Below are 56,115 nucleotides of genomic sequence, written 5' to 3'. Positions count from 1 at the left end.
CGGATGGTGGCCGACGGCGATCGTCGCGGTCGCGCGGCGGGTCGCGAGGTCGACCACCGAGACCGTGTCCGCCTCGCGGTTGGCGACCAGCAGCGTCGCGCCGTCCGGCGTCACCGCCAGCCCGGAGGGCGAGGCGCCGACCGCGATCTCGCCGTCGAGCTTCAGACCCGCCTCGCCCGGCACCAGCACGAACACCCGCTTGGCGTACCAGTCGGCGACGTAGACGGCGCCGCCCTTCGGGTTCGCCGCGATGCCGAGGGGACCGCCCGGCAGGGTCAGCACCTGCACGACCTTGCGCGTGGGAAGGTCGATGACGGCGATGCCCGGCGCGTCCGGGCAGGTCACGTAGGCCTGGGTGCGGTCGGGCGAGAAGGCGATGCCGGCGGGCGAGCCGGCGACCGGGATGCGCTGCAGGATCGTGCCGGCCGCGAGGTCGATCACGTCGACGGCGTTGTCGCCCTGCACGGTGACGACCGCCTCGGCGGCGCGCGCGGCGAACGGGGCGAGCCAGAGGGCCAAGGCCAGCGCGAGGACCGAGGCGAGCGAGAGGCCGGCACCCGGCCGGCCTCCGCGTCGCGTCGTCGTGAAACGGCTCAAGAGCCCTTCTCGACCTGCGCCTTCAGGGCGTCGAGGCCGGTGCGGTAGAGGCCGCGCACGGCCTTCTGGGAGGCCTCGTCGCTCAGCTCGGGCGGCGGGTCGTTGTTCATGTAGCCGCGGTAGAACGCGCCGTCCCACGACACCTTCGACTTGCCGTCGCCGTCGGCCTCGACCTTGAGCGTGGAGGAGTAGTCGTTGACCGGGAGGGTCTTCACGTCGACCTTGGTGATCCGGTACGAGTAGCTCATCTTCTCGGCGGAATACTTGTACAGGCTCTCCTCGACGGTGGCGCCGCCCTTGAGCGTCAGCACGCGGGTGGCCTTGTCGGGGGTGTTGCCCTCCTTGCCCTCGGTCTTCTCGACCAGGGGCAGCCAGCTCATGTCCTGGAAGTTGCCGATCACCTTCCAGACCTTGTCCGGGCTGGCGTTGATCTCGACCGTCTCCTCGACCTTCTTGCGGGTCGGGCCGTGGGCCTGGGCCGTGGTCGCCGCCAGCGCGGCGATCACCACGGCGCTCGTGAGGGCCAGTCTTCTCATCAGCATGTCACTCCTGAGGCTTCGCCGTCTCGTGCGGCGTCGGTGTCGGCGAGGATGCGGTCTTCCGTCCCGAGGTGGGCGGCGACCTTGTCCTCGATCCAGTCCCAGGCCTCCCGCTCGCGCGGGCCGGCCGTCTTGGATATCGCGATGGCGAGATAGCGCATCTCGGCCATGACCTTGTCGGGCGCCAGCATGTGGAGCCGCGTCGAGAGGATCGCCGCCTCCAGCACGGCGGCCTGCGCCCGGTTGTAGCCTATGAACGGGGCGTGGGCCGCCGCGTGGACCAGGCGTCCGCGGTAGCGCGGCCGGGTCGCGTCGGCCTCGACCGACGTCACCGCGAACTCGGCGTGGCCGAAGCTGTCGGCGAGGCGCCGTCCGCGGATCCTGTCGCACGCGACCGTCGGCCACTCGCGGCGGCCGGTGACGGCGCCCGCGATCACCCGCACGTCGCGCGGGCTCGACGCACAGAAGTACGGGTCGACGTCGAGGTTGAGGATCGTCGGCGAGGGCCGGAACGGCGCCAGCACATAGTCGTCGCCCTCCGCGATCAGGCCGAAGGGCACGAGGTGCAGGGCGCCTTCGGGAGAGAGCGTGGTGACGATCGTCTCGAGGATCAGCGGCACCGGCTCAGGCCTCCCCGGCCGGCACGAGCTTGCCGCAGACGAGTTTTTGCGCGGGCGCCTCGGGCGTCGCCGACACCGACGCCTCGGCCGCGGCCTCCTCCGGCGCGATGGTGCGGGGCGCCGAGGCGCCGGCCTCGACCGGAACCTGCGCGTCGCGGGCGCCCGGCAGGGCGTCCGGCCCGGAATGCTTGGTGTGGCCGGCCTTCTTGAAGGCGGTGGTGTCCTCGACATCGGCGTCGGCGGCGCAGGCCCAGTCCAGCGGCTCGTCTTGCACGTAGCGCTTGCCGAGGCGCCACGCGGTCTCGGCCTTGGTCAGCTCGCCGCCGAGGTAGAACGCGTGGGCGCCGTCGCTGGCGACGTCGAGATCGGTGAAGAAGGCCATCGCGTCGGTGCCGACCTTGTGGACGTCGCGGTTGTAGACGTGGATCCCGTCCTCGGCGACCGCGATCCGGTAGTTCGGGTCGCGGACCTGGGCCGCCAGCGCCGCGATCTCGTCGGGCGTTTGCACGAAGGGACGCTTGTCGTGAAGTGCCAGAAGTGCCCGGCCGTAGCCCTTCGGCAGCGCCGCGTCGGCCTTGGCCGCGTACATCACCCGCCTCGCGGCATCGTGTTCCTCCACCGTGCGGCGGGTGTGGTTGGAGACCTGCACGATCAGGACGTTGCCGACCGACAGCTCCGAGCACATCCCGACCAGCAGCGCGGTGATCCCGAGGCTGTCGGCCTCGGTGAGTTCGGTGAGGTTGCCGGTTCCCATCATCATCGCGATGTCGGGCCAGCGGGCGCGGGTGGCGCGGTAGCGCTCGATCGAGTCGACGAAGCCGAAATGGATCGGCTCCAGGATCGGGTCGGCGATGAACGGGCGCCCCGCCGCCACCATCCGCGCGATGGCGCGGTCGAGGGAGGGCAGGTCGTCGGGCCGCGTCGGCACGAGGATCGGCACCGCGTCGGTCTCGAAGGCGAGGTCGAGGGTCTCCTCGTTGAGGCTCAGCAGGAAGTCGGCCCCGGCGGCCGCCCCCCGGCGCAGCTCGTCGATCGAGAAGGAGTCGACGCTGACCTTCAGCCCCTGCGCCTTCAACCCGCGCACGCACGCCTCGAGATGCGGGAAGTCGGTGTCCGGCAGGCCGCCGAGGTCGATCACGTCGGCGCCCCGGCGCGCCAGATCGAGTCCCTTGGCCACCACCTGGTCCGCGTTCATCTTCGAGGCGTCGACGATTTCGGAGAAGATGCGCAGGTCGTGGCGCGAGAGGTCGACCTTGCGGCCGGCCAAGCCCAGATGGGCCGGCAGGTCGACGATCTCGTCGGGGCCGCGCTCCACCGGCAGGCCGAAATGGGCGGCCAGCGCCTCAGGGTTCGCCCGGCAGCGCCCCGGCAGGACGATGCGGGTGGCGCCGTCGGGCAGGGTGACGCGGCGCTTGATGATCTCCTCGGTCATCAGCGCGGCGACCTTCACCCCGGAATCGGCGATGCTCCAGGCGAAGCGCTCGGGGGGCAGGGCGCTCGCGACCTTCTCCAGCCGGGCGCGCGCGAGCTTGCCGGTGACGAAGACGAGGTGCTCGGGCGCGCCGCTCATGCGGCGGCCCGGAGGTGGACGGCGCGCTCGCCGGCGGGCCCCAGGATCGCGACCGCGCCACCGTAACGGGCCGCGAAGGCCGGGAACGCGGCGTCGACCAGGCCGATCCGCGCGAGCGCCCGCGCGTCGGCACCCGCCGGCGCGTCGGCGGACTTCACCAGGATGCAGCGGGCGGCGCCGAGCTGCGTCGCCGCCCAGAGCGCGAGGCTGTCCGAGGTGACGTCCCAGGTCTCGGCGATGTCGGGGTGGCCGGCGCGCAGGGCTGCGGGGTCCCAGATGTGGGATCGAAGCGAGCCGGCGCCCTCGCGCGTCACCGTCCGAATGGACGGTTTCACGCCTGTCGCAGCGGTTTCGGATCGAAGCGCGGGTCCCCTCTCCCCATGGGAGAGGGGGCCGCGAGGCTCCACCCGCGTGTCTTCGGTGGCCCCGCCGGGCTCTTGAAGGCGCTGGTCCTCGAAGGCGAGGGCGATGACGGGAAGGCGCGGCTCAATCGCGTGAAGATAGTCCGCCATGCGGCTCATTGCGTCGAGCGCACGGCGATGCGCCTCGGCGTCGTCGAAGCCGTCGCGCCGCTGCGCCGCGCGGACCGCGTCGGCGTGTTCGCCGCCGCCCGGGACGACGAGGCAGGGGCCGAAGGCGCCCTCCGCCAGCGCGACGAGCAGCGCCCGCAGGCGTGCCGGGTCGGCTGAGAGGCTGCCCCCGACCTTGACGACGGTGCGCACGCTCACGCCGCGTCTCGCGCGGCCGGCCGGCGAAGCGCCCGCACGGCTTGCGACAGCCGCTGGGCGTCGAGGCCGTTGCGGCGGTCGCCGTCGCGGCAGAGGCCGCCGCGGAACCCGAGATAGTCCGGCCGGTGGGCGGCGAGGCCGGGGATGTCGCCGACGCGCAGCGACCCGGCGAGCCCCGACACCAGCCCCGCGATGCGGGCCGCGGCGACGAAGGCGGCGAGGCGCTCGCTGTCAATGAGGTCGGGCAGCCGGCGCCCGTCCTTGACCGCCGTGTCGATCATCGCGCCGATGAAGCCCGCCGCCGCGAGGCGCGGCGCGCAGTCCGGCTCGGGATCGTCCTCGGCGAACAGCACGGCGACGAGGCGGCCGGGCGCGGCGGCGCCGGCCGCGTGCAGGGCGGACACGTCGGCGAGCCAGTCGGGGCGAACCGCGACCTTGACCCAGGCGACGCCCGTCTCCGCCATGGCGCGGATCGCGGCCTGCCGCTCCGCCGGGGCCGGCTCCCCGGCCACCGCGCTCGTGGCCGCGCGGCCGGCGGTGTGCGCGACGACGGCGCGGACGATCTCCGCGGGCAGGGCGCCGAGCGCCCCGTTCTCCGGGTCCTTGGCGTCGATCAGGTCGGCGCCGGCACGGATCGCGACCTCGGCCTCGGCGGCGTCGCGGACGCTGACAAGGAGGCGGGGTAGGGGATGGGTCGAGACGGAAATGGCGGACTCGGACACGGGCGACCTGAACGGGAACGGCTCGGAGGCGGCGCGGACGCCGGACGACATCACGATTTGCCGGGCAGGGGCTCGGCGAGAAGGCGGTTCTTGACGATCCAGCGCATGGCATGCGTCCAGGTGTCGTCGGTGTCGGCCCGGATCACCACCTGCCCGCCGCGCACCACCTTGCCTGTGGCGGCGTCGGCGATCGCGACGTTGAGGTTGAAGATCTGGCCCGATCCCTTCTCCACATAACCGGTCACGGCGAGATCCGCACCCAGGGCCTTGGCGATCGGGGCGGCGCAGCCGTCGCACTTGTGGAGCGGCCCCTGCTTGTTCACCTCGGCCGCCTGCGGCGCGGTGTCGACGGGCTCCAGGCCGCCCTTGTCCTTGAGCGCGCTGCGCAGCTCCTCGGTGACGAGGGCGAGCTTGCGCACCTCGTCCGGCCGGGCCTTGCGCCCGCCGACGACGCCCGGATCGAACAGCTCGACGGGGAAGATCGCCGCCTTCATCGGGTCGGCCGCCGCCGCGCCCGGATGGCAGGCGGCGGCGAGCGCGAGGGGCACCGCCGCGCGAAGCATCATACCGCGAACGATTTTGCCGCGTGGGATCATGACGGAACTCCGGTCGGAGGCATCGGGGACGACCGCAACGCCGGCCGCTTCCCGGCATAAGGTCGCGCGGCGGGTTGTTTTTGCAATGATCGGTGCGCGCTGAACGTTTGGACCGACATGCGCTTAGCGTTTGAGTCCGCCCCCGGAATGCTGTTACGGCTCGCCCCCATGCTCGCCATCCTGCACGATCCTGCACCTTCCCTCGGCGCCGCGATGCTCGTCGCCCTCGGTCTCGCCGGCCCGGCGATGGCGCAGGAACCCGCCGCCGCCCCGGCCGCGCCCGCGGAGGCGGCCGCCACCCATGTCGGCCTGATCTACCGGCCGCAGCCCGCGCCGTCCTCCTACGATGCCGAGGCCGCCCCCGAGGACGAGGGGCTGGCCGGCGCGAAGATGGCGATTGCCGACAACAACACCACCGGCCGCTTCACCAAGCAGAGCTACGCGCTGGACGAGATCGCGCTCACCGAGGGCGGTCCCTCCGCGGTCGACGCGGCCAAGGCGCTGCTCGGCAAGGGTATCCGCTTCCTCGTCCTGGCGCTGCCGGCCGACGAGGTGGTCGCCGTCTCGGAGGCGGCCAAGGCCGACGGCAAGGGAGCTGTCGTCCTGAACGCCGCGGCGCCCGACGACCGCCTGCGCGGCGCCGACTGCCGCAGGAACGTGTTCCACATCGCCCCGAGCCGGGCGATGCAGACCGATGCGCTGGCGCAGTACCTCACCGTCATGCGCTGGCGGAAGGTGTTCCTGATCGTCGGCCCGACCGACGCGGACAAGCTCTACGCCGACGCGATGCGCAACTCGGCGAGGAAGTTCGCCCTCAAGGTCACGGCGGAGAAGCCCTGGACCTTCGGGCCGCTGGCCAAGGCGCGGGGCGACACGCCGACCCGCGCCGAGGCGATGGTCTTCACCCGCGGGCTCGACTACGACATGGCGATCGTGGCCGACGAGGAGGCGGACTGGGGCGACTACGTCCCCTATCGCACCGTCGACCCGCGGCCCGTCGGCGGCACGCAGGGGCTTATCGCCACCACCTGGTCGCCGGTGCTGGAGACCTGGGGCGCCGCCCAGGCGCAAAACCGCTTCCGCCGCCTGTCGGGCCGGCTGATGCGGCCGCTGGACTACCAGGTCTGGGCCGCGGTCCGCGTCGTCGGCGACGCCGGGACGGCCAAGAAGAGCGCCGACCCGTCGGTGCTCGCCGCCTCCCTCGTCGACCCGGCCTTCGGCCTGCCCGCCTACAAGGGCGTGTCGCTCAGCTTCCGCCCCTGGGACCACCAGCTGCGCCAGCCGCTGATCGTGGTGCAGCCCAAGGCGCTGGTCTCGGTGGCGCCCGAGCAGGGCTTCCTGCACCAGCGCACGCCGCTCGACACCCTCGGGACCGACCTGCCCGAGACGACCTGCAAGTTCCCGTGACCACGCAAGTTCCCGTGACCGCGCTTGAGGGCAGGGGGAACGCGCCGTTCCGCCGCCCTCGCCACGCGGGCGAAACGCACTACACTGTCGGGCAATAGGGTTTCGGCGCCGTCAGAGCGCCAAGCCTGCGAGACACGAGGGGGAGGATCGCGAATGGACCGCTGCGTGAAAGCAGGGTTGGGGCTCGCCGCGCTCGGCGCGACGCTTCTGGGCTCGGCGCCGGCCGAGGCCTACACGGTCTACGTCTCCAACGAGAAGGGCAACTCGGTCAGCGTGATCGACACCGCGACGATGGCGGTGACCGGGACCTGGAAGGTCGGGCGCCGCCCGCGCGGCATCACCGTCAGCCGGGACGGCAAGGAGGTCTTCGTCTGCGCCAGCGACGACGACCGCATCGACGTGCTCGACGCCGCCACCGGCAAGGTGGTGCGCTCGCTCCGTTCCGGCCCCGACCCCGAGCAGTTCATCCTCGATCGCAGCGGCAACCCGCTCTACGTCGCCAACGAGGACGACAGCCAGGTCACGATCATCGACATCGAGAAGAACAAGGTGCTGGCCGAGATCCCCGTCGGCGTCGAGCCGGAGGGGATGGGCCTGTCGCCGGACGGAAAGGTGCTGGTCAACACCTCCGAGACCACCAACATGGCCCACTTCATCGACACCAAGACCTTCCAGGTGATCGACAACGTGCTCGTCGACGCGCGCCCGCGCTTCGCCGAGTTCACCGCCGACGGCAAGTTCCTCTGGGTCTCGGCCGAGGTCGGCGGCACCGTGAGCGTGATCGACGTGGCCGCGCGCCGCGTGGTGAAGAAGATCACCTTCAAGATCCCGAGCGTGAACGACGAGGCGATCCAGCCGGTGGGCATCCGCATCACCAAGGACGGGACCAAGGCCTTCGTCGCGCTCGGGCCGGCCAACCGCGTCGCGGTGATCGATGCCAAGACCTACGACGTGCAGAAGTACCTGCCGGTCGGCCAGCGCGTCTGGCAGCTCGCCTTCACCCCGGACCAGGCGATGCTGTTCTCCACCAACGGGACCTCCAACGACGTCTCGGTGATCGACGTGGCGGCGGAGAAGGTGGTGAAGAGCATCCCGGTCGGCCTGCTGCCCTGGGGCGTGGCGATCTCGCCGAACTGACCTTTTTCGCACGCAGGATTGCCGTCGACGGCAGCGCGGGGGGAACCGGATGACACGACGACTTCGACGGGCGGTTTCGGGATCGGCGATTTTGGGGCTGGCCGCGATCCTCGCGGCCGGTCCGGCGCTCGCGCTCGACCTCACCAAGAAGCGCGAGAACCTGCCCGACCTCGTCCTCGGCAACGACGAGGGCAACGACTTCGTCGTCGAGAACAAGGACATCGAGCTCGAATCCGGCAAGGCCTACCGGCTGCGGATCGTCGCCAAGGGCCACCAGGAATACAAGTTCTACGCGACCGAGTTCTTCCGCTACATCTGGTGGAACCAGATCGTGATCGAGCACAAGGAGATCCACGGCGGCGGCCCGCCGGACCACTTCGAGTTCGACGACCCGGGCGAGATCGCGATCGAGTTCGTGGCGATCAAGCCGGGCAAGTACACCTGGGAAGCCCGCGGCCTCGAAGCGAAGGGCGTGGCCGGCACGATCACCGTGAAATGACACACCGTGACATGATGCGCGCGCTTGTCCTCGCCGGCCTCCTCCTGACCAGCCCCGCCCTCGCCGACGACAAGGCCGCCTGCGCCGACGGCATCGCCCTGATCAAGGACGCGCTGGCCAAGGGCCCGCCCGAGGCGGCGCTGCCGAAGCTGCGCAAGGCCCTGCGCGTGGCCGAGCGCGAGCAGGGGGAGGGCGAGTTCGACGAGTGCCTCGACGCCGTCGGCGACGCCAAGCGGACGCTCGCGCGATGAGCGCGGGCGCAGTGGGCGCGGGCGCCACAGGCGAGGTTCCGGCGCTCGAGGTGGCCTCCGTCAGCCACAGCTTCGGCGCGCGCCGGGCGCTGTCGGACGTGTCGATCACCGTGGAGCGCGGGCGCTTCATGGCGCTGCTCGGGCCGAACGGCGCCGGCAAGACCACGTTGTTCTCGCTGATCACCCGGCTCTACAACAACCGCGACGGCCGGGTCGCGATCTTCGGCCACGCCCTCGACCGCGAGCCGTCGCGGGCGCTCGCCCGCCTCGGCGTGGTGTTCCAGGCGCGGACCTTGGACACCGACCTCACCGTCGAGCAGAACCTGCTCTATCACGCGGCCCTGCACGGCATCCCGCGCAAGGCCGCCAAGGCCCGGATCGCGGGGCTGCTCGACCGGGTCGGGCTGACGGACCGGCGCGCCGACAAGGTGCGCACGCTGTCGGGCGGGCAATCGCGCCGCATCGAGATCGCGCGCTCCCTCGTCCACCATCCGAGCCTGCTCCTGCTCGACGAGCCCACCGTCGGCCTCGACCTCGAATCGCGCGCCGACATCGTCGCGATCGTCCGCGCCCTCGTGCGCGAGGAAGGGCTCTCGGTGCTGTGGGCGACCCACATCTTCGAGGAGATCGCGCCCGAGGACGACGCCGTGGTGCTGCACAAGGGCCGCATCGTCGCGCGGGGAAAGGCCGGCACCATCGGCCGGGCCGACGAATCCCTCGAGGAGGCGTTCCGCCGGCTCGTGTCTGAGCCGGCCAAGCCGGCCAGGGAGGCCGCATGAGCACGCCAGTCGGCACGTCTGCGACGATCGCCTCTCCCACGAGCCCGGTCGCGCCGCGAGAGACCGCCCATCTCGGGCGGCTCGACGCGGTCGGCTACCTGATCTGCCTCGGCGGCATCGTCCGGCGCGAGCTGCTGCGCTTCTTCAACCAGAAGGAGCGGTTCTTCTCGGCGCTGGTGCGGCCGCTGGTCTGGCTGTTCATCTTCGCGGCGGGCTTCCGCAACACGCTCGGCGTCTCGATCGAGCCGCCCTACCAGACTTACGTCCTCTACGAGGTCTACGTGGTGCCGGGGCTGGCGGTGATGATCCAGCTGTTCAACGGCATGCAATCCTCGCTCTCGATGGTCTACGACCGCGAGGTCGGCTCGATGAAGGTGCTGCTCACGAGCCCGTATCCGCGCTGGCTGCTGCTCCTCGCCAAGCTGATCGCCGGCGTCACCGTCTCGGTGGTGCAGGCCTACGCCTTCCTGGCCATCGCCTGGTTCTGGGACCTCGACATCCCGGCGGTCGGCTACCTCGCGGCGCTGCCGGCCTTCATCGCCGCCGGGCTGATGCTCGGGTCGATTGGCCTGCTGCTGTCGTCGATGGTCAAGCAGCTCGAGAACTTCGCCAGCGTGATGAACTTCGTGATCTTCCCGATGTTCTTCGCCTCCTCGGCGCTCTACCCGCTGTGGCGCATCCGCGAATCCTCGGAGACCCTGTACTGGATCTGCGAGTGCAACCCCTTCACCCACGCCGTCCAGCTCGTGCGCTTCGCCCTCTACGGGCAGTTCGAGCCGGTCTCCTGCGCGGTCGTGCTCGGCGTGACCTTCGCCTTCTTCACCCTCGCCGTCGTCGCCTACGATCCCGGCCGCGGCATCATGGCCCGGCGTGGCGGCCCGGCCGGAGACCCGTCATGATCGTTTTTCGCATCCTCCCTGCGGCGGTTGTCGCCCTCGCCTGCCTCGCCGGCCCCGTGCTGGCCCAACCCAAGACCGATCCCGACTGGCCCTGCGTCCAGCGCAAGGTCGCGACGCTGAGCCCCGGCCAGTTCTGGACCGGGCCGGACATCGCCGGAGCCGGCGCCTGGGGCGACGACGACGACGCGGCGGTGCTGGCCCAGAAGCTCGCCTCCCGCCGCACCGAGCTCAACGAGGTCGACCCGCTGCTCGACGCCTACGTCGCCAAGGTGCCGGCGGCCGACAAGGCCAAGGGCCTCGCCCTCGTCTACGCCGGGGTGTTCGAGGTGGTGAACGGCGAGCGCGACAAGGTGATGGGCGGTATCGCGCGCTACGCGCAGGGGCAGCGCCGCATGGCCGAGCGCATCCGCGACGAGGCCGACACCATCAGCCAGACCAAGGACGGCCCGAGCGCGGCCGACGCCCGCGAGGTCTCGAAGGAGCAATCCGAGATCGAGACCAAGTTCGCCTGGGACCGGCGGATCTTCCAGGAGCGCAGCCAGTCGCTGACCTACGTCTGCGAGGTGCCGCAGCTCCTCGAGCAGCGACTCGGCGAGATCGCCAAGAAGATCCAGGCCCGGCTTTGAAGCCAGAGCCGGCGACCCGGAACCGGGTTGCCGATTCCTCCCGGGCAGCATTGCCGAAAACTCCCTAAGTCTTTGATGAGACATAGAAAATCTGTTGCACGCGAACCACGGGTCGTCCGTTTCGGCGTGTAACGGCGCCGTGAGCGGCGATTTCCGCCGGATCACGGTCGTCCCGCGATTGTCCGATCCCGACGCGCCTTGCATGAGTGCAGCTCAAGCAGTGCAAGGCGAGCAGTGCTGGGTAAGCCCGCCGCAGAGGGGGCGCGCCGCTCGTCGGTTCGGGGTTGGGGAATGACAATGCGGGCGCTTCGTGGAAGCCTGATCGCCTCGGTGGCGTTGCTGCCGGGTGCGGCCTACGCACAGAGTTCGGTGACGCTGTCGGAGATCAGCGTCGTGTCGACGACGCCGGTCGGCGGCTCGGGCTCGGGCTCCACGCGGGCCGCCCCGCCGCTCGGCGCGACCCCGATCGTGTCGCCGAGCGCGGCGCCTGTCTCGTCCGCCGGATCGCCGCGCCTGCGCGGCGGCGAGCAGCCGCTCTACAAGATCCCGAGCACGGTGGAGACCGTCACGGCCGCCGACCTCGACATCGATCGCGGCACCTTCAACGCGGTGGCGACGCTGGCGCGGCGCACGCCCGGCCTCAACCTGTCGGACTCGCAGGGCAACTCGAACCGCACCGACGTGAACTACCGCGGCTTCCAGGCCTCCCCCGTGCAGGGCGTGCCGCAGGGGCTCGCCGTCTACCAGAACGGCGTGCGCATCAACGAAGCCTTCGGCGACACCGTCCAGTTCGACCTGATCCCGCCGACGGCGATCCAGCGCATCGACATCGTCACCGGCAACCCGGTTTTCGGCCTCAACGCCATCGGCGGCGCGGTCAACATCCAGATGAAGAACGGCTTCACCTGGCAGGGCACCGAGGTCACCGCGCTCGGCGGCTCCGACGGCCGCATCGCCGGCGGCCTCGAATACGGCAAGGTGATCGGGCCGTGGAGCTTCTACTTCAACGGCGACGGCCTCAACGACCGCGGCTGGCGCTACGAGAGCCCCTCGACGATCGGCCGCCTCTACACCGACCTCGGCTACCGCACCCTCGATTCCGAGTTCCACCTGATCGGCGGCTTCGCGCGGACCTTCTTCGGCGCGGCGGCCGCGACCCCGGTCGACTTCACCCACGTCGACCCGCGGGCGATCTTCACCTACCCGCAGACCACGACGACCGAGATGGGCACGATGCAGCTGACCGGCCGCGTCGACATCTCGCCGACCTGGGACCTGGCCGGAAACGCCTACTTCCGCCGCTTCAGCAACACCTACGTCGACGGCAACGACGGCAACTTCGAGAACTGCAGCCGCCAATCGAGCAACCGCGGCTTCCTCTGCTTCGAGGATGACGGCTTCACCCGCGCGGCGGGCCAGTCGCAGCTCGCCTTCCGCAACCAGTTCACGATCCTCGGGGCGAACAACCAGCGGATCCCGTTCACCGCGGGCGTCCCCTACGGCACGCTGGACGTGACCAAGACCGAGGCCACGAGCTACGGCGGCTCGCTGCAGGCGGCCAACCGCGACAAGGTGTTCGGCTTCGGCAACAGCTTCGTCGTCGGCGGCAGCATCGACGTGGCCGAGTTCAGCTTCAAGTCGGCGAGCACGCTCGGCGTGATCAACCCGAACCTGTCGGTCACCACCGATCCGAACAACCCGTATTACGGCACCGTCCCCGGGCTCGGCACCACGCAGTTGCGCACCGCCGCCGCGCTCGGCATCGCGCCCTCGAACGTCATCGGCTCGAACCTCTACATGGGCCTCTACGCCACCGACACGTTCGACGTGACCGACGCGCTGTCGCTCACCGCCGGCGCGCGCCTGAACTTCGCCCGCCTGACCACCAACGACCAGACCGGCTTCTCGCCGGACGTGAACGGGACCTACTACTACAACAAGATCAACCCGTTGGCGGGACTGACCTACCGCTTCACCCCCGGCCTGTCGCTCTACGGCGGCTACTCGGAATCGAACCGCGCGCCGACGCCGCTCGAGACCGCCTGCTCCAACCCGGACCGGCCGTGCCTCCTGCCGAACTCGCTGGTCGCCGACCCGCCCCTGAAGCAGGTCACCGGACAGACCTACGAGGTCGGCGTCCGCGGCCAGATCCCGAATTTCTATGACGGCGGGCTCGTGACCTACAAGGTCGGCGCCTTCCGCACGGACCTCGCCAACGACATCATCCAGCTCGCGACGCCAGGCAACGCGGCGCGGGGCTACTTCGTCAACGTGCCGGCGACCCAGCGCCAGGGCATCGAGGTCGCGGGCGAATACACTCGCGGCGACCTCTCGGTCTACGCCAACTACGCGCTGATCGACGCCACCTTCCAGTTCGACGGCACCCTGTCCTCGCCCAACAACCCGCTCGCCGACGACGGCGCCATCGCCGTCCGCCGCGGCAACCAGGTGCCGCTGATCCCCAACCACCAGTTCAAGGTCGGCTTCGACTACCTCGTCCTGCCGGGCTGGCGCTTCGGCATGAACCTCCAGGCCTTCTCCTCCGCCTACTATCGCGGCGACGAGTCGAACCTGAACCCGAAGCTGCCGGCCTACCTCGTGCTCGGCCTCAACACGACGTACCAAGTCACGCCGAACCTTCAGGTTTTCGGTCTGATCACCAACCTGACCAACAACCGCTACGCCAACTTCGGCACCTTCGCCGAGCGCGGCCCGATCGCCGGCAACCTGACCATCAACGACCCGCGCACGACGACGCTGGCGCAGCCGCTCTCGATCTACGGCGGCATCCGCTACGCCTTCGGCGCCGACCCGGTGCCGATGCCGGAGCCGCTGATCCGCAAGTACTGATCGGGCGGGCACAGGCGAGGGGAGGGGCGCGGGCCGCAGGGTCCGCGCCCCTTTCGCGTCTTGGCGCCCCTTTCGCGTCTTGGCGCCCCTTTCGCGTCTCGGGGCGTGCCGGCCCGGGGCCGGACTGCGGCCTCACGCCACCGGAACACGGCCGCGCTTCGTCGCTTGCCCTCTGCAACCGAAACGACGCGGGCCGCGGGCCCGCGCGCCATGCTTCAGGGAGACTCCATGCGACTGGTCCACGCCTTCTCGGCCGCCCTCCTCCTCGCCTCCGCGGCGCCCGCCTTCGCCAGCTCCTGCTCGGAGGAGATCGCGACGCTCGAGCGCCGCCTCGACAGCGCCGGCGCCGAGAAGGTCACCGGCAAGGAGCCGCCGGGCGGTCCGACCTCGTCGAACTCCCCCAAGGCGCTTCCGACCCCGCCCGCTGGCAAGCCGAGCGATCCGGCCGCGACCCCCACCGCCGCCGGCGTCAAGGAAGCCCGCGACCTCGTCGAGAAGGCCCGCGGCGAGGACAAGGCCGGCCAGGCCGACGCCTGCCGCGACACCATCATGAAGGCCAAGGAGAAGGCCGGCGCGCTGCCGTAGGCGGCCCGCGCATCCGTGTCCGAAAGCGAAAGGGCGGCTCTCGCGAGCCGCCCTTTCTGCGTTTCACGGTGCCGCCGCCCGGGCGCGGTCAGTACGCGTTCTCGGTCTTGAACAAAGCGAAGGGCGTGGTCATGAGGATCTGCAAGTCGAACAGCACGGACCAGTTCTCGATGTAGTACAGGTCGTGCTCGACCCGGCGCTGGAGCTTCTCGCTGGTGTCGGTCTCGCCGCGCCAGCCGTTGACCTGGGCCCAGCCGGTGATGCCGGGCTTGACCTTGTGGCGGGCGAAGTAGCCGTCGACGACCTGGTCGTAGAGCGTGTTGGCGGCCTTCGCCTGCAGCGCGTGGGGGCGGGGGCCGACCAGGGAGAGGTCGCCCTTGATCACGTTGAACAACTGCGGCAGCTCGTCCAGCGAAGTCTTGCGGATGAACCGCCCGACCGGGGTCACGCGGGCGTCGCCCTTGGTCACCATCTTCGCCGCGGTGGCGTCGCACGCGTCGACGTACATCGAGCGGAACTTGAACACGTCGATCAACTCGTTGTTGAAGCCATGCCGCTTCTGCCGGAAGAACACCGGGCCGCGCGAGGTGAGCTTCACCGCGAGCGCGACGCCGACCATCACCGGAGCGAGGGCGACGAGCATCGTCAGGCCGACCGTGCGGTCGAACACCGTCTTCATCACCACGTCCCAGTCGGCGATCGGGCGGTCGAACACGTCGAGCACCGGCACCGAGCCGAGGTAGGAATAGCTGCGCGGCCGCAGGCGCAGCTTGGTCGCGTGGGCCGAGAGGCGGATGTCGATCGGCAGGACCCAGAGCTTCGAGAGCATCTGCAGGATGCGCCCCTCCGCCGAGATCGGGATCGTGAACACGATCAGGTCGAGGCGCGTGGTGCGGGCGTAGGCGACGAGGTCGGTGACGGTGCCGAGCTTGGGGTATCCGGCGACCACGTCCGTGGAGCGGTCGTCGTTGCGGTCGTCGAACACGCCGACGATGCGGATGCCGCTCTCGCTCTGCGTCTCGAGGGCGGCGATGAGCTCCTCGGCGGCCTTGCCGCCGCCGACGATGGCGGTACGCCGGTCGAACCGGCCCTTCCGGGTCTGCGCCACGATCACGCCCGACAGGACGAACCGGCCGGTGAGGAGCAGCCCGAGGCCGCCGGCGAAGTACGCCGCCAGCCACAGGCGGGAGTAGTGGTCGGCGACCTTGGCGAGCACGAGGCCGGTGGCGACCAGGAGGAAGGCCAGCATCCAGCCCGCGGAGATCTTGAGGGCGGTCTTGAAGAAGGCGCGGAACGCCGCGATCCGGTAGGTGCCGGCGGCCTGGAAGGCGGCGAGGGCGAGGGCCGCCACCGCGACGACCGCGCCGGCATAGGTCAGCCCGAACGGGACGACCCCGCGCAGCAGCGCCACGTGCAGGCCCGCGCCGAGGCCGACGATCAGGGTGAACTCCGCCGCCCGCACCAGGCCGGCGATCACCACCGGGGAGATCGCCGGGGCCGGCAGGGGGGAGACCGCCTCGGCGGGCGGCGCCATCTTCGGCACCGGCTCCGCGACGCGGGCCGGGTCGGCGAAGCCTGCCGCCACGGTCTCGCCCTGTCCGGCGACCTTCAGGAGATCACGGACGTCGAAGGCACTCATCGCTCGATTCCCAGCAGTTCAGCGGCTTCGTTCGTGCCGGGAAGTATCGCAGGGCTCCCTATAGGATTGTTTAAAGTTGCGGACGGCGACGGCGTCGTTTCGCTGGGATGCGGACAGCAGGCATCACGTTCCTGCGACGGTCGGCGGGCTCAGGCGGCCTCGACGCGGGCCGGTTCGGCCGACGCCCCCGGGCGGCGGGCGCGGAAGGCAGCGGCGTAGCCCGAGAGCACGTCGGCGCCCATCCGCTTCATCGAGAAGCGCTGGCGCACGGAGTCGCTCAGGGTCCGGAACCGGGCGGCGCGGCTCTCGGGCGCCTCGTCGAGGACGCGGGCGATCGCCCGCTGCAGCGCGATCGGATCGCGGGCCGGGACGAGGTCTCCGGCGGCCGAGCCGAAGATCTCGGGGATGCCGCCCACGTCGGTGGCGACCAGGGGCTGTGCGGCGGCGGCCGCCTCGAGCACGACGTAGGGCAGGGACTCGGCGAAGGACGGCACCACCATGATCCGCCCGCGGGCGAGGACGGAGCGGATGTTCTGGGCCGGCTCGAAGGCGATGGCGCCGGCAAGGCCCAGGGCTTCGGCCTTGGCCTGGAGCAGCCCGGCATCGGGGCCGGAACCGACCATCAGCAGGCGCACGCTCCGGCCCTCTTCGCGCAGCAGGGCCAGGGCCTGGAGCAGGATCGGCAGGCCCTTGGCCTCGCGCAGCTCGCCGACATAGAGCAGGTCGAACGGGTCGGCCGCCGGGGTCAGGGGTGCGAACTCGGCCTCGCTCAGGCCGTTGTGGACGATGCGGCTGACGCGCCCGTGGGTGCCGACGTAGGCGCGGTGGCGCCCGGCGACGTACTCGCTCTCGAACAGGAACACGTCGGTGCGGCGGGCGAGCAGGCCCTCGGCGCCCATGTAGACCCGGTGCAGCAGGCTGCCGGGCCGGTAATTGTAGCTGCCGCCGTGCGGGGTGTAGGCGCGGATCACGCTGCGGCCGCCGGGTACGGCAGCGAGGCGGGCGTAGGCGCCGCCCTTGGCGCCGTGCCCGTGCAGGACGTCGGCCGCGACGGCCTCGGCGCGAGCCGCGACCGCGCGCAGGCAGGCGAGGTCGGACGGGTGCGGGTTGCGCCGCATCGGGATGCGGGTGACGCCGAGCGCGAGGCAGGGGGCGAGGTCGGAGAGCGCCTGGACGGCGCGCTCGCCGCCGGTGGTCGCGTCGCAGACGATCCCGACGCGGTGCCCGGTCGCGGCCTGGAGGCGCGCGAGGTCGACCACGTGCCGGAACAAGCCGCCGACGGGCGCGCGGAACACGTGCAGGATGCGACGGGGTTCGGCATCCGAAGGGCTGACGGACGGGGTCACGGCGGACGTCTCCAGGCCGGCGGGTGCGGCGGGCTTCCGCTGTCCTGCCATGCCGGCCCTGTCCAGGCGGTTAAGCGCACGCGACCGCGCCGGCGGACCGGGCCGGGCGCAGTCCTTTCCGGCGCCGAGGGTCAACGTTCGGCTAACGCGCGTCCTACTGATCGCCGAGACGGCGGCCTTGCGACCGCGCTCTCAGAAGAACCGCTCCTTGATGACGATCGTGTCGCCGGGGCGCACGGGATACGTCATCGGCACGATGCCCGAGACCAGCTTCTCGCGGCCGGCCTCGTTGGTCGGCTCGAGGCCGGGGCCGGCGGTGGGGCCGCCCTTGCCCTCACGGGTGAGCACGGCGTAGTCGCGCGCCGCCCGCGGGCCGAACCCGGCGGCGATCGCCACGGCGGTCTCGACCGTCATCCCGTTGACGAAGGGGTACTGCCCCGAGGTGGTGACCTCTCCCAGGATGTAGAACGGGCGGTAGGCGTCGACCTCGACGGTGACGTGCGGCTCGCGCACGAAACCCGCGGCGAGCTTGGTCTCGATGGTGCGGGCGGCCTGGCCGGTGGTCTGCCCGCCGATCTGGACGACGCCGATCAGCGGCATCGCGATGCGGCCGCCGCCGTCGACGGCGTAGATGTTCGACAAGTTGTCCTGTCCGAACACGATGACCCGGAGCTTGTCGCCGGCCGCGAGCGCGTAGCGCGCGCCGATCGAGCCGGTGCCGGTCGCGTCGAGCTGGGCGGTCCGGTAGTCCGGCCGCAGGCAGCCGCCGAGCCCGAGGCTGGTCGCGAGAACGAGGAGGAGTACGCGTCGGTTCATCACCACAGCCGTCGTGATTGCCTGATCGATCGTTTCGTAATCCGTTAAGGTTAAGAAATTCTGTCGCCCCAAGGCGGGCGCACTGCACCGCGCCGGCTTTAACTCTCAAGCAACCTTAACAGGTTCTATTGATCCCACGTGTTGATGCGTGGGCACAGTCGCGGCCCGGCATCGCGAAGAGATCGTGCCATGTCCCGAATCGCCCCGCGCGCGGCCGCCCCGATCGAACGGCCGGCCTTCGCCGCAAGGCCCGCCCCGGCCGACGGCCTCAATCTCGCCCAGGTGCCCGCCCTGCTGCGCCGGTCGTGGCACTGGATCGCGCTGCCGACGCTGGTGGTCGCCGGGCTCTCGACGGTGTTCGTGCAGGTGGTCTCGCCGCGCTACACCGGCGAGGCGAAGCTCCTGCTGGAGAGCCGCGAGGCCGCCTTCGCCCGCACCGCCTCCGAACGCGCCGAGCAAGTCCCGCCGATCGACGAGCAGGCGGTGGCGAGCCAGGTGCAGGTGATGATGTCGCGCGACCTGGCGCGCGAGGCGATCCGCCGGCTCAACCTCGTCGGCAACCCGGAATTCGATCCGAGCGCCGGCACCATCGGCCCGGTCCAGCGAACCCTGATGATGCTGGGGCTGGCCAAGAACCCCCTCGACCGCCCGGCCGAGGACCGGGTGCTGGAAGCCTATTTCGAGCGGCTGCTCGTGTTCCCGGCGGGCAAGTCGCGCATCCTCTCGGTCGAGTTCCGCTCGAAGGACGCGGAGCTGGCGGCCAAGGGCGCCAACACCGTCTCCGAACTCTACATCGCAGCCCTGGAGGCGGCGAAGGTCGACACCGCGCGCTACGCCTCGACCTGGCTCGGCGGCAACATCGACAGCTTGCGCAAGCGCGTGGCTGAGGCCGAGGCGCGGGTCGAGGCCTACCGCGCCGGCAACGGCCTCGTCGGCTCCACCGGCGCCAGCGGCCAGCCGCTCAACGCCCAGCAGCTCGGCGAACTCTCGACCCAGCTGTCGCAGGCCCGCATCCTGAAGGCGGACCTCGCCGGCCGGGCGAAGGCCGTCAAGGAGATGATCAAGGACGGGCGCGCCTTCGAGATCCCCGACGTCGCCAACAACGAGGTCATCCGGCGCACGGTGGAGAACCGCATCACGATCCGCGGGCAGCTCGCCCTCGAATCGCGGACGCTCCTGCCGGCGCATCCGCGCATCAAGGAGCTGACCGCCCAGCTGCAGGACCTCGACGCCCAGATCAAGGCCTCGGCCGAGCGCGTCGGGCGCACCCTGGAGAACGACGCCAAGATCGCGGCCTCCCGCGTCGAGAGCCTGCAGGCGGCCGTGGACGGCCAGCGCGACGTGGTGGTCAAGGGCAACACCAGCGAGATCCAGCTGCGCGCCCTGGAGCGCGAGGCCAAGGTCCAGCGCGAGCAGCTCGAATCCTACCTGTCGCGCTACCGCGAGGCCGCCGCCCGCGACGGCGAGAGCGCCACGCCCGCCGACGCGCGCATCATCTCGCGGGCGGTGACGCCGGAGCTCCCGTCCTTCCCCAAGAAGCTGCCGATCGTCGCCTTCGCGACCCTGCTCACGCTGATGCTCGCCGCCGGCGTGGTCGTCGCCCGCCACCTCCTGTCCGATCCCACGGGGGGCGGTCGCCGCGAACGCGAGGAGGAGGAGGCCGCCGACGCGCCGTCGCCGGCTGCGCGGCCGGAGCGCTTCGCCTTCCCCGAAGCCGTCCCGCCCGCCCATTGGGCAGCCGCCGAGGCCGGACCGGTCGCCGGCACGCATGCGATGGCCGAACCCGTGATGGCCGAACCCGACTTCGCCGAACAGGACTTGGCCGAACAGGACTTGGCCGAACCCGTCTCGGCCGAGCACACCCCGGCGGAAGCGCCGACCGCGGCGAAGGTCGAGGCCGCGCCTGCGTCGAGCCAGCCCGCCACGCCACGCGCCGGCTCCTTCGATCTCGCGCCGCTGATCGCGCGCCTCGAAGCCGGCCCGCGCGCCGGCGGCGGGCGCACCCTCCTCGTGGTCGAGACCGCAGGCGCCGCCCGGCCGGTTCCCGGCAAGAGCCTCGTCGAGGCCCTGGAGGCGGCGCTCTCGGGCCGGGCCTCGGCGCTTGCGGTCGACCTGAACGGCCCGGCCTCCGACGCCGAGGCACCTGGCCTGACCGACCTCGTCGCCGGCGAAGCTGCCTTCCTCAACGTGATCCAGGCCGAACGCGGCTCCGCCATCCACCGGATCGCCGCCGGCTCGCTGGAGATCGAGGTTCTGCTGGAGGAGCCGGCTTCGGTGGCGATCACCATCGAGGCGATGGCCGAGGCCTACGACTGGGTGGTCTGCCGCCTGCGGGCGGAGCCCGGCGCGCACGAGCTGCTCGCCGCCCTCGGCACGCTGATGGACAGCGTGATCATCGCCTCGAACGCGGCGCTCGACGATCCCGACCTCGGCGACCTGTTCGCCATCGCCGAGGATTCCGGCGCGGGCCAGGTGCTGGTCGCCCAGGACAAGCCGGCGCAGGATCGGCCTGCCCGGCAGCGGCACGACCGGACGGCGCAGGACGACGCCGAGCCGATGGCGTTGCGCCTGTCCGCGGCCTGACCGGGACGCCGTTCCCGCCCATCCAAGCGGATGGCGGGGACGAGCCCTTCAACCGGCCCGCATCCGCCGCAGCCGCTGCACGAGGGCGAACAGGCGCGGGTCGCGCTTGATCCGGCGCTTGAGCCGGGTGAGGCGCGTCGCGACGAGCCCGTAGGCGTGGCCGCGGAGCGTCACCGGCAGCATCACCTCCACCAGCGGGATGGTCTCGTCGCAGATGCTCGCCTTGTAGCGGGCCTCGCCGACGCCGAGATCGAAGGCGCGGCGGCCGCGGGCGGCCTGGTCGCGCACGAGGTGATGGAGCAGCAGGTCGCCGGGGCTGAAGCGGGCGACCTCGGGATCGGCGTCGAACGCCGTCATCATGCCGGAATAGCGCGCGCCGTCGACGGCGCCGCCGAAGGTCGCGAGCACGCGGCCGGTCGCCTCCAGCACCAGGGCGTGAACCTCCACCGCCGGGTTCTCGCTCGCGGTGGCCTCGCTCAGGAAGGCGCGGATCGCCGGGTCGGCATAGGGGTCGTCGATGCCCATGGCGGAGAAGCGCGCCGCCTTCTGCGCGTAGAAGGCGGACAGGTACCGCTCGGCCTCGGCGCCGTCCGCCGCCTTGCGGTAGGCGAGGGGGCCGTGCGCCTCGATCAGGCGCTTCTCCTTCGAGCGCAGCTTCTTGCGCGCGTCGGCGCTGAAGGCGCGCCTGAGCGTCGACTCGGGGTCGGGGCCGAGCATCATCCCGTAGCCGTCGCTCGGCGCGGCCTCGCCGCGGATCGCCAGCGGGTTGACCGCGCCGTCCCAGGTGCGGGGCTGGTGCCCGAGGGCGTAGACGTCGACGCCGGAGGCGCGCCCGACCTGGCCGAGCGCCGCGATCACGTCCTCGGCCGGAACGGCGGCGGCGTCGCGGGCGGAGAACAGCGGCAGGTGGTAGTTGGCGTGGTCGCCACCGAGCGTCCGGGCGATCGCGACGCCGCGGCGGCGCTCGACCACCAGCGGCAGCAGGATGCGCGGCCGGCCGGCGGCGTCGCGCAGGACGACGACCCGCAGCGCGCCGGGGGCGACGGTCGCTCCCGCGTAGGCGCGGACCCAGTCGAAGCGCTGGTAGGGCGTGGCGAGGCAGGCGGGGTCGGCCTCGAGCCCGCGCCACAGGGCCTCGACGGCCGCGAGGTCGGTGAAGACCTCCGCGGTCAGGCCGGACTGAGCGTGCGCGCGGGCCATGGTCGCTCCTGCGAGATCCCGGTCCATCGGACCGCCTGCCACGACCGCCATCGCCCATCCCCCGCGCCGACCCCCGTGGAGGCGGCAAACCATCGGTCCCGGGCGCCACTTCTGGGCACCGGCCCCTAAGCCGGGGTGTACGTGGCAACGCGAACGCGCGGTCGGGCCGGGCGAAGCGCCGGCGTGGCTAACGGATCGTTGCGCGCCGCAGGCACGGCCCGAGCCTCAGCCTTTGTTTACGCCGAACCGGGACAAGGAAGGGGGGCGCCGCGCACGGCGTCGCCCGTGTTGCGTTCCTGCGCCACCGAGGCGGTGCCATGCTGTCGTCCCGAAACCGCCACCGGCTGTTCGAGGCCGGGTTCCGGGCCGTCTCCGCCACGGGGGCCGACCGCTGGCTCGCGCCGGCCGCCTGCGGCCTCGGGGTGATCCTCACCTTCCACCACGTCAGCCCGGAGGCCCCGGGTCCTTACGCGCCCAACCGCCTGCTCTCGATCACGCCGGACTTCCTCGACGCGACCCTGCGCGAGCTCGACGCCCGCGGCTTCGAGGTCGTCGGCCTCGACGAGGTGCCCGAGCGCCTCGCCGCCGCGCGCTACCGGCCGCCCTTCGCGGTGCTGACCTTCGACGACGGCTACCGCGACAACGTCGTGCATGCCCGGCCCGTGCTGGCCCGCCACGGCGTGCCGTGGACGCTCTTCGTCACCAGCGACTTCGCCGACCAGACCGGGCGGCTGTGGTGGATCGAGCTGGAGCGGGCGATCGGCCGGCTGGAGCGGGTCCGCGTCGCCGTCGGCCCGCGCGACGTGGACCTGCCGGCGCGCAGCCCGCAGGAGAAGGCCCTCGCCTTCGAGGCGGTCTACCGCGACCTGCGCGGCGGCTCCGAGGCGCGGCTGCTCGACCGGATCGCAGCGCTGTGCGCGGAGGCCGGCATCGCCCCGGGCGCGGTCGCCCGCGAGCTCTGCCTGTCGTGGGACGACCTGCGGGCGCTCGGCCGGGACCCGGCCGTCACCTTCGGCGCGCATACGCGGAGCCATCCGATGCTGGCCAAGCACGGGATCGAGGCGGTCGCCCGCGAGGTCGGCGAAGGGCGCGAGCGGCTGGCAGCCGAGCTGGCGCGACCGGTACGGCACCTGTCCTACCCGGTGGGTGACCCGACCTCGGCCGGCGCACGGGAATTCGGGCTCGCCCGCGACCTCGGCTTCGAGACCGCGGTGACGACGCGGCCGGGCCATCTCTTCCCCGACCATGCCGGCCACCTGCACGCCCTGCCGCGGGTCTCGGTCAACGGCTGCCACCAGTCGCGGGCGGCGCTTTCCGGCCTGCTCTCGGGCGTGCCGTTCCTCGCCTGGAACCGCGGCCGGCGCCTCAACGTGGCGTGAGGCGCGGGCCCGCGATCACCGACGGCGGCGGCGATGGCGGTAGGAGCGGCCCTCGCTGCTGCCCGCGGTGAACACCGCGCTCTGGCGGCCGCGGCGGACGCGGTATCGCCCGCGCCGGCCGCCGCGAGGCTCCTCGACCGCCTCGTCGGCCTGGGCGGCGGCAGCCGCCGTCGCGGGCAGGGCGGGGGCGGGCGGGGTCTCGCCCGCCGCGTAGCCGCCGGCGACGTTCTTGGCCGCGGGGCCGAACATGGCGAGGCACTGGTTGTAGGCGAGGTCGTTCTTCAGGCGCTCGCATTCCCCGACCGAGCGCGGCGTCCCCTGGGCCTGGGCGGCGGCGCCGAGCCACAGGAGGAGCAACCCGGCGAGGGCGGGGGACGATTTCGGGAGGGGCATGAACGACATCTGCGAGGCGAGCGGCGCGGGTCGGCCGCTTCTCGCCCCCGAGTGCGGCGAAAACGCGGGCAGCCTCAGCGGTCGGGCCGTTCCATCCACTTGATCAGCGGCATCAGCGGGAAGATCCAGGCGATGCCCAGGATGCTGTAGAGCACGGTCTGGAGCAGGGGCGGGGCCTCGGCGATGCGGCTGTCGGCGAGAGCCATCGCCAGCGGCGCGTAGACGATGACGAAGCCCAGGATCCCGATCGTCCCGATCAGGGTGCGGGTGCGGCGGCGCATGCAATTCCCTCGTGCGAGCCCCGGGGGTAGCGCCGAGGCGCGACGATGGCAACGCGTCGGATCGGCGCCATCCCCTTGGCTTCCCTACGATTCGGGTGGCGTGCGGCAACGCCGGACGTTGCCGCGGGCGCCGGCTTTGCCTAACCCGGTGGCTCCCTCTCACCGATCCGAGCGACGACGCCCCGATGAGGCCTGCCGAATCCCCGCGCCGCGAAGGCGCCGTCCGCACCTGGCTCTACCTCCTCGCCGCCCTCGTGGTCGCGATGGTGGCGGTCGGCGGCGCGACGCGCCTGACCGGGTCCGGCCTGTCGATCACCGAATGGCGCCCCGTCACCGGCGTGGTGCCGCCGCTTTCGGCCGCCGACTGGGCGACCGAGTTCGAGAAGTACCGCGACACGCCCCAATACCGCATCCTCAACCAGGGCCTGGGCCTGTCCGACTTCAAGGTCCTGTACTTCTGGGAATGGGGCCACCGCCTGCTCGGGCGGATCGTCGGCCTGGTGTTCTTCCTGCCGCTGATCGCGTTCTGGTGGCGCGGCATGCTGAGCCGGCGCCTCGGGCTCGGCCTGCTGACGCTCGGAATCCTCGGGTCCGCGCAAGGGGCGATCGGCTGGATCATGGTGGCCTCGGGGCTGCAGCCCGGCATGACCGCGGTGGCGCCGATCAAGCTCGCCCTCCACCTCACCATGGCGAGCCTGATCCTGGCGGGCCTCGTGTGGCTCGCTGCCGGCGAGCGCAGCGCGGGCGTCGCCCCTGCCGCGCCGCGGCTGCGCGCGGTCGCGCTCGCCCTGCCGGCTCTGGTGCTCGCGCAGATCTTCCTCGGCGGGCTGGTGGCCGGCTCCCATGCCGGCCTCGTCCACAACACCTGGCCGACCATGGACGGCGCGCTGATCCCGCCGGCGGAGACCCTGTTCTCGGTGCGGCCCTGGATCGAGAACTTCGTCGACAACGTGACCCTGGTCCAGCTGAACCACCGGCTCACCGCCTACCTGCTCCTCGCCGTCGCCCTCGCGCACGCGGTCGACGCGCGGGTCGCCGCCCCGGGCAGCTCCGTCGCGCGCCGCGCCACCGGCGTCGCCGGTCTCGCCCTGGCGCAGGCCGGCCTCGGGATCGCGACGCTGCTCATGGCCGTGCCGCTCTGGGCGGCGCTCGCACACCAGGTTTTGGCGATGGCCGTGCTGGTGATGGCCACCGTGCATGCGCGCCTGAGCCGCGGCCTCGTGCGCGCGCCCCGCGCCAGCGGGCCGGCGGTGGCGGCGTTCGGCTTCGAGGCGCTCGCAGGCCGGGGGGCCTGACGGAGCCTCGGAGACCTCTGACATCACCGGTTCAGGATGAAGATTGATCCTGAACGGTGGAAAAGTCGCGATCGACCGGGACTGCGTGGTCTGCCGGTGGAACGAGTGTCATCGAAACGGCTTAGCCTTGACGCGTTGCAGGAGGCTGTGATGTTCCTGGCCGAAGATGGACGACCGGTCGGTCTGACCTGGCACTACACCCCGCGCGAGATCGTCGCCGACGGGGTGGTCCACGGCCTCGGCGTGCTCCTCGGCCTCGCCGGTGCGGTCGCCCTCGTCTCGATGGCGCTGACCGAGCATCTCGGCCTATCCGAGCGGATCGCGGTGGCGGTCTACGCCACCGCACTGGTCTCGATGCTGGCGGTCTCGGCGACCTACAACCTCTACCCCGTCGGCCGGCGCAAATGGTTGCTTCGCCGGGCCGACCACGCGCTGATTTACCTGATGATCGCCGGCACCTACACGCCGCTCGTCGCCCTCGTCGGGACAGGGCCGATGGCCTGGGGGCTCCTCGCCTTCGTCTGGATCGTGGCCGGGATCGGCATCGCCGTGAAGCTGCTGCTGCCCGGCCGCTTCGACCGCCTGTCGATCGGCCTCTACCTGCTGCTCGGCTGGTGCGGCCTGTTCGCCTACGAATCCGTGATCTCGGCCCTGCAGCCGACCGCCCTATGGATGCTCGCCGTCGGCGGCCTGCTCTACTCGGTCGGCGTCATCTTCCACGTCTGGCGCAAGCTGCCGTTCCAGAACGCCATCTGGCACGCCTTCGTGCTCGCCGCGGCCGCCTGCCACTACGGCACGGTCTGGGCGAGCCTCGCCGGCGCCTCGGCGACCTGAACGGCGAGCGGGTCGGCGCCTTACGGCGCCACCGTCCAGGGGCTGATGATCCGCATCGAGGCCTGCTGCGGCACGAGCGTCGCGGGGGTGCGGGGGGTGCTCTTCAGGCGCTCGACGAACTTTCGGGCCTGGTCGGCCGGCAAGGCCGAGGCCGGCGCCATCAGGGCGGCGAGCTGCTTGCGGGTGCCGCGGTCGACGTAGGTCGAGCGCTCCACCGGGACGAAGTCGCGCATCGTGTGCGCCGCGTCGGGATCGCCGGTGAAGACGCGGGCGCCGGTGTTCAGGACCACGATGTCGCCGGGGCGCAGAGTCTCGTCCTTCATCAGGGCGGCGACGGCGCCGCCCTTCATGTCGATCGGCTTCTGGCGATCGGTGATCCGCACCTTCAACGGCTCGGAGGCGGGCAGGGCGGCGTAGCGGATCCGCGGACGCGGCGCGGCGGCCCGGCGGCTGCGGTGACGGATCTGGGCCCCGGCGTAGGCGGGCTGGCTCGGCTCGGGCGCCTGCACGGCCGGCCGCGCCCCGCCGAACAAGGCCTCGAAGAAGCCGATCTCGGCCGCTTGGGCCTGGGCGGCGCCGCCTGCGACGAGGCCGCCGGCGATCACCACGGCGAGGGCGCGACGGTTCAAGGACGACGTCATCGATCCCTCCGAGGATGCTCGAGCATTGGAAATGGGGCGCACCGCACGGCGCGTGCGCTGCGACACCCCCTCAACGACAACTTAAGCGCGACAGTTCCGCGGACATTGCACGCAACGTCGGCAGGTCGGCTCGGTGTGTCAGGGCGGGAGGCGGGCTCGCGAGGGCGAGCGTGCGACGAGCCTACGAGAGGCGCTCGCGTCGGGGTCGGATTGCGTTCGCGCCGTCCTCGTTCGGGTTCTCATGCCCCGTACGAGTCGTGCATTCGGGTCGGGACGTGGCGCCCGGCGTCAGGCCGGCGCGGCCTGCTCGCCCTCGCCGATGCAGTCGAGCGCGCGCTCGACGGCGCCGACCGCGTCGAGCAGGTGCTGGACCGTGCGCTCGACCTCGAGGGCCGGGCGCCCCATGGCGGCGGCGCGCGCGCTCACATCCTCGAGCTGTTCGAGCAGCGTGAGGAGGTCGCCGGCGACGGCGACGACCTCGCACCGGGCGAGTTGCTGCACGGGGGTGCGCGGGCGGAAGGGCAGGACGTTGCTCATGAAGGCTTTCGGCTCATCCCGGCGGTTGTCGCCGGAACGCGGCCGCTTGGCCAGGGTTGTGGGGCGGCTCCTCCACACGAATGCCCCGGTTCGCGGCCGCAAAGCCACGCCGTGGTGACTTTTCCGTGGCCATCCGACATCGGATCCCCGGCAACCGCTTTACGCGAGCGGCACCGCCTTGACGCGGCCACACCGGCCCGACACCTCCGCCGGCACCGGCGATTCCCGCGCCTCCCTCACGATGACGCCCCAGGAACCTGCGATGCGCCCCGTCCCGACCCTTCGGACCCTTGCTCCCCTCGCCCTCGCGGCCGCCCTGCTCGGCGGCCTCGCCGCCTGCAACAGCGTCGACGGCCCCGACAGCCGCAGCGGCCTGGCGGAGACCTTCAACACCGACAACTACCGGCGCTCGAACGACACCAACGGCACCCAGACCCGGCCCGACGTGAACCGCCTGTACACGCAGCCCTCGATGCCCTCGATCGTGAATCGCGGCTACTGATCCGCCGGCGTCTCCGATCGTTCGGGCCGGTCCCCGCGCCGCCTTCCGCGGTGCGGGGCGAGGCCCCGGGGGCGCTTAGCGCTTGGCGAGGGCGTCGGCGAAGGCCGCGATGCGGTTGCGGGCGTAGGTCGGCAGGCCGGCGCTGATCGAGGTGCCGGTGTTGAAGCTCGAGTTGCCCATCAGCACCTGCGCCGGCAGCAGGTTCCTCAGCACGGGCACGCGGGCGTATTCCGCCTTGCGGTCGAGGACGTCGCCCTTGATCGCCAGCGCCATGTAGGTGGTGACGACGGTCTTGGTCGGGTCGTTCGGCATCGGCTGGAACACCGCCAGGAACTTGCCGAAGCGCAGGATCTGGTTGACCCAGAAGATCGTCTGCTCGAGCCCGCCCGTCACCGTGGTGTCGACCTTGGTCAGCGCCCCCAGGCTCGCGGCCCGGTCGGGCGGTAGGGTGCGCAGCTCGCTCTGGAACGAGACGAACTCGGCGATCTTCTTGGCGCCGCCCTCCTCCAGCTTGTTGGCGAGCTTCACGCCCAGCGGCAGCTTGCCCTCCAGGTCGTAGCGCGACTCGATGCACACCGTGCCCGGCTCGCACCACGGCCGGTCGGGACGGCGGGCGAAGGCCGCGGCCGGGTCCTTCGTCGGCGTCACGTCGGCGGGGTCGAGCGCCTTGTGCTTGATCGCCGGGTCCATCGCCTGCACGAAGCCGAGCTGCGCCAGCGCCGACAGGTCGATCGCCTCGGCGGGCCGTGCCACCACGAAGCGCCCCTCGGCGACGTAGACCTTCAGCGCCTCGTGCCGCGGCTTGGCGACCCCGTTCACGGTGGTGGTGTAGTCCGGCTCCTTGTAGCCGGGGAAGGGCGAGAGCGCGGCCGCCTCCACCGGCTTGGTCCGCACCCAGTCGAGGTAGGGCGTCAGCCCGTTCTCGGGCGCCGAGGGGGTGTCGCGGTGGTCGCTCACCAGGATCGTCCCGGGCTTCAGCGTGGTCGGGTCGACGGCGGCGACCGAGGCGACCTCCCGGATGCGCCCGGCCGTCGCGGCCGTCGCGGCCATGCCCGGTTGCGCCGGCGAGGGGGGCGTCGCCTGGGCCATCGCGGACGGGACGCCCGCGAGCACGAGCAGGGGCAAGGCAAGGCGAACGGGTCGCTGCAGCAGCACGGAAGGACCTCGAAGGGGAGAAGGGGGGGGCGGCGTCAGTAGCGCGGGTCGTCGCCGAACAGGTAGTCGGGATCGCGGCGGCGCGGGCGCAGGTCGTCGTCGCCGAAGGGCGAACGCGCGGTCTGGCCGGGCCAGGGCCGGTAGCCGCCCTCGACGTCGCCCTGCGCCCGCCGGCTGCGGAGCGCCGGGCGGCGGTCGCCGAACGGGTCGAGCAGGTCGGCGTCGGGGGCGCGGTTGCCGAAGGCGTCGCCGGCCACGTCGGCGCCGTCCTCGGTCCCCGAGAGGTCGCCGTCCTCCGCGTCCGGCCGCATCGCGTAGGCGTTCTCGCGCGGCAGCAGCTTGTACTGCGTGTCGGCCATGCGGCCGTCGGCGGCCTTGCGGAAGTGCTCGGTGAACCCGCCGCCCGCGACGCGCTGCCCGCTGCGCGGGTCGATCGAGACGTCGACGAGCATCTGACGCGCCTCGGGGGAGGGCGGGGCGAGCGGGGTCTTGGCCACCCCGTTGGCCCAGGCCGCCTGGAAGATCGCCGACGCGATCGGCACGGAGACGTGGCCGCCGGTCTGGCCGCGGCCGAGCGTCTTGCGGGTGCCGTCGGCGTTGTCGTAGCCGACCCAGACCACCACCGTGACCTCGTTGGTGAACCCGGCGAACCACGCGTCGTTCTCGTTCTCCGAGGTGCCGGTCTTGCCGGCGACGAACTGCGAGACCCGCGACAGGGCCGCCGCGGTGCCGTGGTTGGTCACGCCCTGGAGCATGGTCTTGAGTTGGTAGAACGCCACCCGGTCGGCCGAGCCGATCCGCACCGGCTCGCGGGCGGCGTGGGCGTAGACGGGCGTGCCGTCGCGCTCGACCCCTTCGAGGGCGTAGGGCGCGGTGCGCGCGCCCTCGTTGGCGACCGCGGCGTAGAAGCCGGCGAGATCGATCATCCGCACCGGCTGGGCGCCGAGCACGAACGGATAGTACGGCTCGCAGGCCGCGTAGATCTGCGCCTCCAGCGCGATGTCGCAGACGCGCTTGAGGCTGGCCGGCGCCTTGTCCGCGATGCCGCCCTGGAGCAGGCGGGCGGTGACGAGGTTCTTCGAGAATTCCAAGCCCCGCCGCAAGGTCGTCGGCCCGGAGCCGCCGCCGTCGTAGTTCTTCGGTGACCAGCTGTCGCCGACCCCGCCGATCGGAGGCAGGGTCACGGGCGCGTCCATCACCAGGGTGTTGGGCTGGAGCCCGGCGTTGAGGGCCGCGAGGTAGGTCAGCGGCTTCAGGGTCGAGCCCGGCTGGCGCACCGCCTGCGTCACGCGGTTGAGCTGGCTCGCCGGATAGGAGAACCCGCCGGCCATCGCCAGGATGCGCCCCGTTCGGTTCTCCAGCACCAGAGCCGCACCCTGCACGGACGGCTTCACCCGGATCTCGGCACGAAGGCCCTTCTCGTCACGAGGCCCCTTGCCCTCGCGCAGCTTCACCCGGACGACGTCGTAGGGCTGCAGCTTGCCCCGCGCGATGCCGGGATCGAGCGACGCGACGCGGCCGTCGCCGAGCCCGACCTTCACGCCGTTGCGGCCGGTCTCCAGCACCACGGCGAGCGGCCAGCGCACGTCGTAGAGCACCGGCCGGGCGCTCTCGAGCGCGCGCAGCCACACGGGCTTCCCGGCCGGCGCGGCGACGGTCGCCTTCCCGCGCGCCGGCCTGCCGACGGGCGCCTTCGCCTCGGCAGGCTTGATCTCGGCAGGCTTGATCTCTGTAGGTTTGGCCTCCGCACCGGTGACGCCCGGCAGCGATTGCGGCGCGGCCTCGGGGGCGGGGACCGCCGCCTGGAGCTTGCGCACGCTCTCGGTGAGGTTGAACTCCGGCCCCGGATAGGTCTGGCGCCCGGTGCCGCGCTCGTAATTCGCCAGCCCGTCCTGCAACGCACCCTCGACCGCCCGCTGCAGCCCGGCGTTGATCGTCGAGCGCACGGTTAAGGAGTGGGCGGTGAGCGAATCCAGCCCGGCGAAGGTGCGGGCCTCGCGGGTGAGGTGGTCGACCACGTAGAACCCGGAATCGCGCCGCGCGGTCTCGACCGGCTTCAGCCCGAGGTCGGAGGCGACGGCCGCCGCCATCTCGGCCTCGGTGATCGCCCCCTCCTCCTTGAGGCGGGCGAGGACGTAGGCGCGGCGCTCGCGGGCCCGCTCGGGGTACTTGTCGGGGCTGTAGAAGTTCGGCCCCTTGGGCATGCCGGCGAGCAACGCCGCCTCGGGCAGGGTGAGTTGCCCGACCGACTTCCCGAAATAGCTCCTGGCGGCCATCTCGATGCCGTAGGCGCCGCGGCCGAGATAGATCCCGTTGAGGTAGAGCCCGAGGATCTGCGGCTTGCCGAGGATGCGCTCCAGGCGGGAGGCGACGATCATCTCGCGGATCTTGCGCTCGTAGGTGACGTCGTCGCCCACCGAGAGGTTCTTCACCACCTGCTGCGTGATGGTCGAGCCGCCGGCCGGCCGGCCGGGGGCGGCGAGGTTGCCGATGAAGGCGCGGATCACGCCCCGCTCGTCGATGCCGTGGTGGCTCTCGAAGCGCTTGTCCTCGGCGGCGATGAAGGCTTGTCGGACCAGCGGCGGCACGTCGGCGATCGGCACGACGAGGCGGCGGCCGTTCGGCTCGAAGGTCTCGGCGAAGGGCTTCCCCGAGGCGTCGAGGATGCGGGTCATGCCCGGCAGCGCCTTGTCGCGCAGGGCCTCGGCGGTCGGCAGGTCGGTGGTCGCGCGGTTGTAGAACTCGATCACCTCGCGGGCGTCGAACGGCGAGCCCTTCGGGTTCTCGCCCTTGCAGAACTGCTTGTAGCTCGTATTCAGCTCGCCGATGTCGAGCCCGTGCAGGATCTTGGGCGCCGCCGGCCCGGCCACGGCCGTCGGGTCCTCCATCGCGGTGGAGATCAGCTCGTCGAGGTTGATGTCCTCGATGTCGAAGGCCTTTCGCATGTGCGCGCAGCCGTCGCGCAGGATCTGAACGACCTGCGGACCGTCCACGGCCGGGTCGAACTGGGTCTTCAGCGCCTCGGGCTTGGTCGTGACCTGGCTCAGCGTCAGGGCGGTCGCAAACAGCTTGATCAGGATGGTGTTCATGCGATCCGGGGCACCGGCACGGCTGGGTTTCTCAGCGCACGCCGACCTTTGGCGCGGGCGGCTGAACAGGGCGTGCACAACGCGGCTGTTTTAAGGAGCCTCCCAGGCTCGGGGCTTGCGTGCGGCCGCGTATTGACGCCTCGTATGGACACGTTACGGTGAGGTGCGATGTTCGAGTGGGACGAGGCCAAGCGCCGGACGAATCTGCTCAAGCATCGGCTCGACTTCCGAGATGCGGCCGCCCTCTTCGATGGCAGACCGCGGCGAGAGACGCCAGTTCACGGTCGCGATCCTGGACGACCTGTTCGTCACCCTGATCTGGACATGGCGGAGCGAGACGCGGCGAGCGATCTCGATGAGGAGAGCACGCAATGGAGAGCGGGAAGCGTATCGTCAGCTATCCCTCCGCGGAACTGAAGGCGATGGTTGAGCGCGGGGAGAGCGAGACCGACTGGGAGGCCGTGAAGGCCATGACCGATGCCGAGGTCGAGGCCGCGATCGCGTCCGATCCCGACGAGGCGGGGCGGGAGATCGACTGGAGCAAGGCGGTCTTCCACCCCGAGTCGCGCAAGAAACCGATGACGATCCGGCTCGACGCCGACGTGCTGGCCTTCTTCCAGGGCCAGGGACGCGGGTACCAGACCCGGATCAACGCCGTGCTGCGCGCCTACATGGAACACGCGCGGAAGTAGCCGTCCGTCCGTCCGTTCCGTCGCCGCGCCCGGACGCCGCGGCCCCTTCGACCCCGACGAGGGCCACGCGCATGATCAACGACCTCTGGTACAAGAACGCGGTGATCTACTGCCTGTCGGTCGGCACCTTCATGGATGCCGACGGGGACGGGATCGGCGATTTCGCCGGGCTGGAGCGGCGGCTCGACTATCTCCAGGGGCTCGGCGTCACCGCGGTCTGGCTGATGCCGTTCCAGCCCTCGCCGAAGCGCGACGGCGGCTACGACATCGCCGACCATTACGGGGTCGACCCGGCCTACGGCTCGCTCGGCGACTTCGTCGCCTTCACCCACGCCGCCAAGCAGCGCGGCCTGCGGGTGCTGATCGACCTCGTGGTCAACCACACCTCGGACCAGCACCGCTGGTTCCAGTCCGCCCGCTCCGACCCGGATTCGCCCTACCGCGACTGGTACGTCTGGTCGAAGGAGAAGCCGGCCACGGCCTCCGAGGGCATGGTGTTTCCCGGTGTCCAGAAGACGACCTGGACCTGGGACGCGCAGGCCAAGGCCTACTACTTCCACCGCTTCTTCGACTTCCAGCCCGACCTGAACACGGCCAACCCCGCGGTGCTGGCCGAGATCCTGAAGATCATGGGGTTCTGGATCGAGCTCGGGGTCTCGGGCTTCCGCATGGACGCGGTGCCCTTCGTCATCGCGCGCAAGGGCGCCGACGTGGCGGGTGCGCCGACCGAGCAGTTCGACATGCTGCGCGACTTCCGCGAGTTCCTGCAATGGCGCAAGGGCGACGCGATCATCCTGGCCGAGGCCAACATCCTGCCCAAGCAGGACCTCGACTACTTCGGCGACGACGCCGACCGCATGCACATGATGTTCAACTTCCAGATCAACCAGGCGACGTTCTACGCGCTGGCCGGCCACGACGCGCGGCCGCTGGCCAAGGCGATCGAGCGGACGAAGCCGCGCCCGCTCTCGTGCCAGTGGGGCATCTTCCTGAGGAACCACGACGAGCTCGACCTCGGCCGCCTGACCGAGAAGCAGCGCCAGACCGTCTTCGAGGAATTCGGCCCCGAGAAGGGGATGCAGCTCTACGACCGCGGCATCCGCCGCCGCTTCGCGCCGATGCTCGACGGCGACCCGCGCCGCATCCGCCTGGCCTACTCGCTGATGTTCACCCTGCCCGGCACGCCGGTGCTGCGCTACGGCGACGAGATCGGCATGGGCGACGACCTGTCCCTGAAGGAGCGCGACTGCGCCCGCACGCCGATGCAGTGGACCCCCGAGGCCCAGGGCGGCTTCACCCGGTCGGCGACGCCGACCATGCCGCCGATCGACCACGGCCCCTACGGCTACGCCCACGTCAACGTCGCCGACCAGCGCCACGACCCGGGCTCGCTCCTCAACTGGATGCAGAGCATCATCCGCCTGCGCAAGGAGGCGCCGGAGATCGGCTGGGGCGACGTCACCGCCCTCGAGACCGGCCGGCCGGCGGTGCTGGCGCTCCGCTACGACTGGCGCGGCAACGCGGTCCTGTGCGTGCACAACCTCGGGCCCGGCCCGACCGAGCTCGCTCTCGACACCGGCGTCGCCGCGCCGGACGGCCTCGTGCTCGTCGACCTGCTCACCGGCGCGCGGAGCGAGGCGGACGAAGACGGGCGCCACTGCCTCTACCTGGAGGGCTACGGCTACCACTGGTTCCGGGTCGGCGGCCTCGACGCGCTCCTGAAGCGCAAGCCGACCTGAGGGGCGCGGACGCCTCGCGCTTGCGCCCCCGGCAGGGTAGGGGGGAGCACGAAGCGAGATGCCGATGCCCCGACGCCCCCCTCTTTCGCCCGATGCGACCATCGCGGACGTGCTGCCCGACCTGGAGGACGGCGAGGCCTACCTTCGCGCCGTGCTCGCCACCATGCGGATGTGCCAGAAGCATTTCGGCGACGCCGCGGTGCGGATCGGCGTCACCGCCAAGGGCGGACCGCCCTCGTACCGGATCGACCGCCCGGCGCCGGACGGCGCGGAGGGGCGGGTGCTGTTCGGCGCCTATGGCGGCCGGTCGCACGACCGCTTCACCCAGGTGAACACCGCCGAGACCCGCTGGAGCAGCCGGGCGCTCGGCATGGCCGAGATGCTGGCGCTCCACGACGGGTTCCGCCGGCCGAAGGGCGGCGCGTCAGAGTAAGGCGCCGGGCGCGCGTCAGAACCGCAGCCGCATCCCGGTCATGAAGGTCCGCGGCGGCCCGGCGAAGATCGCCCCGCTCGTGCCGGCCAGGACGGCGCGGCCGTTCTGCAGGCCGGTGACGGCGTTGAGGGAATTGGCGAGCGGGTTGGCGGCGCCGACAGTGGCCGTGTCGAACACGTTGCGGACCTCGCCGTAGAGGTCGAGGCGCCGGGCGTAGCCGACGAGCGCCGTCGCGTAGTGGACGTTGAGGTTCAGGACCGCGAAGCCCGGCACCCGCAGCAGGTTGGCGTTGTCGAGGAAGAAGCCGTCCTGCATCACCGCTTCGGCGTAGGCGCCGAGGCCGGCGAGCGGCCCGGCCGGCACGTCGTAGCCGATCCGGGCGAGGACCTGGTGCTCCGGCACCCCGACGATGCGATTGCCGGCCCGGTCGAACGCGGCGGCGAAGGCGCCGGCCGCCAGTCGCTCGACGAAGCGGGTGTAGACCTGGGCGTCGAAGCTGTAGGCCAGCGTCCCCCGCCAGCCCGAGCCGAGGGCCGCCTCCGCTCCGAGCTCGATGCCGCGGTGCTCGGAGGCCGGCACGTTGAAGGTGTAGGACAGGAGCCCCGCCCCCGGGGATTGGCCGACCAGCTCGTTGCGGAAGAACTCGTAGAATCCGGTGAGGCTGACGCGCACGCCCGCCAGCGGCGACCATTCCGCGCCGAGGTCGAAGCCGAGGTTCTCCTGGGGCCGGAGCCCGGTGTTCGAGCCGGGGATGCCGGCCGGCGTGACGAACAGGTTGCCCACCGACGGGGTCGCGTAGCCGGTGGCGACCCGCCCGCGCAGGGTCCAGTCCGCATCCGGCCGGTAGACGAGGACGAGCTCGGGCGCGACGTTGACGTAGGCCGGGTCGACCGGGGTGACCGCGGAGGCGGCGCCGGCCTCCGTGTAGGCGAAGATGGTGTTGCGCCCGGAGATCGCGGTGCGCGTCGCGCCGACCCCGAGCACGGCGGTCCAGCGGTCGGACACGGCGATCTCGGCCCGCGCCCGGCCGCCGAGGTTCTCCTGCGTCGCCTCCTGCAGGCCGACCAGCGCGCCGAGCCGCGGGCCGCCGAAGGCCGCCCGGTTGAAGGTCGGCGCGCGGATGTCGATGGTGTCGTAGCCCAAGGCCAGGAAGCCGGTGGCGGCGAGCCCGAACAGCTCGCCGCGCCGGGTCAGGTCGGCGGCGAGGTTGAGCGACGGCAGGCTGGCGCGGCCGGCCTGCACGTAGAACCGCTGGTCGTAGGAGCGCGCGTCGTAGCCGGCCTGGACGCGCCAGGTCGTCTGCGCGTCCACGTCGTGCTCCCAGCGCCCGGCGACGACCGTGCGGCGGTCGTCGCGCCCGAACCCGCCCTCGTCGGCGGTCACCGCCACGGTGCGGCCGGAGACGCCGTTGCGCAGGAGCGCGACCGTCGCGCAGCCGGGCGCGGCGGCGGACGCGGTCTCGCAGCCGCGCTGGTACGGGTTGAGGGTGAACTGGTTCAGCGACGCGCGCACCGGCAGCCCGGCGGAGACGTGGTTGTCGATCACCTTGAGGGTGAAGCGGTCGTCCGCGCTCGGCGTCCAGCTCGCCAGCAGGTTCACGGTCTGGGTGTCGAAGCTCGAATGGCCCTGGTAGCCGTCGCCGCGCGCGTCGCTGGAGAACAGGCTGATCTCGAACGGGCCGCTCGCCTGGCCGACGGCGAAGGCGCTGTTCACGACGCCGAAGCTGCCGGCGTCGACCGCGACCTCGTAGCCGTCGATCTCCCGGCCGGTGCGGGTGCGGAACGCCAGCGCGCCGCCGCTGGCGTAGTTGCCGAACAGCGCCGATTGCGGCCCGCGGAACACGTCGATGCGGGAATAGGCGCGGGGGTCCGACAGGTCGAAGCGCGAGGCGCCGTCGGCTTGCGTCACCAGGAACCCGTCCTCCAGCACCACCATGTTGCGGGTGATTCCGGTGGAGCGGGCGTTGTTGCCGCGGATCGAGATCACCACGTCGCGGCCGCCGAGCCCCTGGCGGACGGTGACGCCGGGGCTGTTGGCGAGCACCGCGCCGATCGTCGTCGGCGGCCGGTCGTCGATCGTGCCGTCGCGGCCGACCGACGTCACCACCTGGCCGACCGGGTTCTCGATCGGAGCCGGCGCCGACCCGGGCGGAGCGGATACGCCGAAGGTGCGGGCCAGGAGGGCGCGGCTCGCGCCGGCGGGGGCCTCGCTCGTCACCGTCAGAGTGTCGAGGGTGACGCCGTCCTCGGCCCGCTCCCGGGCCGCCGCCGCGGACGGGAGCTGGGCCAGGGCCAGCGCCAGGGCCGGCGCGATCCGCCGGGCGCGGGCGCTTGGCCCCGGATGCCGGAACGCCCTCATTCGACGCGCGGCGCGGCCGGCGGCCGTGCGGCGGCGTCGAGGAGTGCGGGCGGCACGGACACAGGCACGGGCGGATCCGCGGGACGACATAGGATTGCGCACAAGGTTGTATCGGTTGCGCGGTCAACCAACCAGCGGAGTCCGGCGGGGCGCCGGTGAATCGGCCCAGCCGTCGCATTTCGGATACAAGCGTCCGTGGGGTGCGGCTCGATCCGATACGGGCTAGAACGTGTGGACCTCGCGCCCTCCAGTTTCGTGAACGGACGACCATGCCAGGCACGCCCCGCGTCGGGATCATCCCGGTGACGCCCTTCCAGCAGAACTGCACCCTGATCTGGGACGCGGCGACCAAGGTCGGCGCCGTCGTCGACCCCGGCGGCGACCTCGACCGGATCGAGGCGGCCATCGCCGAGCAGGGCGTGCGCGTGGAGAAGATCCTGCTGACGCACGGGCACATCGACCATGCCGGCGGCGCGGCCGAGCTGCGCGAGCGCCTGGGCGTGCCGATCGAGGGCCCGCACGAGGCCGACCGCTACCTGCTCGACTCGCTGCCCGAGACCGGCGCCAACTACGGCATCGACGGCGCCCGCGTCGTGACGCCGGACCGCTGGCTCGACGAGGGCGACGCGGTCACCGTCGGCCCGCTGGCCTTCGACATCCTGCATGCGCCGGGACATTCGCCCGGCAGCGTGGTCTTCGTCAGCCGCGATGCGCGCTTCGCGCTGGTCGGCGACGTGGTGTTCAAGGGCTCGGTCGGACGCACCGACCTGCCGGGCGGCAACCACGACCAGCTCATCCGCGCGATCAAGGAAAAGGTGCTGCCGCTCGGCGACGACCTCGCCTTCATCCCCGGCCACGGCCCCACCGGGACGCTCGGCGAGGAACGGGTCTCGAACCCGTTCCTGCAGGGTTGAGCGCGATGGAACAGCGCCCCCTCGGCCGCTCCGGCCTCGCCGTCGCCCCCCTGTGCCTCGGCGCCAACGTCTTCGGCTGGACGGCCGACGAGACCACGTCGTTCGCGATCCTCGACCGCCTGGTCGAGGCGGGCCTGAACTTCGTCGACACGGCCGACGTCTACTCGCGCTGGGCGCCCGGTCATGCCGGCGGCGAGTCGGAGGCGGTGATCGGGCGCTGGTTCGCCGCGCGCGGCCTGCGCGACAGGATCGTGCTGGCGACCAAGGTCGGCATGGACATGGGCGAGGGCCGCACCGGCCTTGCGCCCGCGCGCATCGCCGAGGCCTGCGAGGCGTCGCTGCGCCGGCTGCGGACCGACCGGATCGACCTGTACCAGTCGCATGCGGACGACGCGGCGACCCCGCAGGAGGAGACGCTGCGCGCCTACGAACGCCTGATCCAGGCGGGCAAGGTCCGGGCGGTCGGCGCCTCGAACTTCTCGGCCGTTCGCCTGCGCGAGGCGCTGGCGATTTCGGAGCGCGAGGGCCTGCCGCGCTACGAATGCCTGCAGCCCGATTACAGCCTCGCCGAGCGCGGCTACGAGGCCGATCTCGAGCCCCTGTGCCGCGAGGCGGGGCTCGGCGTCATCGGCTACTTCTCGCTGGCGGCCGGCTTCCTCACGGGCAAGTACCGCTCGGCGGAATCCGCCGCCGGCCGCGCCCGCGAGAACCGGGTTTCCAAGTACCTGACGCCGAAGGGCTTTGCGCTGCTGGGCGTCCTCGACGCGGTCGCCGCCGAGCACGACGCCACCCCGGCGCAGGTGGCGCTCGCCTGGATCATGGCCCGGCCCGGCGTCACCGCGCCGATCGCCAGCGCGACCTCGACGGCCCAGCTCGACGAGCTCGTCGGCGCCGTGACCCTGCGGCTTTCGCCGGACGCGGTCGCCCGGCTCGACGTGGCGACGGCGGGCGGGATTCAGGTCTAACCCGGCGTTAACGCGGCGCGGTCAGAACACGGGAACGAGCTTGGCCGTGCGTGCCCGGAAACGATGCAATTTCAAGGCGGAACGCCTATATGGGGCGGACTGATCGAATCGCAGGCGGGGCTGCTCCCAAGCGGGCGCCGGACCCTCGCGCTCAGACCCGCCTGCCCGAGGACCTTGATGTCTGACCAGAACCCGAACGACCCGTCCCAGGGCGCCGTGCCACCCGCCGAGTTCGTCGACGCCTACGGCGCGGAATCGATCCGCGTGCTCAAGGGCCTCGATGCGGTGCGCAAGCGCCCAGGCATGTATATCGGCGACACCGACGACGGCTCTGGCCTCCACCACATGGTCTACGAGGTGGTGGACAACGCCATCGACGAGGCGCTGGGGGGGCACGCCGACCTCGTCACCGTGACGCTGAACGCCGACGGCTCCTGCACCGTCTCGGACAACGGCCGCGGCATCCCGGTGGACATCCACAAGGAGGAGGGCGTCTCGGCGGCCGAGGTCATCATGACCCAGCTGCACGCCGGCGGTAAGTTCGACCAGAACTCCTACAAGGTCTCGGGCGGCCTGCACGGCGTCGGCGTCTCGGTCGTCAACGCCCTGTCGCAATGGCTGCGCCTGCGCATCTGGCGCAACGGCAAGGAGCACACGATGGAGTTCCGCCACGGCGACGCCGTGGCTCCGCTCAAGGTGGAGGGCCCCGGCGAGGGGCGTAAGGGAACCGAGGTCAGCTTCCTGCCCTCGACCGACACCTTCACGATGATCGAGTTCGACTTCGCGACGCTGGAGAAGCGCCTGCGCGAGCTCGCCTTCCTCAATTCCGGCGTCCGGATCGTGCTCACCGACGCGCGCCACGCCGAGCACCGGCGCGAGGAGCTGTACTACGAGGGCGGGATCGAGGCGTTCGTGCGCTACCTCGACCGCTCGCGCAAACCCATCGACGGGGTCAGCAAGCCGGTGATGGTGCGCGCCGAGCGCGACGGCATCCGCGTCGAGGTGGCGTTGTGGTGGAACGACTCGTTCAACGAGACCGTGCTGCCCTTCACCAACAACATCCCGCAGCGCGACGGCGGCACCCACATGGCGGGCTTCCGCGCCGCGCTGACCCGCCAGGTCACCGGCTACGCGGAATCCTCCGGCATCGCCAAGCGCGAGAAGATCACCCTCACCGGCGAGGATTGCCGCGAGGGCCTGACCGCAGTGATCTCGGTGCAGGTGCCGGACCCGAAGTTCTCGTCCCAGACCAAGGACAAGCTCGTCTCCTCCGAGGTGCGCCCGGCGGTGGAGAACGTGCTCAACGAGGGCCTGTCTAACTGGCTCGAGGAGAACCCGTCCCAGGCCCGCTCGGTGATGAGCAAGGTGATCCTGGCCGCCTCCGCCCGCGAGGCCGCGCGCAAGGCCCGCGAGACCGTGACCCGCAAGGGCGCGCTCGACATCGCCTCGCTGCCGGGCAAACTCGCCGACTGCCAGGAGCGCGACCCGAGCAAGTGCGAGATCCTGCTGGTCGAGGGCGACTCGGCCGGCGGCTCGGCCAAGCAGGGCCGCGACCGGACGTTCCAGGCGGTGCTGCCGCTGCGGGGCAAGATCCTCAACGTGGAGCGCGTGCGCGCCGACCGGATGCTGGGCTCGGCCGAGATCGGCACGCTGATCACCGCGTTGGGGGCCGGGATCGGGCGGTCCTCGACCGACCGCGAGGGCTTCAACCCGGACAAGCTGCGCTACCACCGCATCATCATCATGACCGACGCGGACGTGGACGGCTCGCACATCCGCACCCTGCTGCTGACCTTCTTCTTCCGGCAGATGCCGGAGCTGATCGAGCGCGGGCACCTCTACATCGCCCAGCCGCCGCTCTACAAAGCCGAGCGCGGCCGCAAGGCGCTCTACCTCAAGGACGAGCGCGCGCTCGAGGACTACCTGATCGACCAGGGCGTCGAGGGCGCGACGCTGACGCTGGCGTCGGGCGCCGCGTTCGGCGGGCCGCAGCTCAAGACCCTGGTCGAGGAGGCCCGCGCCTTCCGCGGCATCCTGCTGAACCTCCACACCCGCTACGACCGCTCGGTCGTCGAGCAGGCGGTGCTGGCCGGCGCGTTCCGGCCGGAGGCGGCCGAGCATGCCGGCGAGGCCGAGGTGCTGGCCGACGTGACGGCCAAGCGCCTCGACGCCATCGCCGACGACATCGAGCAGGGCTGGCAGGGCGAGGCGGCCGACGGCGGCTACGTCTTCGGGCGGACTCTGCGCGGCGTGCGCCAGGTCGCGACGCTGGACGCCGGCCTGATCGCCTCGCAGGAGGCGCGGCGCCTGGTCGACCGCGCCGACGCGCTCCGCGAGATCTACGGCGAGCCGGTGACGTTCTCGCGCAAGGGCGAGTCGACGGTCCTGCACGGGCCGGCCGCCCTGTTCGAGGCGGTGATGGCCTTCGGCCGCAAGGGGCTGCAGCTCCAGCGCTACAAAGGCTTGGGCGAGATGACCGCGCAGCAGCTCTGGGAGACGACGCTCGACCGCGACATCCGCTCGCTGCTCCAGGTGAAGGTCAAGGATACCGAGGAGGCCGGCGACCTCTTCGTCAAGCTGATGGGCGACGTGGTCGAGCCCCGCCGCGAGTTCATCCAGGAGAACGCGCTGAGCGTGGCGAACCTCGACGTGTAAGACTTATCCAGGGTGCGGCGGCGGTCGAACCACGGAACGCCGCAGGTTCGCCGAGATGTCTCGGCGTGGCCGCACTCTTCAGATCTGAAAGCGATCCCGCCTTTTCCACAGGAGAATAAGTCTCTCGTCGAGCAAGTCATAACCTTGCTCAGCGTCGGTCGGACGTTTTGACTTGGGAAAACTTGAATGTTGGCAATGCCTTTCTCTGATATTGCATGCGCCGTTTCGTCGAAAATTTACTGTCATGCTTTTTAATTTGTAGAAAAAGTGCTAGCTATGCGCGGCAGAAGGCTCGCAACGGGCCGGCATGCCGTGGAGAAGTGTCGCTGCGATGGCTTGGACGTCCTTCCGAAACGTGCTGTCGCCGACACCGCCCGCTCCCTCGCCTTCCCCCTCGCCCCAGCGCGAGGCGTCCGAACGGGCTGCCCGGGCCGATCGAGGCCTGCCGCAGGCCGACGTCCGCGCCGCCGCCTCCACCGAGCGCGCCAAGCCCAAGTCGGAAACCCTCCGCTCCTCGCTCGACTCGATCGGCCAGCGCGACGAGATCGTCCGGCAGCGGATCGAGGCGATGGTCGATCGCCTGGACGACCTCCGCACGCTGCAGGACGACTTCTCGTCGATCCTCGAGCCGATCATCAGCATCAGCGACGAACTCCCGCGCGCCAGCATGCGCATCGCGGAACTCGAGACGTCGCTGGCCCAGGAATTCCAGTCCGGACGCACGATCCGCCTCGAAGTCGCAGAGCTGTCGACGCGCATCTCGACCCTGGCGGGCGAACTGTCGGATGCGCTGGCCCGCGCGAGCCGGGCCGAGGATCATCTGCAGGCCGGGGAGGCGACGGTGGCCACGCAACGCGTGGAACTGCGCGACAAGACGCTCGCCATCGAGAACCTGGACCGTCAACTGTTCGCGGAGATCGAGCAGACCAAGGCCCTGACCGGCGAGAACAAGGCGCTTCGCCTGGAGGCTCAGGCCGCTGACAGCGCCCTCGCGCGATCGGAACACGATCTGCTGGGCGCCCGGGAGAGCCTGAGTGCCTTGGAGCAGGAAAGCCGTAGGCTCCAGGGGCTGAGCGAGGAGCAGGCCGGGCAGCTCTCGGAGCTGGCGGCCCGGCACCGGAACCTGGAAGGGATCGCGGAGGGCGAACGGCAGCGCCTGCGCGCCGTCGAAGCCCAGCTCGCCGCCGAGACGGCTTTGCGCGAGCGCAACGAGGCGCAGCACGAAGCCGAGATGACGACGCTGCGCACCGAGCGTGCGGGCTTGGCGATGAAGCTGGAGGCGGCGACCAACCGGGCCGATTCCCATGAGCAGCTGCTCACGCAATCGCGCAATCAGCTGCGCGAGAAGGACGAGGCGCATCGCATCGCCGACCGCAACTTCAAGGAGGCGAGCATCGCCCGCACGACCGCGGAACGGCGCCTCGACTCCCTCCAGAGCGATCTGGCCCGTCAGACGGAACGCTTCCTCGAGATGCAGCGCCTGCGCGCGGAACTCGATGCGCGATGCGACATGCTCAGCAAGGCGCTGGCCGCGAAGGATGCCGCCCTGGAGCAGGCAGGCGTGCGCAACGCGGCCCTCACCGAGCGGATCGAGCAGATCGTTCATCGCCAGGAAGCCGCACGGACGGAGTTCGAGACGACGACGCGCCGCCTGACGGAGGATCTCCAGAACGAGCGCTCGGAACGCGCCCTCGTGCAGGGCGCGCTGGACATCGCCCGGGAGACCCGGGTCACGCTCCAGAAGCAGTACGAGGCCCTCAAGCGCTCCGGGCGCGGCTGGCGCGGCATGGAGGAGGACATGGGGCGGCCGGGCCCCGATGCCGCCCCGCAGGAACCGAGCAACGTGCGTCCGTTCCTGCATCCGGACCAAGCCAGCTAGCGTTCTTTCCGCGGACGTGGACGCCGGTCCTGCGAAAGAAAGCACGTCATAACAGAGACCTAGAGCCGCTCCCGCTTGCAGCGCGACAAGGAACGGCTCTATCCCCAACCGATCATCCGGGAATTCGCCATGTCCGACACTGCTCAAAAGGATGCGTCGTCGTCTTCGGGGTCCGCGATGATGCTGCGCGCGTGGCAGGTCAACGCGGGCAAGCCGGGCGAGAAGATCGTCAGCCTTCTGCCGTCGTTCGAGAACACGGCGGGCGGCGAGGCGGCGGGCGCGCCCGAAGGGGGCGGCGCCCCCCTGCGCGAATGGTCCTCCGCCATCGATCTCATCCAGGAGGCCAGCGAGGCGATCCGCATCGGCGAGCAGAGAGCCGCCGAACTGGAAGCGCAGCTCAACCACGTGGTCACGCAGGCCTCCGAGGAGATGCGTCGCCTTAACCAGCAGATCGCGGCCGGGGAACAGAAGTTGGCGCGCGCGGAGGAACGGGCCCGCCTCGCCGAGACCCGCGCCGGCGACGCCGAGGCGCGGGCTGGTGACGCCGAGGCCTGGCTGGTGCGCCTGCACGATGCGGTGTTCGCGGCCTTCGGCCAGAGGAAGGCGCAGGAAACGGATTCGTCGCACGCCGACGCCGCCGGCTGAGCGAGCCCCCCGCCTGTGTCGGATTTCATGGTGTCGGACAATTCGAAGGCCGGAAAGAGCGGCTCCGTCGTCCTCTACGTGCCTTCGCGATCGGCGGGGTTCGATCCCGAAACGGCGCTCAGGCTCATCGCCCAGGCCAGCGAGGGCATGCACCGCCTCGAGGCATGGCGGCAGACCATCCAGATCCAGGCCAACAAGCTGGTGTATCAAGTCCAGCGGGAACGCGAGGCGTTCGCGGCGGACATCGACGCATTGAACTACGAGATCGTCGTGTTGCGCCGGGAGGTTACCGAACTTCAGGCCGCCCTCACCGAGGCGAGGATCGCGAAGGACGCCTCGGCGATGCAGTGCGAGGCGGCCAGGACCCGAGCCGCGGATGCGGACCGGAAGACCCTCGCCGCGGAAGAGCGGGCGCAGACCGCCGAGGACTGGCTCGTGCGCCTTCAGGGCATCATCAGCGACGAGTTTTCCGCATCCTGAAGGTTCCCCTCGGCGCCGATCGCCCCGGACCCTCGGGATCGCTTCACCGGGTCTGCGTGTCGCCCTTCGCGGGCTTGGTGTTCGAAGACTCGGTGTTCGAAGACTCGGCCTTCAGGCAGGCATAGGTTCGCCTGAGCCAGATCTGCGCTTCGGCTTCCGCGGCCACCGCGATGGCGGCGCGATCCTCCGCAAGCCGCGCCCGCGCCTCGGCCTGCCGAAGCCGCTCCTCCGCCCCGTCGGCGCGCAGGCTGGCCGCCACGGCCGCGGCTTCGGCGGTGTGGGCTCGCCGCTCGGCCTCCTCCGTCTGATCAAGGCTGCGGCGGATCATCGCCCGCGCGTGCCGGGACATCGCCTGCGCGACGTCGTGCATCCGGCGAAGGTGCGCGCCGGCCTCGCGGATCTGCGCGATGGCCGACGGCCAATCGACCACCTGACCCGGTCCGGACGGTCCGCCCGCGACCTCCGGAGCCGCGAACAGAGGAACGACCGTGTTCGCCGCCGTCGCATCGGCCGCGACCCTCGAACGGCCGCGCCCGGCCTCGGCCGCCCGGACATCCGGCTCATCCGCCATCGGCGCGGCCGCGGGACGTCGCGCGACAGGGGCCATCAGGCACTCCGCTTCAGGTCCGGATCCAGGCCGAACTCGCTCGCGATCGTGTCGTAGACGCGGGACAGCCAGTCCTCGGCGATGCGCGCCCGCTCCTCCGCCGCAGCCACCCGCTCGTCCGCGGCCCTGAGCAGGGCATCGGTTCGGCTCTGGATCTCGACCACCCGCGCCTCGGCCGCCCGGACGCGCTCTCCGGCGCTCTTCACATCCTCGCGGACGCGTTCGAGAACCTCTTGGACGTGCATCTCCTTCTTCTGGACCGCGGCCTCGACCGCGCGGGTCTGATGGGCCGCGTGACGGACGCAATCGATCAGCTTCGACCAATCCTGCGACGGCGAAGGCCGCGCCGGGACGGCTGCGACGCTGCCGCCGGACGTGCCGACCAGCCGCAGTACGTTCGCGAGATGGCTCTCGGCGGCCGGCGCCGGCTCGGAGGCCTTCTCCCAAGGATACTCGTTCGCCGGACCCATCATGACCCTTCCGCCACCGCCACCGTCATCCCGAATATGCCATCCGCGGGCCGTCCGGGAGAAGCCGTCTAGGAAGCGTGAAAAGGCCGCCTTGTCCACCCGGACGATGCCATCCCGCCACGGGCGGATGTGCGACCGCGATCGGGCCGGCGCTCACCGGCCCTGTTCCGCCTGCGTGGGTCTCAGGCCGAAGCCGGCCCGGACGACCGCCGGACCGTGGGTCAGCTGGCGGCGCGCAACGGGATGACGTCGGCCAACGCCTGCTGCGCGGCCGCCTCGCGCTCGGCGGCTTCGAGGAAGGCGTGGGCCTCCGAGCGGCGCTCGAACACGTGCGGGGCGAGGCCGCGGCGGCTCAGGGCCTCCTGCATCTTCAGGCGCAGGAAGGCGCTCGTCGCGTAGCGCGTCGTCGTGAGGTAGTGGTACTTCGACAGGTACTCGATCATCTCGGCGTAGTCGTCGTAGAGGTTCTCGCCGATGCGGAACCCGTCGTGGTTGACCACCGAGTTCACCCGCTGCCCGGCCTTCAGGCAGGCGGTCTCGAGCACCTGCCGCAGGGCGTCGATGTCGCCCTTCGAGCGGACCTGCCAGCCTTCGAGGTTGACGAAGAGCAGGTTTCGGCCCGGGTCGTAGCTGACCCGGTCGGGCAGGTTGAGGTTCAGGAGGTCGGCCAGGAGCTCCATCGGCTCGTCGCGGAAGATGCGCAGGTCCATCGGGATCGGGTTCTCGATCACCGGCGTGAAGTCCATGTGGGCGAGGATGTCGCGGCCGATGTCGATGCCCGGAGCCACCTCGATCAGCTCCAGCCCGGCCTGCGTCAGGTTGAAGACGCAGCGCTCCGTCACGTAGAGCACCGGCTGGCGGCGCTCCTGCGCGAACGGCCCGCTGAAGGTGTTCTGCTCGACGGCCGCCACGAACTTGCGCGAGCGCCCCTCCTGCACGATCCGCAGGCGCCCCTCGTCGATCTCGGTGACGAGGCCGCCGGAGGTGAAGGTGCCGGCGAACACCACCTTGCGGGCGTTCTGCGAGATGTTGATGAAGCCGCCGCAGCCGTTGAGCCGGCCGCCGAAGCGGCTGGTGTTGACGTTGCCGGCGCCGTCGCATTCGGCGAGCCCCAGGCAGGTCATGTCGAGGCCGCCGCCGTCGTAGAAGTCGAACATCTGGTTCTGGTCGATGATCGCGTCGGCGTTGGTCGCCGCGCCGAAGCTCGAGCCCGAGGCCAGCACGCCGCCCACCGCCCCGGCCTCGGTCGTCAGGGTGATGTAGGGGGTGACCTTCTCCTCGTTGGCGACCGACGAGATGCCTTCGGGCGCGCCGACGCCGAGGTTGACCACGCCGTTCGGCGGCAGCTCGAACGCGGCGCGGCGCGCGATGATCTTGCGCGCGTCGAGCGTCATCTTCTTGAGGCCGGTCACCGGCACGCGGATCTCGCCGGCGAGCGCCGCGTCGTGCTGGACGCCGTAATTCATGCGGTGGTGCTCGGGCGGCGCCACCACGACGCAGTCGACCAGGATGCCCGGCACGCGCACGTCCTTGGGCTTGATCGAGCCCTGCTCGACGATGCGCTCCACCTGCGCGATGACGATGCCGCCGTTGTTGCGCGCCGCCATCGCCTGGGCGAGGTTGTCCAGCGTCAGCGCCTCCTTGGAGACGCAGAGGTTGCCCGACGGGTCGGCGCTGGTGGCGCGGATGAAGGCGACGTCGATCTTGGTGGCCCGGTAGAACAGCCACTCCTCGCCCTCGACTTCCACGACCTTGACGATCTCCTCGGTGGTCACGGTGTTCACCCGGCCGCCGCCGTGGCGCGGGTCGACGTAGGTGTGCAGGCCGACCTTCGAGAACAGGCCCGGCTGGCCGGCCGCGCAGGCGCGGTAGAGCTGCGAGATCACGCCCTGCGGCAGGTTGTAGCCGCGGATGCGGTTGTCCTGGGCGGCCTGCGCCACCTTCGGCATCCGCCCGAAGTTCGCCGCGATCACCCGCCCGAGCAGGCCCTCGTGGTGGAGGCGCCCGGTGCCCAGCCCTTTGCTGTCGCCGGCGCCCGCCGTCATGATCAGGGTGAGGTTGCCGGGCGCGCCGGTCTCGACGAAGCGCTTCTCGAGGGCGGCGTGCAGCGCCTCGGGGATGCAGCTCTGCACGAAGCCGGTCGTCGTGACGACGTCGTCGGTGCGGATGAGCGCGATCGCCTCGTCGGCGCTGACGATCTTGTTCTTCTTCACGCCACTCTCCCTGCCGACGACCGTTCCGGTCTCGTTGCCGCTGTTCGGCGGCGCCTGTTGGGTCAGGCTCTATTCTTGACGGATCGCGACGGGATGGCCGCGCGAAACCGCATTCGGGGAGGTTAGGGCAAGCCGGCGCCACCCTGCAAACGAACATTATTTGTCGGGACGTTGAAATTAACTCGCTCGTCGGCCGAGAGAATATTGCATTCAGTCGGGCGGGGCTGGAACGCCAACCGCGGGCGGTCGCCGGGTCTCCTCGGCGAGTTCGGCCGGTCCGCGGCTCGCTGGTCAGCCGGCCGGCGCCGTGTCATGGGCTGAAGCCGTGACCGATCATCCCCACGCCCTCCCGGCCGCAGGCGCGGCCTTGTCATCCCCAGGCGCTCCCCTGCCGACCGAAGGCGCGGCCAGCCTCGGCTGGTCCGACTTCTTCGAGGACCAGCGCGCGCCGGCCGAGGCCGACTTCGCGCCGATGCGGATCGCCCTGGTCCACCGCTCCCGCCTGACCGCCCTGTCGACCGCCGGCCCCGTCGAGCTGCTGCTGCCGGTCCACGCCAGCACCGGCGACGTGACGGTCGGCGACTGGGTCCTGGCCGACCCGCGGACCCTGACCCTGCACCGGCGGCTGTCGCGCAGGACCGTGCTGCAGCGGCGCACCGAAGGCGGCAAGGTCCCGCAGGTGGCGGCCGCCAACGTCGACACCCTGTTCGTCGTCACCTCGTGCAACGCCGACTTCAACCCGGCCCGCCTGGAGCGCTACCTCGCGCTCGCCAACCAGGGCGGCACCGATCCGGTGATCCTCCTCACCAAGGGCGACCTGACCGACGACGTCGAGGCCTACCGCCGGCAGGCCGCAGCGCTCCAGCGCGGGTTGTCGGTGGTCGGCGTCAACCCGCGCAGCCCGGACGCCGCGGCGGCGCTGGCGCCCTGGTGCGGGCCCGGGCAGACCGTGGCGCTGGTCGGCTCGTCCGGCGTCGGCAAGTCGACGCTCGTCAACACGCTGGCCGGGCCCGGCCAGGACGCGCCGCAGGAGACCGGCGCGATCCGGGAGCACGACGCCAAGGGGCGCCACACCACGACGGCGCGCTCGCTGCACGCGATGGCGGGCGGCGGCTGGGTGATCGACACGCCGGGGATGCGCACGCTCCACGTCAGCGACGCCGCGGAGGGGATCGAGACGCTGTTCGCCGAGATCACCGAGCTGGCGCCCGACTGCCGGTTCCGCGACTGCACCCACGCCCACGAGCCCGGCTGCGCGGTGCAGGCCGCCATCGCCGAGGGCGCCCTCGACCCCGACCGCCTGGACCGCTGGCGCAAGCTCGTCGAGGAGAACCGCGACAAGACCCCGGCGACGGCGCCCCGCCGCCCGCGCAGGCACTGAGCGCGCGACCGGTCTTCAGGCTTTCGGGGAGTCGTAACCGCGCCGTCCCGCGCGGATCGGCCGTCCGTGCGCACGGCGTCACCGGACCATCATGCGCGGCGCCTATCCGAAGGCGGCTGAACTCCGATCGCCGTCGAGATCCATCATGTCCGATTCCGCCAGCCTGACGCCGCCCCGGGTGGGCGCCGAACCGCGGCGCGCCTCGGGTCCGACGCTCGATCGCGGCATGCATCCGGGCGGGATCATCGCCTTCCTGCTCGTCCTGGTGGCGGGCCTGGTCTACGCCGTCGTCAGCCTGATCGCCGACATGAACGCCGTCGGCCAGTCGCCGCTGGCGATCGGCGCCTTCGTCCTCCTCGGGCTCGCCCTGCTGATCGCGCTCGCCTTCGAGTTCGTGAACGGCTTCCACGACACCGCCAACGCGGTGGCGACCGTGATCTACACCCACTCGATGCCGCCGCTCGTGGCGGTGATCTGGTCGGGCGCCTTCAACTTCCTCGGGGTGATGCTGTCCTCGGGCGCGGTGGCCTACGCCATCGTCACGCTGCTGCCGGTGGAGCTGATCCTGCAGGTCGGGTCCGGCGCCGGCTACGCGATGATCTTCGCCCTGCTCATCGCCGCGATCATCTGGAACCTCGGCACCTGGGCCTTCGGCCTGCCGAACTCCTCCTCGCACGCGCTGATCGGCTCGGTGATCGGCGTCGGGCTCGCCAACCAGCTGATGGCGCCGGAGGGCTCCGCGACCTCGGGCGTCGACTGGGCCCAGGCGCTCGGCGTGTTCAAGGCGCTGCTGTTCAGCCCGCTCATCGGCTTCGTCGCCGCGGCGCTCCTGCTGCTGGCGCTCAAGTTCACCGTGCGGCGCAAGGACCTCTACGAGGCGCCGAAGGGCGACACGCCGCCCCCGCTCTGGATCCGCTCGCTGCTGATCCTGACCTGCACGCTGGTCTCGTTCTTCCACGGCGGCAACGACGGCCAGAAGGGCATGGGCCTGATCATGCTGATCCTGATCGGCGCCGCGCCGACTGCCTACGCCCTCAACCGCACCATGGCCGACGACACCACGCCGGCCTTCATCCAGACCTCGCAGAACGCCAGCACGGTGTTCGCCAGCCACGCCGGCACCACGGCCCAGCCCGACGCCGCGGCCGCCCGCAAGGAGGTCTCGGACGCCCTCAAGACCAAGGACCTGAACCAGCCGGCGGTCTACGGCGCGCTGGCCGCACTCTCCACCGACATCGCCGCCAACGTGAAGAACTACGGCGCGATCAAGCAGGTGCCGGCGGCGCAGACCTCAAACCTGCGCAACGACATGTACCTCGCCACCGACGCGATCCGGCTGCTGCCGAAGAACGGCGCCAGCTTCTCGGAGGCCGAGGCCGGCACGCTGAAGGCCTATGCGGGCCTCCTCAACGACGGCACGCGCTACATCCCGACCTGGGTGAAGGTCTGCGTCGCCCTGGCGCTGGGGCTGGGCACCATGGTCGGCTGGAAGCGCATCGTCGTCACCGTCGGCGAGAAGATCGGCAAGACCCACCTCACCTACGCGCAGGGCGCCTCGGCCGAGCTCGTGGCCGCCGGCACGATCGGCCTGGCCGAGGTCTACGGCCTGCCGGTCTCGACCACGCACATCCTGTCCTCGGGCGTCGCCGGCACCATGGCGGCCAACGGCTCCGGGCTGCAGATGTCGACCGTGCGCAACATGGCGCTGGCGTGGGTGCTGACGCTGCCGGCGGCGATCACCCTGGCGGGCGTGCTGTTCTTCATCCTCCGCCACGTGTTCTGAACAGGGCCGCGCGGGCCGCGACGCGGTCCGCGCCCTGGCTCGAAGGTTGCATGCCAGGGCGCCGACGCCCGGACGCACCGCGCGGCGGCCGGCGCCGCCCGTGATCGCAGGCCGGGTCCCTCGCGCGGACTCCGATGCCGGCCCTGGTCCAACCCGTGCCCACGATCCCATCCGCGGCCGAGCGCGCGACGCGCGAGGCCGCGTACCGGACGATCACGTGGCGGCTGCTGCCGTTCTTGATGGCCCTCTGGATCCTGTCGTGGATCGACCGGGTCAACATCGGCTTCGCCAAGCTGCAGATGCTGGGCGACCTGAAGTTCAGCGAGACGGTCTACGGCGTCGGCGCCGGGATCTTCTTCGTCGGCTACTTCCTGTTCGAGGTCCCGAGCAACCTGCTGCTCGAACGGGTCGGCGCCCGCAAGACCATCGCCCGGATCACCATCCTCTGGGGGATCTGCTGCGTGGCGATGATGTTCGTCACCACCGTGCCGGCCTTCTACCTGCTCCGGCTCCTCCTCGGGATCTTCGAGGCCGGGTTCTATCCCGGGGTGATCCTGTACCTGACCTACTGGTATCCGACCGGGCGGCGGGCCCGCGTGTTCGGCCTGTTCATGTCGGCCTCGGCGCTCGCCGGCGTGATCGGCGGACCTCTGGCCGGCACGATCATGACGGGCCTCGACGGCGCCAACGGCTGGTCCGGCTGGCAATGGGTGTTCCTGATCGAGGGCATCCCGTCGATCCTCGCGGGCCTCGTCACGCTGGCCTACCTCACCGACCGGCCCGAGAAGGCCGGCTGGCTCGCGCCCGAGGCGCGGGCGCTGGTCGCCGCCGACCTCGCCCGCGACGCGGCGGCGCTCGGCCCCCGCGAGCACCGGATCCTGGCCTCACTCGCCGACCTGCGGGTCTGGCAGTGCATCGCGATCTTCTTCTGCATCGTCACGGCCAACTCCGCGCTCACCTTCTTCGGGCCGACGATCGTGCGCGAGGCCGGCTTCACCGATCCGGCGACAGTCGGCTGGATCATGTCGGGCGCCTACCTCTGCGGCGGGGCCGGGATGATCCTCAACGGCCGGCATTCGGACCGGACCGGCGAGGCGCGCTACCATTGCGGGCTCGCGGCCCTGGGCGGCTCCGTCTCGATCGCGCTCCTCGGCTTCCTCGTCCCGGGAAGCCCTTACCTCGCGCTCGCGGCCCTGACGCTGGCCATCGTCGGCACGATGAGCGCCATCCCGGTGTTCTGGCAGATCCCCGGCCAGTTCCTGGCCGGCTCGGCCGCGGCCGCCGGCATCGCGCTGATCAATGCGGTGGCGAACCTCGCCGGCTTCGGCGCGCCGGCCGCCATGGGCTACCTGAAGGAGGCCACGGGCTCGGTCTCCACCGGCCTCTGGCTCGTGGCGGCCTTCGAGTTCGCCACCGTCATCCTGATCCTGGCGTTCATTCCCGCCCCGGCGCCCAGGCGGCAGGCCGAGGCGCGCGCGGTCGCCGCCGCCGGCGAGACGGCCCTGCCTTGAGCGGCGACCCGCAGCGCCGTCCCCCGACCCCGGCCCCCATCCCGAACCGTCGCCCGAACCGTCTCCCGCGAGGACCGAACCCTTGGACCGACCTTTGCTCACGCGCCGCTCCCTCGTCATCGCCGGAGCCGGCGGCATGGCTGCGGCCTCAACCGGCGCCCTCGCGCAGACGTCCCCGCCCGCGCCGCAGAAGCCCGGCGCGCTCACCGTCGCGCCGACCTCGCAGGCGGGCCTCGGACCCCGCCTGACGATGCATGCGATCGACAACTTCCACGGCACGCCCGGCGCCGGCATGGTCTGCGACCTGTCGATCCGCGACGGCGACGGCTACCGCCCGCTCAAGACCGTGACGACCTCGCCGACCGGACGGCCTGCGGACCCGCTGCTGGTGGACGACGCGCTCAAGGCCGGCCGTTACGAGCTGCTGCTGCATGTCGAGGCCTACTTCCAGGCGCTCGGCGTCAAGCTGCCGAGCCCGAACTTCCTCGGCCTGGTGCCGGTGCGCTTCGTCGTCCGCGACGTCACCCAGCGCTACCACCTGCCGATCCTGTTCTCGCCCTGGGGCTACTCGTACTACCGCGGAAGTTGAGGGCGCCCCGCCGTCTCCGACCCATCATCAGGAAAGTCGAAAACCATGGCCGGGATCAGCACGCACGTCCTCGATGCGCAGCGCGGGCGCCCCGCGGCAGGCGTCAGGATCGACCTCTCGATCAGGGAGGGCGACGGGTGGCGCTTCGTGAAGTCGATGACCACCAACGCCGACGGGCGCACCGACGGCCCGGTGGTCGCCGCCGCCGACGCGAAGGTCGGCGAGTACCAGCTCGAGTTCCACATCGACGACTACTTCAAGACGCTGCCCGACGCCGCCGAGCCGTTCGTCGACGACGCCGTCGTGCGGTTCGCGATCTTCGACGTGAAGCAGCACTACCACGTGCCGATGCTGTGCACGCCGGGCAGCTGCACCACCTATCGCGGCAGCTGAGGCCCGCGTGGACCCGATGCCGGACATCGCAGCCGTCGACGCCCTCGATCGCGACGGCTTCGTGGCGCTCCTCGCCGCCACGTTCGAGCACGCGCCCTGGGTGGCCGAGCGCGCCTACGCGGCCCGGCCGTTCGCGAGCGTCGCCGCCCTGCATGCGGCGATGGTCGCCGTCGTTCGCGCGGCGCCCGCGGCGGAACGGCTCGCCTTCCTCAACGGGCACCCCGAACTCGCGGGCGCCGCGGCGCGGGCACGGCAGATGACGGCGGACTCGGTCGCCGAGCAGGGCAGCGCCGGGCTGGACGCCCTCACCGTCGCCGACTTCGACCGCTTCGACCGGCTGAACGCGGCCTACCGCGAAAAGTTCGGCTTCCCGTTCATCATCGCGGTCCGCGGCCGGAGCCGGGAGGCGATCCTGGAGGTGTTCGAGCAGAGGCTGGCCCGCGACGCGGACACCGAGGCCGAGGCGGCGCTAAGCGAGATCGCGACGATCACGCGCATGCGCCTCGACCGGATCGTCGGCTCCGCCGGGTGACGGCGTCCGCCGGCGAAGGCAGCGACGGGGATGCAAACCGGGCGGATGTCGGCTAGGCCGGGCACGGTCCGGCCCCTGCCGCCGGGCGTTCCCGAGCCACGGCGCATGACGGCCTCCACCGCCTCGACCGCTCGCCTGATCCTGGTGCTCGCCGCGGCGGGCTTCTCCAGCACCTTCGCATGGCGCTCGGTCGAGCCGCTGGTCGGCGTGCTGGCGCGCGACCTCGGCAGCGACGCCCACACCGTGGCCCTGCTCTCGACCGCCTTCGCGCTGCCCTACGCGCTGATCCAGCCGATCCTCGGGCCGGTGGGCGACGCGGTCGGCAAGGAGCGGGTCATCGCCGCCTGCCTCGCGGTGCTGGTCGTGGCGCTCGCCGGCTGCGCCCTGGCCCAGGACCTGCGCCTGCTGTTCGGCCTGCGGATGGTGGCGGGCGCGGCCGCCGGCGGGGTGATCCCGCTGGCGCTCGCCCTGATGGGCGACCGGGTGCCGATGGAGCGCCGGCAGGTGGCGATCGGCCGGTTCCTCGTCGCGGTCATCCTCGGCCAGCTTTCCGGCTCGACCTTCGCCGGGCTGATCGAGGGGCGGGTCGGCTGGCACGGGGTGTTCGCGATCAACGCCGCCGTCGCCGTGCTCGGCTGCGCCGCGACGCTGTTCGGCTTCGACCGGAGCCAGCGCCTCCCGCCGCGGCGCCCCGAATTCGGCCTGGCGCTCACGCGCTACCGGACGATCGTCGCCGACCCCCGCGCCCGCGTGCTGTTCGCGGCGGTGTTCGTCGAGGCGATCGCGGTGTTCGGCATCTTCCCGCACCTCGCACCGCTGATCGAGGCCCGGGGGGAGGGCGGCCCGCGCGAGGCCGGGCTGGCGCTCGCGGGCTTCGCCGTCGGCGGGCTGATCTACTCCGCCCTGGTCGGGCTGCTGGTCCGGTTCCTCGGGATGCAGCGGATGCTGGTCGGCGGCGGCCTCGTCTGCGCGGCCGCGCTGACGACGATCGGCGTGGCCGGCCGCTGGCAGCTCGACGCGGCGGCGCTGGTCGCCATGGGGCTCGGATTCTACATGTTGCACAACACCTTCCAGGTGCAGGTGACCGAGGTCGCCCCCAAGGCCCGCGCCTCGGCGGTGGCGCTCCACGCGTTCTCGTTCTTCTGCGGCCAGGCGCTCGGCGTCGCGGTGCTCGGCGCGGCGCTGCAGGGCGTCGGCCAGTTCGCGGCCCTGGCCACCTGCGCCGTCACGATTTTGGCGGTGGGGATCGCGACGGCTGTGTTGCTGGCTCGGCCGGTGGTGCCGAGCGAGGTTTAGTTTCGCGCCAGTCCGATTCCGACGCGTGCTTCCCTCCGCCTTCTGCAGGCTATTGGGGTTTCGCCTCTCGTGACGGCCTCGGACGACGCGCGGGTTCCCCTCTCCCAGCGGGCGGGGAGAGGCCCGCACCGACCTCGTCGTCCGTGCGGGAAGCGAAGGCGAAGCCGAAGCGGCGGTGAGTGGGGGGCGAACGGAGGAGCCTCCTCCGGGGCGCGCCCCCTCACCGTCGGCTGCCGCCTCGCTTTGCCGACGACGAGGTCGGCAAAGCCCTCTCCGCGCAGGCGGGGCGAGGGGATGCGCGCACCTTGGACAGCACCGAAGCCGGGCAATCGGTGGCCGCGGCGGGGTTCGTGCGCGCCCCGCGCTTACCCCCGGCCGGCTTCGGCCTTCCGGTATTCCCGTCCGTGCTCGCAATAGCCCTCGACGATCCGGACCATCATCGCGCGCTTCTCGGCGTCCAGCGGGGCGAGGATGCGGGCCGGGCG

General features: G+C 71.5%; 51 protein-coding genes and 1 pseudogene (1 of these 52 only partly in view). 30 read left to right on the top strand and 22 right to left on the bottom strand.

From position 1 onward, the window contains the following. The 7 genes in view from MFF13_RS09715 to MFF13_RS09685 are tightly spaced (at most 50 nt apart) and all read right to left on the bottom strand, a layout consistent with a single transcriptional unit that may run on beyond the window. A protein-coding gene (locus tag MFF13_RS09715; RefSeq protein ID WP_147753647.1) for a beta-propeller fold lactonase family protein crosses the window boundary here: on the bottom strand, window positions 1-597 show its 5' portion. The gene continues 399 nt to the left of window position 1, outside the view; the window shows 597 of its 996 coding nt (coding positions 1-597); its start codon is at window positions 595-597; its stop codon lies off the left edge, out of view. After that, window positions 594-1,133, bottom strand: a complete 540-nt coding sequence (locus MFF13_RS09710; RefSeq protein WP_238272081.1) for an SRPBCC family protein — start codon at window positions 1,131-1,133, stop codon at window positions 594-596. Before MFF13_RS09710 ends, MFF13_RS09715 begins: the two co-directional genes overlap by 4 nt. Beyond that, on the bottom strand, window positions 1,133-1,756 hold the full coding sequence (locus MFF13_RS09705) for a DUF447 domain-containing protein (protein ID WP_238272080.1): 624 nt from the start codon (window positions 1,754-1,756) through the stop codon (window positions 1,133-1,135). The genes MFF13_RS09710 and MFF13_RS09705 overlap by 1 nt, the downstream gene beginning before the upstream one ends. 4 nt (window positions 1,757-1,760) lie before the next feature. Beyond that, window positions 1,761-3,326: a DUF6513 domain-containing protein gene (locus MFF13_RS09700; RefSeq protein ID WP_147753650.1), complete on the bottom strand. Its 1,566-nt coding sequence runs from the start codon at window positions 3,324-3,326 to the stop codon at window positions 1,761-1,763. Further along, window positions 3,323-4,048, bottom strand: a complete 726-nt coding sequence (locus tag MFF13_RS09695) for a uridylate kinase (protein ID WP_373322508.1) — start codon at window positions 4,046-4,048, stop codon at window positions 3,323-3,325. The genes MFF13_RS09700 and MFF13_RS09695 overlap by 4 nt, the downstream gene beginning before the upstream one ends. A gap of 2 nt (window positions 4,049-4,050) precedes the next feature. After that, entirely contained in the window at window positions 4,051-4,776 is a 726-nt protein-coding gene (locus MFF13_RS09690) for a (5-formylfuran-3-yl)methyl phosphate synthase (protein WP_238272078.1), read from the bottom strand. A gap of 50 nt (window positions 4,777-4,826) precedes the next feature. Next, the gene (locus MFF13_RS09685; protein ID WP_147813805.1) at window positions 4,827-5,342 is read right to left on the bottom strand and encodes a DUF3280 domain-containing protein; all 516 of its coding nucleotides are present in this window, start codon (window positions 5,340-5,342) and stop codon (window positions 4,827-4,829) included. A gap of 198 nt (window positions 5,343-5,540) precedes the next feature. Between MFF13_RS09685 and pedA1 the strand changes: the two genes are divergently transcribed. The 9 genes from pedA1 to MFF13_RS09640 all read left to right on the top strand — a co-directional run bounded on the left by pedA1 (window position 5,541) and on the right by MFF13_RS09640 (window position 14,405). Then, the gene (gene pedA1, locus MFF13_RS09680; protein WP_238272077.1) at window positions 5,541-6,779 is read left to right on the top strand and encodes a lanthanide ABC transporter ABC transporter substrate-binding protein PedA1; all 1,239 of its coding nucleotides are present in this window, start codon (window positions 5,541-5,543) and stop codon (window positions 6,777-6,779) included. Between the two features lie 153 nt (window positions 6,780-6,932). Beyond that, the gene (locus tag MFF13_RS09675; protein ID WP_147813807.1) at window positions 6,933-7,916 is read left to right on the top strand and encodes a YVTN family beta-propeller repeat protein; all 984 of its coding nucleotides are present in this window, start codon (window positions 6,933-6,935) and stop codon (window positions 7,914-7,916) included. Window positions 7,917-7,965: 49 nt separating this feature from the next. Next, window positions 7,966-8,415, top strand: coding sequence for a cupredoxin domain-containing protein (locus MFF13_RS09670; protein ID WP_147753655.1), 450 nt, complete (start codon window positions 7,966-7,968; stop codon window positions 8,413-8,415). After that, window positions 8,412-8,666 carry a hypothetical protein gene (locus MFF13_RS09665; protein ID WP_373322506.1) on the top strand — a complete coding sequence of 85 codons (255 nt, stop codon included), beginning with the start codon at window positions 8,412-8,414 and terminating at the stop codon, window positions 8,664-8,666. The genes MFF13_RS09670 and MFF13_RS09665 overlap by 4 nt, the downstream gene beginning before the upstream one ends. After that, complete coding sequence (gene pedB, locus MFF13_RS09660) at window positions 8,663-9,445, top strand: lanthanide ABC transporter ATP-binding protein PedB/LutE (RefSeq protein ID WP_147753656.1); 783 nt, start codon at window positions 8,663-8,665, stop codon at window positions 9,443-9,445. The genes MFF13_RS09665 and pedB overlap by 4 nt, the downstream gene beginning before the upstream one ends. Continuing rightward, window positions 9,442-10,344: a lanthanide ABC transporter permease protein PedC gene (gene pedC / locus MFF13_RS09655; protein WP_238272076.1), complete on the top strand. Its 903-nt coding sequence runs from the start codon at window positions 9,442-9,444 to the stop codon at window positions 10,342-10,344. The genes pedB and pedC overlap by 4 nt, the downstream gene beginning before the upstream one ends. Continuing rightward, entirely contained in the window at window positions 10,341-10,970 is a 630-nt protein-coding gene (locus MFF13_RS09650) for a hypothetical protein (RefSeq protein ID WP_238272075.1), read from the top strand. The genes pedC and MFF13_RS09650 overlap by 4 nt, the downstream gene beginning before the upstream one ends. A 297-nt stretch (window positions 10,971-11,267) precedes the next feature. Continuing rightward, window positions 11,268-13,820 (top strand): TonB-dependent receptor domain-containing protein, encoded by a 2,553-nt coding sequence (locus MFF13_RS09645; protein ID WP_373322505.1) that lies wholly within the window; start codon window positions 11,268-11,270, stop codon window positions 13,818-13,820. A gap of 228 nt (window positions 13,821-14,048) precedes the next feature. Further along, window positions 14,049-14,405 (top strand): hypothetical protein, encoded by a 357-nt coding sequence (locus tag MFF13_RS09640; protein WP_147754093.1) that lies wholly within the window; start codon window positions 14,049-14,051, stop codon window positions 14,403-14,405. Window positions 14,406-14,493: 88 nt separating this feature from the next. Here the strand turns inward: MFF13_RS09640 and MFF13_RS09635 are convergent, their stop codons facing one another. The 3 genes from MFF13_RS09635 to MFF13_RS09625 form a co-directional block, all read right to left on the bottom strand. Continuing rightward, window positions 14,494-16,044: an undecaprenyl-phosphate glucose phosphotransferase gene (locus MFF13_RS09635; RefSeq protein ID WP_147754094.1), complete on the bottom strand. Its 1,551-nt coding sequence runs from the start codon at window positions 16,042-16,044 to the stop codon at window positions 14,494-14,496. Between the two features lie 149 nt (window positions 16,045-16,193). Then, window positions 16,194-17,441, bottom strand: a complete 1,248-nt coding sequence (locus tag MFF13_RS09630; protein WP_147754095.1) for a glycosyltransferase family 4 protein — start codon at window positions 17,439-17,441, stop codon at window positions 16,194-16,196. Window positions 17,442-17,582: 141 nt separating this feature from the next. Then, a complete protein-coding gene (locus tag MFF13_RS09625) occupies window positions 17,583-18,206 on the bottom strand; it encodes a polysaccharide biosynthesis/export family protein (protein ID WP_147754096.1) in 624 nt (207 codons plus the stop codon). 189 nt (window positions 18,207-18,395) lie between these two features. Here MFF13_RS09625 and MFF13_RS09620 point away from each other — a divergent pair, with 189 nt between their 5' ends. Next, complete coding sequence (locus MFF13_RS09620) at window positions 18,396-20,789, top strand: GumC family protein (RefSeq protein ID WP_238272073.1); 2,394 nt, start codon at window positions 18,396-18,398, stop codon at window positions 20,787-20,789. Window positions 20,790-20,837: 48 nt separating this feature from the next. Here MFF13_RS09620 and MFF13_RS09615 read toward each other — a convergent pair whose 3' ends face one another. Continuing rightward, window positions 20,838-21,989, bottom strand: a complete 1,152-nt coding sequence (locus tag MFF13_RS09615) for a GNAT family N-acetyltransferase (RefSeq protein WP_147754098.1) — start codon at window positions 21,987-21,989, stop codon at window positions 20,838-20,840. Window positions 21,990-22,306: 317 nt separating this feature from the next. Between MFF13_RS09615 and MFF13_RS09610 the strand changes: the two genes are divergently transcribed. Further along, window positions 22,307-23,368, top strand: a complete 1,062-nt coding sequence (locus MFF13_RS09610; protein WP_147754099.1) for a polysaccharide deacetylase family protein — start codon at window positions 22,307-22,309, stop codon at window positions 23,366-23,368. A 15-nt stretch (window positions 23,369-23,383) separates the two neighbouring features. Here the strand turns inward: MFF13_RS09610 and MFF13_RS09605 are convergent, their stop codons facing one another. Continuing rightward, window positions 23,384-23,761, bottom strand: coding sequence for a hypothetical protein (locus MFF13_RS09605; protein ID WP_238272072.1), 378 nt, complete (start codon window positions 23,759-23,761; stop codon window positions 23,384-23,386). Window positions 23,762-23,835: 74 nt separating this feature from the next. Further along, window positions 23,836-24,042 (bottom strand): DUF2842 domain-containing protein, encoded by a 207-nt coding sequence (locus tag MFF13_RS09600; protein ID WP_147754807.1) that lies wholly within the window; start codon window positions 24,040-24,042, stop codon window positions 23,836-23,838. Window positions 24,043-24,227: 185 nt separating this feature from the next. Between MFF13_RS09600 and MFF13_RS09595 the strand changes: the two genes are divergently transcribed. After that, window positions 24,228-25,337 (top strand): COX15/CtaA family protein, encoded by a 1,110-nt coding sequence (locus MFF13_RS09595; RefSeq protein WP_147830430.1) that lies wholly within the window; start codon window positions 24,228-24,230, stop codon window positions 25,335-25,337. A gap of 150 nt (window positions 25,338-25,487) precedes the next feature. Next, entirely contained in the window at window positions 25,488-26,171 is a 684-nt protein-coding gene (trhA, locus tag MFF13_RS09590) for a PAQR family membrane homeostasis protein TrhA (RefSeq protein WP_147754641.1), read from the top strand. 20 nt (window positions 26,172-26,191) lie between these two features. Here trhA and MFF13_RS09585 read toward each other — a convergent pair whose 3' ends face one another. Both MFF13_RS09585 and MFF13_RS09580 read right to left on the bottom strand, forming a co-directional pair. Next, a complete protein-coding gene (locus tag MFF13_RS09585) occupies window positions 26,192-26,812 on the bottom strand; it encodes a hypothetical protein (protein ID WP_147830428.1) in 621 nt (206 codons plus the stop codon). A gap of 288 nt (window positions 26,813-27,100) precedes the next feature. After that, window positions 27,101-27,349, bottom strand: coding sequence for a hypothetical protein (locus MFF13_RS09580; RefSeq protein ID WP_147754640.1), 249 nt, complete (start codon window positions 27,347-27,349; stop codon window positions 27,101-27,103). Between the two features lie 262 nt (window positions 27,350-27,611). On the opposite strand from MFF13_RS09580, the gene MFF13_RS09575 reads away from it, so the two are divergent. Further along, the gene (locus tag MFF13_RS09575) at window positions 27,612-27,851 is read left to right on the top strand and encodes a hypothetical protein (RefSeq protein ID WP_147754639.1); all 240 of its coding nucleotides are present in this window, start codon (window positions 27,612-27,614) and stop codon (window positions 27,849-27,851) included. A 75-nt stretch (window positions 27,852-27,926) separates the two neighbouring features. Here the strand turns inward: MFF13_RS09575 and MFF13_RS09570 are convergent, their stop codons facing one another. Then, complete coding sequence (locus MFF13_RS09570) at window positions 27,927-28,940, bottom strand: hypothetical protein (RefSeq protein WP_147754642.1); 1,014 nt, start codon at window positions 28,938-28,940, stop codon at window positions 27,927-27,929. Between the two features lie 101 nt (window positions 28,941-29,041). Beyond that, window positions 29,042-32,095, bottom strand: coding sequence for a penicillin-binding protein 1A (locus MFF13_RS09565; RefSeq protein WP_147830424.1), 3,054 nt, complete (start codon window positions 32,093-32,095; stop codon window positions 29,042-29,044). A 371-nt stretch (window positions 32,096-32,466) separates the two neighbouring features. On the opposite strand from MFF13_RS09565, the gene MFF13_RS09560 reads away from it, so the two are divergent. From MFF13_RS09560 to MFF13_RS09550, 3 genes are all read left to right on the top strand, one after another. After that, window positions 32,467-32,787, top strand: a complete 321-nt coding sequence (locus MFF13_RS09560; protein ID WP_147752738.1) for a BrnA antitoxin family protein — start codon at window positions 32,467-32,469, stop codon at window positions 32,785-32,787. A gap of 71 nt (window positions 32,788-32,858) precedes the next feature. Next, complete coding sequence (locus MFF13_RS09555) at window positions 32,859-34,526, top strand: alpha-amylase family protein (protein WP_147752739.1); 1,668 nt, start codon at window positions 32,859-32,861, stop codon at window positions 34,524-34,526. 64 nt (window positions 34,527-34,590) lie between these two features. Further along, the gene (locus MFF13_RS09550; RefSeq protein ID WP_147752740.1) at window positions 34,591-34,959 is read left to right on the top strand and encodes a hypothetical protein; all 369 of its coding nucleotides are present in this window, start codon (window positions 34,591-34,593) and stop codon (window positions 34,957-34,959) included. A gap of 15 nt (window positions 34,960-34,974) precedes the next feature. On the opposite strand, the gene MFF13_RS09545 is transcribed toward MFF13_RS09550, so the two are convergent. Continuing rightward, window positions 34,975-37,317, bottom strand: a complete 2,343-nt coding sequence (locus MFF13_RS09545) for a TonB-dependent receptor family protein (protein ID WP_238272070.1) — start codon at window positions 37,315-37,317, stop codon at window positions 34,975-34,977. A 269-nt stretch (window positions 37,318-37,586) separates the two neighbouring features. Here MFF13_RS09545 and MFF13_RS09540 point away from each other — a divergent pair, with 269 nt between their 5' ends. From MFF13_RS09540 to MFF13_RS09515, 6 genes are all read left to right on the top strand, one after another. Further along, the gene (locus tag MFF13_RS09540) at window positions 37,587-38,231 is read left to right on the top strand and encodes an MBL fold metallo-hydrolase (protein ID WP_147752742.1); all 645 of its coding nucleotides are present in this window, start codon (window positions 37,587-37,589) and stop codon (window positions 38,229-38,231) included. A gap of 5 nt (window positions 38,232-38,236) precedes the next feature. Further along, complete coding sequence (locus MFF13_RS09535; protein ID WP_147752743.1) at window positions 38,237-39,196, top strand: aldo/keto reductase; 960 nt, start codon at window positions 38,237-38,239, stop codon at window positions 39,194-39,196. Window positions 39,197-39,373: 177 nt separating this feature from the next. Next, the gene (gene gyrB, locus MFF13_RS09530) at window positions 39,374-41,851 is read left to right on the top strand and encodes a DNA topoisomerase (ATP-hydrolyzing) subunit B (protein WP_210248460.1); all 2,478 of its coding nucleotides are present in this window, start codon (window positions 39,374-39,376) and stop codon (window positions 41,849-41,851) included. A gap of 355 nt (window positions 41,852-42,206) precedes the next feature. Continuing rightward, complete coding sequence (locus MFF13_RS09525) at window positions 42,207-43,730, top strand: chromosome partitioning protein ParA (RefSeq protein WP_238272069.1); 1,524 nt, start codon at window positions 42,207-42,209, stop codon at window positions 43,728-43,730. A gap of 75 nt (window positions 43,731-43,805) precedes the next feature. Next, window positions 43,806-44,375, top strand: a complete 570-nt coding sequence (locus MFF13_RS09520) for a hypothetical protein (RefSeq protein ID WP_238272068.1) — start codon at window positions 43,806-43,808, stop codon at window positions 44,373-44,375. A gap of 15 nt (window positions 44,376-44,390) precedes the next feature. Beyond that, the gene (locus tag MFF13_RS09515) at window positions 44,391-44,855 is read left to right on the top strand and encodes a hypothetical protein (protein ID WP_147830420.1); all 465 of its coding nucleotides are present in this window, start codon (window positions 44,391-44,393) and stop codon (window positions 44,853-44,855) included. A 43-nt stretch (window positions 44,856-44,898) separates the two neighbouring features. Here the strand turns inward: MFF13_RS09515 and MFF13_RS09510 are convergent, their stop codons facing one another. The 3 genes from MFF13_RS09510 to MFF13_RS09500 all read right to left on the bottom strand — a co-directional run bounded on the left by MFF13_RS09510 (window position 44,899) and on the right by MFF13_RS09500 (window position 48,145). Beyond that, window positions 44,899-45,285: a hypothetical protein gene (locus tag MFF13_RS09510; RefSeq protein WP_147752746.1), complete on the bottom strand. Its 387-nt coding sequence runs from the start codon at window positions 45,283-45,285 to the stop codon at window positions 44,899-44,901. Between the two features lie 176 nt (window positions 45,286-45,461). Next, window positions 45,462-45,935: a hypothetical protein gene (locus MFF13_RS09505; RefSeq protein ID WP_238272067.1), complete on the bottom strand. Its 474-nt coding sequence runs from the start codon at window positions 45,933-45,935 to the stop codon at window positions 45,462-45,464. Between the two features lie 218 nt (window positions 45,936-46,153). Next, entirely contained in the window at window positions 46,154-48,145 is a 1,992-nt protein-coding gene (locus tag MFF13_RS09500; protein ID WP_238272066.1) for an acyl CoA:acetate/3-ketoacid CoA transferase, read from the bottom strand. A 367-nt stretch (window positions 48,146-48,512) separates the two neighbouring features. Here MFF13_RS09500 and rsgA point away from each other — a divergent pair, with 367 nt between their 5' ends. The 7 genes from rsgA (at window position 48,513) to MFF13_RS09465 (ending at window position 55,630) form a co-directional block, all read left to right on the top strand. Further along, the gene (gene rsgA, locus MFF13_RS09495; protein WP_147752753.1) at window positions 48,513-49,526 is read left to right on the top strand and encodes a ribosome small subunit-dependent GTPase A; all 1,014 of its coding nucleotides are present in this window, start codon (window positions 48,513-48,515) and stop codon (window positions 49,524-49,526) included. A gap of 145 nt (window positions 49,527-49,671) precedes the next feature. After that, the gene (locus MFF13_RS09490) at window positions 49,672-51,309 is read left to right on the top strand and encodes an inorganic phosphate transporter (RefSeq protein WP_147752748.1); all 1,638 of its coding nucleotides are present in this window, start codon (window positions 49,672-49,674) and stop codon (window positions 51,307-51,309) included. A 134-nt stretch (window positions 51,310-51,443) separates the two neighbouring features. Beyond that, window positions 51,444-52,820 carry an MFS transporter gene (locus tag MFF13_RS09485; RefSeq protein ID WP_147752749.1) on the top strand — a complete coding sequence of 459 codons (1,377 nt, stop codon included), beginning with the start codon at window positions 51,444-51,446 and terminating at the stop codon, window positions 52,818-52,820. A gap of 136 nt (window positions 52,821-52,956) precedes the next feature. Further along, window positions 52,957-53,409 (top strand): hydroxyisourate hydrolase, encoded by a 453-nt coding sequence (gene uraH / locus MFF13_RS09480; protein ID WP_147754551.1) that lies wholly within the window; start codon window positions 52,957-52,959, stop codon window positions 53,407-53,409. A gap of 45 nt (window positions 53,410-53,454) precedes the next feature. After that, the gene (gene uraH / locus MFF13_RS09475) at window positions 53,455-53,802 is read left to right on the top strand and encodes a hydroxyisourate hydrolase (RefSeq protein ID WP_147754550.1); all 348 of its coding nucleotides are present in this window, start codon (window positions 53,455-53,457) and stop codon (window positions 53,800-53,802) included. Between the two features lie 16 nt (window positions 53,803-53,818). Beyond that, window positions 53,819-54,334, top strand: coding sequence for a 2-oxo-4-hydroxy-4-carboxy-5-ureidoimidazoline decarboxylase (gene uraD, locus MFF13_RS09470; RefSeq protein ID WP_147754549.1), 516 nt, complete (start codon window positions 53,819-53,821; stop codon window positions 54,332-54,334). Between the two features lie 105 nt (window positions 54,335-54,439). Beyond that, window positions 54,440-55,630, top strand: coding sequence for an MFS transporter (locus MFF13_RS09465; RefSeq protein WP_147754548.1), 1,191 nt, complete (start codon window positions 54,440-54,442; stop codon window positions 55,628-55,630). A gap of 365 nt (window positions 55,631-55,995) precedes the next feature. Here the strand turns inward: MFF13_RS09465 and MFF13_RS09460 are convergent. Further along, window positions 55,996-56,115, bottom strand: a pseudogene (locus tag MFF13_RS09460) (gamma carbonic anhydrase family protein); the annotation flags it as partial.

The sequence above is a fragment of the Methylobacterium cerastii genome (assembly GCF_022179125.1).
In the GTDB taxonomy this organism is placed as follows: domain Bacteria; phylum Pseudomonadota; class Alphaproteobacteria; order Rhizobiales; family Beijerinckiaceae; genus Methylobacterium; species Methylobacterium cerastii.
Note: the sequence above shows the minus strand (reverse complement) of the source record. Positions and strands in the feature narration are given on the sequence as shown.

Excerpts from the sequence above, each read along its gene's own strand:
- MFF13_RS09710 (WP_238272081.1), bottom strand. The coding sequence starts at position 1,133 with ATGAGAAGACTGGCCCTCACGAGCGCCGTGGTGATCGCCGCGCTGGCG.
- MFF13_RS09700 (WP_147753650.1), bottom strand. The coding sequence starts at position 3,326 with ATGAGCGGCGCGCCCGAGCACCTCGTCTTCGTCACCGGCAAGCTCGCG.
- MFF13_RS09685 (WP_147813805.1), bottom strand. The coding sequence starts at position 5,342 with ATGATGCTTCGCGCGGCGGTGCCCCTCGCGCTCGCCGCCGCCTGCCAT.
- pedA1 (WP_238272077.1), top strand. The coding sequence starts at position 5,541 with ATGCTCGCCATCCTGCACGATCCTGCACCTTCCCTCGGCGCCGCGATG.
- MFF13_RS09675 (WP_147813807.1), top strand. The coding sequence starts at position 6,933 with ATGGACCGCTGCGTGAAAGCAGGGTTGGGGCTCGCCGCGCTCGGCGCG.
- MFF13_RS09670 (WP_147753655.1), top strand. The coding sequence starts at position 7,966 with ATGACACGACGACTTCGACGGGCGGTTTCGGGATCGGCGATTTTGGGG.
- MFF13_RS09665 (WP_373322506.1), top strand. The coding sequence starts at position 8,412 with ATGACACACCGTGACATGATGCGCGCGCTTGTCCTCGCCGGCCTCCTC.
- pedB (WP_147753656.1), top strand. The coding sequence starts at position 8,663 with ATGAGCGCGGGCGCAGTGGGCGCGGGCGCCACAGGCGAGGTTCCGGCG.
- pedC (WP_238272076.1), top strand. The coding sequence starts at position 9,442 with ATGAGCACGCCAGTCGGCACGTCTGCGACGATCGCCTCTCCCACGAGC.
- MFF13_RS09650 (WP_238272075.1), top strand. The coding sequence starts at position 10,341 with ATGATCGTTTTTCGCATCCTCCCTGCGGCGGTTGTCGCCCTCGCCTGC.
- MFF13_RS09645 (WP_373322505.1), top strand. The coding sequence starts at position 11,268 with ATGCGGGCGCTTCGTGGAAGCCTGATCGCCTCGGTGGCGTTGCTGCCG.
- MFF13_RS09640 (WP_147754093.1), top strand. The coding sequence starts at position 14,049 with ATGCGACTGGTCCACGCCTTCTCGGCCGCCCTCCTCCTCGCCTCCGCG.
- MFF13_RS09635 (WP_147754094.1), bottom strand. The coding sequence starts at position 16,044 with ATGAGTGCCTTCGACGTCCGTGATCTCCTGAAGGTCGCCGGACAGGGC.
- MFF13_RS09630 (WP_147754095.1), bottom strand. The coding sequence starts at position 17,441 with ATGGCAGGACAGCGGAAGCCCGCCGCACCCGCCGGCCTGGAGACGTCC.
- MFF13_RS09625 (WP_147754096.1), bottom strand. The coding sequence starts at position 18,206 with ATGAACCGACGCGTACTCCTCCTCGTTCTCGCGACCAGCCTCGGGCTC.
- MFF13_RS09620 (WP_238272073.1), top strand. The coding sequence starts at position 18,396 with ATGTCCCGAATCGCCCCGCGCGCGGCCGCCCCGATCGAACGGCCGGCC.
- MFF13_RS09615 (WP_147754098.1), bottom strand. The coding sequence starts at position 21,989 with ATGGCCCGCGCGCACGCTCAGTCCGGCCTGACCGCGGAGGTCTTCACC.
- MFF13_RS09610 (WP_147754099.1), top strand. The coding sequence starts at position 22,307 with ATGCTGTCGTCCCGAAACCGCCACCGGCTGTTCGAGGCCGGGTTCCGG.
- MFF13_RS09605 (WP_238272072.1), bottom strand. The coding sequence starts at position 23,761 with ATGCCCCTCCCGAAATCGTCCCCCGCCCTCGCCGGGTTGCTCCTCCTG.
- MFF13_RS09600 (WP_147754807.1), bottom strand. The coding sequence starts at position 24,042 with ATGCGCCGCCGCACCCGCACCCTGATCGGGACGATCGGGATCCTGGGC.
- MFF13_RS09595 (WP_147830430.1), top strand. The coding sequence starts at position 24,228 with ATGAGGCCTGCCGAATCCCCGCGCCGCGAAGGCGCCGTCCGCACCTGG.
- trhA (WP_147754641.1), top strand. The coding sequence starts at position 25,488 with ATGTTCCTGGCCGAAGATGGACGACCGGTCGGTCTGACCTGGCACTAC.
- MFF13_RS09585 (WP_147830428.1), bottom strand. The coding sequence starts at position 26,812 with ATGACGTCGTCCTTGAACCGTCGCGCCCTCGCCGTGGTGATCGCCGGC.
- MFF13_RS09580 (WP_147754640.1), bottom strand. The coding sequence starts at position 27,349 with ATGAGCAACGTCCTGCCCTTCCGCCCGCGCACCCCCGTGCAGCAACTC.
- MFF13_RS09575 (WP_147754639.1), top strand. The coding sequence starts at position 27,612 with ATGCGCCCCGTCCCGACCCTTCGGACCCTTGCTCCCCTCGCCCTCGCG.
- MFF13_RS09570 (WP_147754642.1), bottom strand. The coding sequence starts at position 28,940 with ATGGCCCAGGCGACGCCCCCCTCGCCGGCGCAACCGGGCATGGCCGCG.
- MFF13_RS09565 (WP_147830424.1), bottom strand. The coding sequence starts at position 32,095 with ATGAACACCATCCTGATCAAGCTGTTTGCGACCGCCCTGACGCTGAGC.
- MFF13_RS09560 (WP_147752738.1), top strand. The coding sequence starts at position 32,467 with ATGGAGAGCGGGAAGCGTATCGTCAGCTATCCCTCCGCGGAACTGAAG.
- MFF13_RS09555 (WP_147752739.1), top strand. The coding sequence starts at position 32,859 with ATGATCAACGACCTCTGGTACAAGAACGCGGTGATCTACTGCCTGTCG.
- MFF13_RS09550 (WP_147752740.1), top strand. The coding sequence starts at position 34,591 with ATGCCCCGACGCCCCCCTCTTTCGCCCGATGCGACCATCGCGGACGTG.
- MFF13_RS09545 (WP_238272070.1), bottom strand. The coding sequence starts at position 37,317 with ATGAGGGCGTTCCGGCATCCGGGGCCAAGCGCCCGCGCCCGGCGGATC.
- MFF13_RS09540 (WP_147752742.1), top strand. The coding sequence starts at position 37,587 with ATGCCAGGCACGCCCCGCGTCGGGATCATCCCGGTGACGCCCTTCCAG.
- MFF13_RS09535 (WP_147752743.1), top strand. The coding sequence starts at position 38,237 with ATGGAACAGCGCCCCCTCGGCCGCTCCGGCCTCGCCGTCGCCCCCCTG.
- gyrB (WP_210248460.1), top strand. The coding sequence starts at position 39,374 with ATGTCTGACCAGAACCCGAACGACCCGTCCCAGGGCGCCGTGCCACCC.
- MFF13_RS09505 (WP_238272067.1), bottom strand. The coding sequence starts at position 45,935 with ATGATGGGTCCGGCGAACGAGTATCCTTGGGAGAAGGCCTCCGAGCCG.
- MFF13_RS09490 (WP_147752748.1), top strand. The coding sequence starts at position 49,672 with ATGTCCGATTCCGCCAGCCTGACGCCGCCCCGGGTGGGCGCCGAACCG.
- MFF13_RS09485 (WP_147752749.1), top strand. The coding sequence starts at position 51,444 with ATGCCGGCCCTGGTCCAACCCGTGCCCACGATCCCATCCGCGGCCGAG.
- uraH (WP_147754551.1), top strand. The coding sequence starts at position 52,957 with ATGGCTGCGGCCTCAACCGGCGCCCTCGCGCAGACGTCCCCGCCCGCG.
- uraH (WP_147754550.1), top strand. The coding sequence starts at position 53,455 with ATGGCCGGGATCAGCACGCACGTCCTCGATGCGCAGCGCGGGCGCCCC.
- uraD (WP_147754549.1), top strand. The coding sequence starts at position 53,819 with ATGCCGGACATCGCAGCCGTCGACGCCCTCGATCGCGACGGCTTCGTG.
- MFF13_RS09465 (WP_147754548.1), top strand. The coding sequence starts at position 54,440 with ATGACGGCCTCCACCGCCTCGACCGCTCGCCTGATCCTGGTGCTCGCC.